The organism is Pseudomonas kilonensis, from assembly GCF_001269885.1.
Classification (GTDB): Bacteria; Pseudomonadota; Gammaproteobacteria; order Pseudomonadales; family Pseudomonadaceae; genus Aquipseudomonas; species Aquipseudomonas kilonensis.
Window position 1 is genome coordinate 170,849 of the sequence record NZ_LHVH01000019.1, and the last position, 57,671, is coordinate 228,519.

At 60.9% G+C, this 57,671-nt stretch carries 46 protein-coding genes and 3 pseudogenes (2 of these 49 running past the window's edge); 24 read left to right on the forward strand and 25 right to left on the reverse strand.

Going from position 1 to position 57,671, the window contains the following annotated elements; genetic code table 11:
* Both AD662_RS13155 and AD662_RS29780 read left to right on the forward strand, forming a co-directional pair.
* Positions 1-876, forward strand: the 3' portion of a protein-coding gene (locus AD662_RS13155; RefSeq protein WP_053187816.1) for a threonine dehydratase. The gene continues 81 nt to the left of window position 1, outside the view; 876 of the gene's 957 nt are visible here — the last part of the coding sequence; its start codon lies beyond the left edge, outside the window; its stop codon occupies positions 874-876.
* A gap of 304 nt (positions 877-1,180) precedes the next feature.
* The gene (locus tag AD662_RS29780) at positions 1,181-1,684 is read left to right on the forward strand and encodes a hypothetical protein (protein WP_074849672.1); all 504 of its coding nucleotides are present in this window, start codon (positions 1,181-1,183) and stop codon (positions 1,682-1,684) included.
* 1,283 nt (positions 1,685-2,967) lie between these two features.
* Here the strand turns inward: AD662_RS29780 and AD662_RS13170 are convergent.
* The 5 genes from AD662_RS13170 to AD662_RS13185 form a co-directional block, all read right to left on the reverse strand.
* A complete protein-coding gene (locus AD662_RS13170; RefSeq protein WP_162493997.1) occupies positions 2,968-3,564 on the reverse strand; it encodes a helix-turn-helix domain-containing protein in 597 nt (198 codons plus the stop codon).
* A gap of 47 nt (positions 3,565-3,611) precedes the next feature.
* The gene (locus AD662_RS29525) at positions 3,612-3,773 is read right to left on the reverse strand and encodes a hypothetical protein (RefSeq protein ID WP_018605147.1); all 162 of its coding nucleotides are present in this window, start codon (positions 3,771-3,773) and stop codon (positions 3,612-3,614) included.
* A gap of 121 nt (positions 3,774-3,894) precedes the next feature.
* Complete coding sequence (locus AD662_RS13175) at positions 3,895-4,608, reverse strand: ABC transporter ATP-binding protein (RefSeq protein WP_018605145.1); 714 nt, start codon at positions 4,606-4,608, stop codon at positions 3,895-3,897.
* A gap of 3 nt (positions 4,609-4,611) precedes the next feature.
* The gene (locus AD662_RS13180; RefSeq protein WP_018605143.1) at positions 4,612-5,457 is read right to left on the reverse strand and encodes an ABC transporter permease; all 846 of its coding nucleotides are present in this window, start codon (positions 5,455-5,457) and stop codon (positions 4,612-4,614) included.
* A 63-nt stretch (positions 5,458-5,520) separates the two neighbouring features.
* Positions 5,521-6,513: an aliphatic sulfonate ABC transporter substrate-binding protein gene (locus tag AD662_RS13185; RefSeq protein WP_053179233.1), complete on the reverse strand. Its 993-nt coding sequence runs from the start codon at positions 6,511-6,513 to the stop codon at positions 5,521-5,523.
* Between the two features lie 304 nt (positions 6,514-6,817).
* Between AD662_RS13185 and AD662_RS13190 the strand changes: the two genes are divergently transcribed.
* On the forward strand, positions 6,818-7,765 hold the full coding sequence (locus tag AD662_RS13190; RefSeq protein WP_053179235.1) for an ABC transporter substrate-binding protein: 948 nt from the start codon (positions 6,818-6,820) through the stop codon (positions 7,763-7,765).
* Between the two features lie 1,551 nt (positions 7,766-9,316).
* On the opposite strand, the gene gstA is transcribed toward AD662_RS13190, so the two are convergent.
* Positions 9,317-9,934 carry a glutathione transferase GstA gene (gstA, locus tag AD662_RS13195; RefSeq protein WP_053179237.1) on the reverse strand — a complete coding sequence of 206 codons (618 nt, stop codon included), beginning with the start codon at positions 9,932-9,934 and terminating at the stop codon, positions 9,317-9,319.
* Between the two features lie 112 nt (positions 9,935-10,046).
* Between gstA and AD662_RS13200 the strand changes: the two genes are divergently transcribed.
* The 3 genes and pseudogenes from AD662_RS13200 to AD662_RS30145 form a co-directional block, all read left to right on the forward strand.
* Positions 10,047-10,952 carry a transcriptional regulator GcvA gene (locus AD662_RS13200; RefSeq protein ID WP_053187995.1) on the forward strand — a complete coding sequence of 302 codons (906 nt, stop codon included), beginning with the start codon at positions 10,047-10,049 and terminating at the stop codon, positions 10,950-10,952.
* Between the two features lie 174 nt (positions 10,953-11,126).
* A pseudogene (locus tag AD662_RS30140) lies at positions 11,127-11,804 on the forward strand (PAS domain-containing protein); the annotation flags it as partial.
* Between the two features lie 114 nt (positions 11,805-11,918).
* Positions 11,919-12,392 (forward strand): annotated as a pseudogene (locus AD662_RS30145) (methyl-accepting chemotaxis protein); the annotation flags it as partial.
* On the opposite strand, the gene AD662_RS13210 reads toward AD662_RS30145, so the two are convergent.
* The 3 genes from AD662_RS13210 to AD662_RS13220 form a co-directional block, all read right to left on the reverse strand.
* The gene (locus AD662_RS13210; protein ID WP_053187825.1) at positions 12,373-14,010 is read right to left on the reverse strand and encodes an ATP-binding response regulator; all 1,638 of its coding nucleotides are present in this window, start codon (positions 14,008-14,010) and stop codon (positions 12,373-12,375) included. The pseudogene AD662_RS30145 and the gene AD662_RS13210 sit on opposite strands and share 20 nt — an antisense overlap.
* Before the next feature lie 105 nt (positions 14,011-14,115).
* Positions 14,116-14,613 (reverse strand): hypothetical protein, encoded by a 498-nt coding sequence (locus AD662_RS13215; RefSeq protein ID WP_024619760.1) that lies wholly within the window; start codon positions 14,611-14,613, stop codon positions 14,116-14,118.
* Between the two features lie 318 nt (positions 14,614-14,931).
* The gene (locus AD662_RS13220; RefSeq protein WP_053187828.1) at positions 14,932-15,570 is read right to left on the reverse strand and encodes a response regulator; all 639 of its coding nucleotides are present in this window, start codon (positions 15,568-15,570) and stop codon (positions 14,932-14,934) included.
* A gap of 366 nt (positions 15,571-15,936) precedes the next feature.
* On the opposite strand from AD662_RS13220, the gene AD662_RS13225 reads away from it, so the two are divergent.
* Both AD662_RS13225 and AD662_RS13230 read left to right on the forward strand, forming a co-directional pair.
* Complete coding sequence (locus AD662_RS13225) at positions 15,937-17,991, forward strand: 2Fe-2S iron-sulfur cluster-binding protein (protein WP_053187831.1); 2,055 nt, start codon at positions 15,937-15,939, stop codon at positions 17,989-17,991.
* A 1,145-nt stretch (positions 17,992-19,136) separates the two neighbouring features.
* Entirely contained in the window at positions 19,137-19,637 is a 501-nt protein-coding gene (locus AD662_RS13230; protein WP_018602089.1) for a GNAT family N-acetyltransferase, read from the forward strand.
* Positions 19,638-20,096: 459 nt separating this feature from the next.
* Here AD662_RS13230 and AD662_RS13235 read toward each other — a convergent pair whose 3' ends face one another.
* The gene (locus AD662_RS13235; protein WP_018602091.1) at positions 20,097-21,803 is read right to left on the reverse strand and encodes an amidase; all 1,707 of its coding nucleotides are present in this window, start codon (positions 21,801-21,803) and stop codon (positions 20,097-20,099) included.
* A gap of 247 nt (positions 21,804-22,050) precedes the next feature.
* Between AD662_RS13235 and AD662_RS13245 the strand changes: the two genes are divergently transcribed.
* Genes AD662_RS13245 through AD662_RS13275 form a run of 7 tightly spaced genes read left to right on the forward strand, consistent with a single transcriptional unit; the run spans position 22,051 to position 28,345 of the window.
* Positions 22,051-22,728 carry a thermostable hemolysin gene (locus AD662_RS13245; protein ID WP_053179246.1) on the forward strand — a complete coding sequence of 226 codons (678 nt, stop codon included), beginning with the start codon at positions 22,051-22,053 and terminating at the stop codon, positions 22,726-22,728.
* On the forward strand, positions 22,718-24,199 hold the full coding sequence (locus AD662_RS13250; protein ID WP_053187834.1) for an AMP-binding protein: 1,482 nt from the start codon (positions 22,718-22,720) through the stop codon (positions 24,197-24,199). Before AD662_RS13245 ends, AD662_RS13250 begins: the two co-directional genes overlap by 11 nt.
* Positions 24,196-24,870 carry an iron-containing redox enzyme family protein gene (locus tag AD662_RS13255; RefSeq protein ID WP_018602099.1) on the forward strand — a complete coding sequence of 225 codons (675 nt, stop codon included), beginning with the start codon at positions 24,196-24,198 and terminating at the stop codon, positions 24,868-24,870. Before AD662_RS13250 ends, AD662_RS13255 begins: the two co-directional genes overlap by 4 nt.
* Complete coding sequence (locus AD662_RS13260) at positions 24,857-25,666, forward strand: SDR family oxidoreductase (RefSeq protein WP_018602101.1); 810 nt, start codon at positions 24,857-24,859, stop codon at positions 25,664-25,666. The genes AD662_RS13255 and AD662_RS13260 overlap by 14 nt, the downstream gene beginning before the upstream one ends.
* Positions 25,663-26,307, forward strand: coding sequence for a tetratricopeptide repeat protein (locus AD662_RS13265; RefSeq protein WP_053187837.1), 645 nt, complete (start codon positions 25,663-25,665; stop codon positions 26,305-26,307). Before AD662_RS13260 ends, AD662_RS13265 begins: the two co-directional genes overlap by 4 nt.
* A gap of 11 nt (positions 26,308-26,318) precedes the next feature.
* On the forward strand, positions 26,319-26,981 hold the full coding sequence (locus tag AD662_RS13270; RefSeq protein WP_014338527.1) for a response regulator: 663 nt from the start codon (positions 26,319-26,321) through the stop codon (positions 26,979-26,981).
* Positions 26,978-28,345: a sensor histidine kinase gene (locus AD662_RS13275; RefSeq protein ID WP_053187840.1), complete on the forward strand. Its 1,368-nt coding sequence runs from the start codon at positions 26,978-26,980 to the stop codon at positions 28,343-28,345. Before AD662_RS13270 ends, AD662_RS13275 begins: the two co-directional genes overlap by 4 nt.
* A gap of 819 nt (positions 28,346-29,164) precedes the next feature.
* Here AD662_RS13275 and AD662_RS13280 read toward each other — a convergent pair.
* The 5 genes from AD662_RS13280 to AD662_RS13300 are packed head-to-tail and all read right to left on the reverse strand — an operon-like array spanning position 29,165 to position 33,489.
* The gene (locus AD662_RS13280) at positions 29,165-29,584 is read right to left on the reverse strand and encodes a DUF6691 family protein (protein WP_053187842.1); all 420 of its coding nucleotides are present in this window, start codon (positions 29,582-29,584) and stop codon (positions 29,165-29,167) included.
* A gap of 2 nt (positions 29,585-29,586) precedes the next feature.
* The gene (locus tag AD662_RS13285; protein WP_053187845.1) at positions 29,587-30,021 is read right to left on the reverse strand and encodes a YeeE/YedE family protein; all 435 of its coding nucleotides are present in this window, start codon (positions 30,019-30,021) and stop codon (positions 29,587-29,589) included.
* A gap of 42 nt (positions 30,022-30,063) precedes the next feature.
* Complete coding sequence (locus AD662_RS13290) at positions 30,064-30,867, reverse strand: sulfite exporter TauE/SafE family protein (protein WP_053187998.1); 804 nt, start codon at positions 30,865-30,867, stop codon at positions 30,064-30,066.
* A 28-nt stretch (positions 30,868-30,895) separates the two neighbouring features.
* Positions 30,896-32,566 carry a bifunctional protein tyrosine phosphatase family protein/NAD(P)/FAD-dependent oxidoreductase gene (locus AD662_RS13295; RefSeq protein ID WP_053187848.1) on the reverse strand — a complete coding sequence of 557 codons (1,671 nt, stop codon included), beginning with the start codon at positions 32,564-32,566 and terminating at the stop codon, positions 30,896-30,898.
* 44 nt (positions 32,567-32,610) lie between these two features.
* On the reverse strand, positions 32,611-33,489 hold the full coding sequence (locus tag AD662_RS13300) for an MBL fold metallo-hydrolase (RefSeq protein WP_053187851.1): 879 nt from the start codon (positions 33,487-33,489) through the stop codon (positions 32,611-32,613).
* A gap of 227 nt (positions 33,490-33,716) precedes the next feature.
* Here AD662_RS13300 and AD662_RS13305 point away from each other — a divergent pair, with 227 nt between their 5' ends.
* A complete protein-coding gene (locus tag AD662_RS13305) occupies positions 33,717-35,039 on the forward strand; it encodes a sigma-54 interaction domain-containing protein (RefSeq protein WP_053187854.1) in 1,323 nt (440 codons plus the stop codon).
* Positions 35,040-35,055: 16 nt separating this feature from the next.
* Here the strand turns inward: AD662_RS13305 and AD662_RS13310 are convergent, their stop codons facing one another.
* Genes AD662_RS13310 through AD662_RS13320 form a run of 3 tightly spaced genes read right to left on the reverse strand, consistent with a single transcriptional unit; the run spans position 35,056 to position 39,307 of the window.
* Positions 35,056-35,535 (reverse strand): hypothetical protein, encoded by a 480-nt coding sequence (locus AD662_RS13310; protein ID WP_053179268.1) that lies wholly within the window; start codon positions 35,533-35,535, stop codon positions 35,056-35,058.
* A gap of 41 nt (positions 35,536-35,576) precedes the next feature.
* Positions 35,577-38,324, reverse strand: coding sequence for a cation-transporting P-type ATPase (locus tag AD662_RS13315; protein WP_053187857.1), 2,748 nt, complete (start codon positions 38,322-38,324; stop codon positions 35,577-35,579).
* Positions 38,325-38,383: 59 nt separating this feature from the next.
* Complete coding sequence (locus tag AD662_RS13320) at positions 38,384-39,307, reverse strand: universal stress protein (RefSeq protein WP_018602123.1); 924 nt, start codon at positions 39,305-39,307, stop codon at positions 38,384-38,386.
* 207 nt (positions 39,308-39,514) lie between these two features.
* On the opposite strand from AD662_RS13320, the gene AD662_RS13325 reads away from it, so the two are divergent.
* Positions 39,515-40,765, forward strand: a complete 1,251-nt coding sequence (locus AD662_RS13325) for an MgtC/SapB family protein (protein ID WP_053187860.1) — start codon at positions 39,515-39,517, stop codon at positions 40,763-40,765.
* Between the two features lie 104 nt (positions 40,766-40,869).
* Entirely contained in the window at positions 40,870-41,781 is a 912-nt protein-coding gene (locus AD662_RS13330; protein WP_053187863.1) for a universal stress protein, read from the forward strand.
* A 51-nt stretch (positions 41,782-41,832) separates the two neighbouring features.
* Here AD662_RS13330 and AD662_RS13335 read toward each other — a convergent pair whose 3' ends face one another.
* Positions 41,833-42,396 (reverse strand): GNAT family N-acetyltransferase, encoded by a 564-nt coding sequence (locus tag AD662_RS13335; protein WP_018602132.1) that lies wholly within the window; start codon positions 42,394-42,396, stop codon positions 41,833-41,835.
* Positions 42,397-42,642: 246 nt separating this feature from the next.
* Here AD662_RS13335 and AD662_RS13340 point away from each other — a divergent pair, with 246 nt between their 5' ends.
* The 4 genes from AD662_RS13340 to AD662_RS13355 all read left to right on the forward strand — a co-directional run bounded on the left by AD662_RS13340 (position 42,643) and on the right by AD662_RS13355 (position 48,503).
* Positions 42,643-43,536, forward strand: coding sequence for a universal stress protein (locus tag AD662_RS13340; RefSeq protein WP_053187867.1), 894 nt, complete (start codon positions 42,643-42,645; stop codon positions 43,534-43,536).
* Between the two features lie 181 nt (positions 43,537-43,717).
* Complete coding sequence (locus AD662_RS13345) at positions 43,718-46,090, forward strand: phosphoketolase family protein (RefSeq protein WP_053187870.1); 2,373 nt, start codon at positions 43,718-43,720, stop codon at positions 46,088-46,090.
* Positions 46,091-46,156: 66 nt separating this feature from the next.
* Complete coding sequence (locus AD662_RS13350; RefSeq protein WP_053187873.1) at positions 46,157-47,047, forward strand: universal stress protein; 891 nt, start codon at positions 46,157-46,159, stop codon at positions 47,045-47,047.
* 100 nt (positions 47,048-47,147) lie between these two features.
* Positions 47,148-48,503 carry an MBL fold metallo-hydrolase RNA specificity domain-containing protein gene (locus AD662_RS13355; protein ID WP_053187876.1) on the forward strand — a complete coding sequence of 452 codons (1,356 nt, stop codon included), beginning with the start codon at positions 47,148-47,150 and terminating at the stop codon, positions 48,501-48,503.
* 409 nt (positions 48,504-48,912) lie between these two features.
* Here AD662_RS13355 and fnr read toward each other — a convergent pair whose 3' ends face one another.
* Together fnr and AD662_RS13365 are read right to left on the reverse strand one after the other, a co-directional pair.
* Positions 48,913-49,665: a fumarate/nitrate reduction transcriptional regulator Fnr gene (gene fnr, locus AD662_RS13360; RefSeq protein ID WP_053187881.1), complete on the reverse strand. Its 753-nt coding sequence runs from the start codon at positions 49,663-49,665 to the stop codon at positions 48,913-48,915.
* Between the two features lie 138 nt (positions 49,666-49,803).
* On the reverse strand, positions 49,804-50,952 hold the full coding sequence (locus AD662_RS13365) for a cyclic di-GMP phosphodiesterase (RefSeq protein WP_082308748.1): 1,149 nt from the start codon (positions 50,950-50,952) through the stop codon (positions 49,804-49,806).
* A gap of 330 nt (positions 50,953-51,282) precedes the next feature.
* Between AD662_RS13365 and AD662_RS13370 the strand changes: the two are divergent.
* Positions 51,283-51,462 (forward strand): annotated as a pseudogene (locus AD662_RS13370) (Lpp/OprI family alanine-zipper lipoprotein); the annotation flags it as partial.
* On the opposite strand, the gene AD662_RS13375 reads toward AD662_RS13370, so the two are convergent.
* The gene (locus AD662_RS13375; RefSeq protein ID WP_053187884.1) at positions 51,463-52,434 is read right to left on the reverse strand and encodes a DMT family transporter; all 972 of its coding nucleotides are present in this window, start codon (positions 52,432-52,434) and stop codon (positions 51,463-51,465) included.
* 93 nt (positions 52,435-52,527) lie between these two features.
* On the opposite strand from AD662_RS13375, the gene AD662_RS13380 reads away from it, so the two are divergent.
* Positions 52,528-53,469, forward strand: a complete 942-nt coding sequence (locus AD662_RS13380; protein WP_053187887.1) for a LysR substrate-binding domain-containing protein — start codon at positions 52,528-52,530, stop codon at positions 53,467-53,469.
* Between the two features lie 44 nt (positions 53,470-53,513).
* On the opposite strand, the gene AD662_RS13385 is transcribed toward AD662_RS13380, so the two are convergent.
* The 3 genes from AD662_RS13385 to AD662_RS13395 form a co-directional block, all read right to left on the reverse strand.
* Entirely contained in the window at positions 53,514-54,857 is a 1,344-nt protein-coding gene (locus AD662_RS13385; RefSeq protein ID WP_053187890.1) for an OprD family porin, read from the reverse strand.
* Between the two features lie 302 nt (positions 54,858-55,159).
* Positions 55,160-56,125 (reverse strand): FAD:protein FMN transferase, encoded by a 966-nt coding sequence (locus tag AD662_RS13390; protein WP_053187893.1) that lies wholly within the window; start codon positions 56,123-56,125, stop codon positions 55,160-55,162.
* Positions 56,115-57,671: the 3' portion of a PepSY domain-containing protein gene (locus AD662_RS13395; RefSeq protein WP_053187896.1), read on the reverse strand. 624 nt of this gene lie beyond the right edge of the window; the window shows 1,557 of its 2,181 coding nt (coding positions 625-2,181); the start codon falls outside the window, past its right edge — the gene reads right to left on this strand; its stop codon occupies positions 56,115-56,117. Before AD662_RS13395 ends, AD662_RS13390 begins: the two co-directional genes overlap by 11 nt.

Consider the following 57,671-nt stretch of genomic DNA (forward strand, 5'->3'; position numbering starts at 1 on the left):
TGGCCCTTGTTGGCTGAACGGCTGGGTTGCACGGTGTGGGTCAAGCACGAGAATCACACCCCGACGGGGGCCTTCAAGGTACGCGGCGGCCTGACCTTCGTGCGCTGGCTCAAGCGCGAGCACCCAGAGGCAAAAGGCATCGTCACGGCGACTCGCGGCAACCACGGCCAGAGCCTGGCGCTGGCGGCCAGCGCATTGGGTTTGAAAGCGTTGATCGTCGTGCCGCAAGGTAACTCGGTGGAGAAGAACAACGCCATGCGCGGTTTTGGCGGTGAGGTGGTCGAGTATGGCCGCGATTTCGATGAGGCCCGTGAAGAGGCCGCGCGCCTGGCCCAAGCGCATGGCCTCTATCTGGTGCCGCCGTTCCATCCCGAGTTGGTCAAGGGCGTGGCGACCTATGGCCTTGAGCTGTTCAACGCGGTGCCGGACCTGGACACCGTCTATGTGCCGATAGGCTGTGGCTCGGGGATCTGCGCGGTCATCGCCGCCCGCGATGCCTTGGGCCTGAAGACCCACGTGGTGGGCGTGGTGTCCACCGAGGCCGTTGCGGCGAAGTTGTCGTTTGAAACGGGCAGGCTATGCGAGACCGCTTCGGCGAATACCTTTGCCGACGGCTTGGCCGTGCGCAAACCCATTCCCGAGGCCTTTGCCATCTACGGGGCCGGGGCGGCGCGAATCGTAGCGGTCAGCGACGCTGAAATTGCCGGGGCCATGCGGGCGTATTACACCGACACCCACAACCTCGCCGAAGGTGCCGGCGCTGCCACCTTGGCAGCGCTGATGCAGGAGCGTGAAACGATGCGGGGGAAAAGGGTGGCGGTGATTTTGTCCGGTGGGAATATCGACCGGCCGGTGTACGCGAATCTGATTGGCTGAATCCAGGCTTGCCGCTGTGGCAGGCGTTTCCACGCGACAAGTTTAGATCGATTATTTCTTACGGTTATTTATATAGGTTTGGATGGCATATCCATGACCGGAGAATCGAAGCGGTCGTAGGGGAAATATCTGCAATGGAAGCGCAGGGCATGCAGCAGCAGACGACTCTGCGCGCGTCACTCCGGTAAGCCTGCTTGAACGTTCATTCCTGCTGTTCGACCGTCATCTTGTCGGGCCCGGGCCAATCCTTAGAATCCGCCCCATCAGCCTCTTCCGACTCTCGAACCTTACAGGGAACACCACCATGATGAATGCCATGCAGATGCCGATGAACGCCAACATGCCGATGATGCCAATGATGGGCATGCCGATGATGATGGCGACCATGACCTGCGAAATGATGGATGACGGCATGCTGTGCAAAATGATGCCCGCTGCCGGCATGGACATGGCCATGTTCAAGACCAGCGCCGACATGATGCAGATGATGATGAACTGCGGCATGCCAATGATGATGCACTGCGGCAACATGAGCATGATGTGCATGTCCCCGGCGAGCATGGCCATGCCGATGGCGAGCATGATGATGCCAATGCCGATGATGGGCATGCCGATGCCGTCGATGAAGTGTGTGATGGAATGCACGGTGATGGCTGACTGCATGATGTGCAAAGTCATGCCGATGGCTGGCATGAACATGGACATGATGAAAAGCTGCTGCGCCTTGATGATGAAGATGATGAACGACTGCAGCATGCCGATGATGATGAGCTGCAACGGTATGCCGATGATGTGCTGCACCTGCTGATTCGTTGCTACGGTCAGTGGGGAGGCCTGGCAGTGCGGTGATGTTGTTTACTTATGCCGTTAGCGGGGGGGGGGGTGGTATTCCGTTCTGAGGTTTGTTTCAGGCGGTGTGTATATCCGTTTCTTCGGTAACGGCCACTGACGGTTCCGCTCTTACAGCGGCTCACTTTTGAGAAGCCCGGAAGCCGGCCCAGTCAAAAGTAAGCAAAACGCTTCTGCCCCACCACTCGGCACCTCGCCTAGGCTCGGCGTGCCCTCACTCCGGCATTGCTCCGTGGGCCGCCGCGAAGGGCCATCCATGGCCCAGCGCGGCTACCTCGGCATCCATGCCGAGGTGCCCACTCCACAATGCCTGCGTTCGGCCAGCGTGGTTAACGGGGCGCCGAGATCAACGTCCACCGCGAGGCGGCCTAGTAGCCGACCTGGCTCTCCCGGTCGTACACCCGTCAGTTCTGTGGGAGCAAAGCTTGCTCGCGAAGAGGCCGGCACATTCAACATCTTCATTGACTGAACCCCCGCCATCGCGAGCAGGCTCGCTCCCACATTCAATCCTCGGTGGACACAAAATTCATATCCAACACAGACCTCCTGTGGGAGCAAAGCTTGCTATTCAACATCTTCATTGACTGAACCCCCGCCATCGCGAGCAGGCTCGCTCCCACATTCAATCCTCGGTGGACACAAAATTCATATCCAACACAGACCTCCTGTGGGAGCAAAGCTTGCTCGCGAAGAGGCCGGCCCATTCAACATCTTCATTGACTGAACCCCCGCCATCGCGAGCAGGCTCGCTCCCACATTCAACCCTCGGTGGACACAAAATTTATATCCAACACAGACCTCCTGTGGGAGCGGGCTTGCTCGCGAAGAGGCCGGCCCATCCAACATCTTCATTGACTGTGACACCGCCTTCGCGAGCAATCCCGCTCCCACAGGAGGAACGCGGTCACCCAGAGCCAGGTCGGCTATCAGGCCGCCTCGTCGTGGACGTTGATCTCGGGCGCCCCGTTAACCACGATGGCTGAACGAAGGTATTGCGCAGTGGGCAACCCGGCATGGATGCCGGGTTAGCCGCGCTGGGCCATGGATGGCCCTTCGCGGCGGCCCACGGAGCAATACCTTCGTTCAGGCATGCCGAGCCTAGGCGAGGCACCGAGTGGTGGGGCAGAAGCGTTTTGCTTACTTTTGCGCTTCTCAAAAGTGAGCCGCTGTAAGAGCGGAACCGTCAGTGGCCGTTACCGAAGAAACGGATATACACCACCCTGCTATACACCACCCTGCCTTTCAGTCCAGGCGTTCCGGATAGGTGACCACCAGATACGCCACCGCTTCACTGTCGGCCGGGTTGCGATAGCGGTGAGGCTGGTCGGCATAGAATAGAATCGAATCGCCCGTGGAGAGCAGGTAGCGCTCGTCGTTGACGCTGATCTCCAGCACACCTTGGGACACCACCAGGTTTTCCTGGACGCCAGGCCCGTGCCCTTCGGACTGGTCTTCGCCCAAGGGGCTCAGGCGCAGCTCGTAGAATTCCGACTGGCGTGCCACATCGAACGGAAACAAGGCACGGCTGACGAACGCACCGTTGGCGCTGACCAGGCGTTTGCTCTGGCTGGCCGACAGCACCGCCACCCCTTCGAAAGCCCGGTGTTCCAGGAACGCGGCGACCGACACCTTCAGACCCTTGGCGATTTTGCACAGCACCTTGATCGACGGCACGCTGCGTCCGGATTCGATCTGCGCCAGCATGGCCCGGCTTACCCCGCACTGGCGGGCGAGGGCGTCGAGGGACAGGTGTCGTTTGCCGCGCAGGCGTTGCAGGTTCTGCGCAACCCGTTCGCAGATCGGATCCTCATCCAAGGCTTCCAGGTGATTGAGGTCCACTTCGGGTTCATCGGTACTCGCCAAAAAGCGCGAGGGTTCCTGGGCGCTCACGCCTGGTACGTCCTGGTCGGCTGGGACGCCTGAATCCACTGGAACGCCTGGTAACCGGCATTACGCGCGTACATTTCCCACATGGCCCGGGCCAGTTGCTGGGCCTGCTTGCGTTTGCGGAATTGGACGAAGTCGATAACGTTGTCAGTCGGTTTCATAAGGCACTTCACTGTCGTGACCAATGGGACGGGATGAGCTGAGAGTACGTGGTTATGTTTATAACCATAAATACTGATTGTTTATTTATTAATGCTTTTGTGTTCTTAGCGAGACGCCTGATCAAATCACGTGGGCGCGGTGCAATTCGGTCAGGGCCAGCGCCTTGAGTCGGGCCAGCAACGGGTCGCGCCGGTCACGCGGGTGGTCCAGTTGCACCGCCAATTCTTGGCGAATGCGGCTGGGGCGGTTATCCATCACCAACACCCGGTCGCTCAGGTACAGCGCCTCGTCGACATCATGTGTCACCAGCAACAGGGCGATGGCGTGCCGCTCGGCCAGTTGCAGCAACAGGTCCTGCAGTTTCATCCGGGTGAAGGCATCCACGGCGCTGAAGGGCTCGTCCAGCAACAGCACCTGTGGCCGCGAGTACAGGCCGCGGGCAATCGCCACCCGTTGCGCCATACCGCCGGACAACGCCTTGGGCAAGGCATCGGCAAAACCCGTGAGGCCGACTTCCTCGATCAACTGCGCGACCCAGGCCTGGTCGTAATGGTCGTCATCGCTGAAGCCGATGTTCTGCTGCACCGTCAGCCAGGGCATCAACCGCGGTTCCTGAAACACAAAGGCCAACTGTTCGGTGTGGCTGAGCAGTTGCCCTTCAAAGTCCTTTTCCAGGCCGGCGACGATGCGCAGCAAGGTGCTTTTGCCGCAGCCGCTGGGGCCCAACAGGCTCACGGTTTCCCGAGGCTGCAATTGCAGGTGGATGTGATTGAGCACGGTGGTGGCGGCGAAGGTCTTGCGCTCGACGTGGATCTCCAGCAGGGCTTGGGTCATGGCTCATTCCTCGGTGCCGTTAAAGGTGTCGCGCCAGGCCAGGAAGCGTTTTTCCAGGCCGGCAAGCATGCCGTCGCTGAGCTTGCCCAGCAGGGCGAGCACGATGATCGCCGCCAGCACGATGTCTGGGCGCGAGGTTTCGCGGCCATCGCTGAGCAGGTAGCCCAGGCCTTTGGTTGCGGCGATCAGTTCGGCGGCCACCAGGAACATCCAGGCCAGGCTCATGCCGCTGCGCAAGCCGGTGAACAGGCCGGGCAGGGCGGCCGGCAGGAGAATCCGGCGCACCAGACGGCGGCGGCTGAAGCCGTACATGTGGCCGACCTCCACCAGTTTGCGGTCGATGTTGCGAATCGCCGCCACGCCATTGAGGTAAACGGGAAAGAACGCGCCGATGGCGATCAGTACCACTTTCGAGGTTTCGTCGATGCCCAGCCACAGCAGGAGCAATGGCACCCAGGCCAGGCTGGGGATCGAGCGCAGACCGGCGAAGGTCGGCTCCAGATAGGCTTCGGCTTCCCGGCTCAGGCCAACCCAGGCGGCGAAGATCAAGGCCAGGCCGGCGCCGATGGCAAAGCCCAGCAACACTCGCAAGAGGCTGGCGCTGATGTGTTTCCACAGCGCACCTTCGGCCAGGTCGCCGAGGGTCAGGGCAATCTCGCTGGGGGCCGGCATCTGGTAGGCGGGCAGCCAACCGATGCGCACGATGATTTCCAGGAACACGATGATCAGCACCGGCAGGGCCAATCCCTTGAGGCGCAGCCGCCAATGGTCGGGATTGAACAGCGGCGCTTTGTCCGGCGCGGACAGGGCCAGGCGCGGGCTGGAGAGGTCTTTGCTGTTGCTGCTCATGGCGGTTCTCCGGCAACGCCGAATCCGCGACAGGCGCGGATCGGTTGTCGCTTGGGCAAGGGGTTATTGGCGGGCCACGGCCTGCTGGCGGCCGGTGTCGAGCAATTGATCAATCACCTGGTCGACATTCACCCCGCGACGTACCAACTCTTCGGAGACCAGGATCGGCGCGGCAGCCTTGGAGGCCAGCACATCCTTGGCACTCAACTGCGGACTGCCCAGATCGGTGCGCGACAGTTGCAGCTTGGCCACTTCCAGCGGCAGGCCGGATTCGTCGGCCAATAATTTAGCCAGTTCTTGCGGATGCTCCACCGACCACGCCCGGGCCTGTTCGTAGGCCGCGAGCACGGTGTTGATGGTCTGCGGATGCTCCTGGGCATATTTTTCCGTGACGCTGACCACGCCGTAGCTGTTGAAGGCCGGGTTGCGATACAGCAGGCGCGATCCAGCCTGTACTTCGCTGGCGGCCATGTGCGGGTCGAGACCGGCCCAGGCGTCGACGTCGCCTTTTTCCAGGGCGGTGCGCCCGTCCGGGTGCTGCAGGTGCACCAGCTCCACATCGTCTTTTTTCAGCCCGGCCTGTTGCAGGCTGCGCAGGGTGAACAGATAAGGATCGGTGCCTTTGGTGGCGGCGATTTTCTTGCCCTTGAGGTCGGCGATCGTCTGGTACGGCGAATCCTTGCGCACCACCAGGGCGGTCCATTCGGCGCGGCTGTAGACATACACCGATTTGATCGGGCTGCCGTTGGCCCGGCTCAGCACCGCGGCGAGGCTGGCAGACGAAGCGAAGTCGACGCCGCCACTGTTGAGGTATTCCAGGGAACGGTTGCTGCCCTGGCTCAGGACCCAGCTGACCTTGGTCTGGGGCAGGGCTTTTTCCAGATAACCGAAGTGCTTGAGCACCAGGCTGACCGGTGAGTAATAGGCGTAGTCCAGGTGCACTTCGGCCGGAGGGCTTTCTGCGGCCAGGGCCAGGGACGGCAGGCCCAGCACCAGGGCGCAGGCGCTGATCAAATATCTGGCACGGGCCAGGGAGAAGCGGACGTCGGGTTTCATGGAACAGCTCCAGACAAGGCGGCGGGAAGGCAATGTTCTTATTTCCGAAAAATCGGACGGCGGGAGGAAATCGCGCTTGAAAGGAATATTGCAGGCTCTGTGCCATAGCCCGGGAAAGGGCGGTTTTGCGGGCGTCGCCATGGGGTGAAGGCTTTAGGGAGGTGTTGCCCAGCCAACAGTCTGTTGCGGCACTGTTGCGCCCTGGACACTGGCTGTTTGTGGCTCTGAGCTTATGCGTTAAAAGAATTTCAAATGTGAATTGCTAGAGCGTTATGTTCTATTAAATTCATTCAGGAATGTCTTCATGAAGGTCTCCCAATCCCTGCGCCGTCTGCTCCTCAGCACATTGTTCGCCGCACCGTTGGTCCAGGCCAGCGAGCCGTTGGTATTGCACGTCGGCGACCAGAACTATTACAACGTACGGGCGTCGGTGGAGGCCTCGGGTGTGCTTGAGGGCGCACCTTACCAAGTCGACTGGAAACACTTCCAGGCCGCCGCGCCCCTGGCCGAGGCGCTGAGTACCGGCGATCTGGACCTGGGTTTTCTCGGCGATTCGGGTTTTCTGTTCCTGGCTGCCAAACAGGCACCGGTGAAACTGATCGGTGTTTCTCGGCAGAACCCGGACACTATCGCGCTGCTGGTACCCAAGGATTCACCGGTCAAGACCATCGCCGACCTCAAGGGCAAGAAGGTCGCCTATTGGCCGGGCGCCTGGAGCCAGCAACTGACCCTGCGCGCCCTGGAACAGGCTGGCCTGCCGGAGAACCATGTGGCATTCGTCAAGCTGATGCCGATCGACGCGGCGGCGGCCTTGCCCCAGGGCAGCATCGATGCGTTTCCGGTGTGGGAACCCTACATCTCGCAACAGATCCTGTTTTCCGGTGCCCGGCCAATCCTGACGGCGAAAAACCTCATGCCCGGCCTCAGCGCCATTGCCGCTTCGACGCCGGCCATCGACGGTAAGCGCGAAGCCATCGCCGACTTTCTCGGGCGTGTGAAGCAAGCCCGCGCCTGGGTCGACAACCACACCGACCAATACGCAGACCTGTGGGCGAAAAAGGCCAATCTCGACCAGAACGTCTCGCGTCATTGGTTGCGCCAGGCACACATGAGTGTCGGCCCGGTGGACCAACAGGCTGCCGCCGATCTGCAAAGCACGGCGGACTTCCTGTTCAAGGTCAAGGCGCTGCCGGCACCGCTGGCCACTGCGGGGATTATCGACAGATCCTTCACCCAGGCCTTGAGCGAATAAACCGAGCCCCGTCCGCAGGCCTTTGTGGGAGCGAGCCTGCTCGCGATAGCGGTGGGTCAGCTTGCGATGATGTTGAATGTGCCGCCGCCATCGCGAGCAAGCTCAGCTCCCACAGTTTTCCGGGGTGATCATGAGATTCGAACTACACCCCGGATCCCTGTGGGAGCGAGCCCGCTCGCGATAGCGGTGGGTCAGCTTGCAAGGATGTTGAATGTGCCGCCGCCATCGCGAGCAAGCTCAGCTCCCACAGTTTTCCGGGGTGATCACGAAATTCGAGCTACACCCCGAATCCCTGTGGGAGCGAGCCCGCTCGCGATAGCGGAGGGTCAGCTGGCAAGGATGTTGAATGTGCCGCCGCCGCCATCGCGAGCAAGCTCAGCTCCCACAGTTTTCCGGGGTGATCATGAGATTCGAACTACACCCCGGATCCCTGTGGGAGCGAGCCCGCTCGCGATAGCGGTGGGTCAGCTTGCAAGGATGTTGAATGTGCCGCCGCCATCGCGAGCAAGCTCAGCTCCCACAGTTTTCCGGGGTGATCATGAAATTCGAACTACACCCCGGATCCCCTGTGGGAGCGAGCCTGCTCGCGATAGCGGAGGGTCAGCTTGCAAGGATGTTGAATGTGCCGTCGCCATCGCGAGCAAGCTCAGCTCCCACAGTTTTCCGGGGTGATCATGAGATTCGAACTACACCCCGAATCCCTGTGGGAGCTGAGCTTGCTCGCGATAGCGGAGGGTCAGCTGGCAAGGATGTTGAATGTGCCGCCGCCATCGCGAGCAAGCTCAGCTCCCACAGTTTTCCGGGGTGATAATGAAATTCGAGCTACACCCCGAATCCCTGTGGGAGCGAGCCTGCTCGCGATAGCGGAGGGTCAGCTGGCAAGGATGTTGAATGTGCCGCCGCCATCGCGAGCAAGCTCAGCTCCCACAGTTTTCCGGGGTGATCACGAAATTCGAGCTACACCCCGAATCCCCTGTGGGAGCGGGCTTGCTCGCGATAGCGGAGGGTCAGCTTGCAAGGATGTTGAATGTGCCGCCGCCATCGCGAGCAAGCTCAGCTCCCACAGTTTTCCGGGGTGATCATGAAATTCGAGCTACACCCCGAATCCCCTGTGGGAGCGAGCCTGCTCGCGATAGCGGAGGTTCAGCTGGCAAGGATGTTGAATGTGCCGCCGCCATCGCGAGCAAGCTCAGCTCCCACAGTTTTCCGGGGTGATCATGAAATTCGAGCTACACCCTGGATCCCCTGTGGGAGCGAGCCTGCTCGCGATAGCGGAGGGTCAGCTTGCGATGATGTTGAATGTGCCGCCGCCATCGCGAGCAAGCTCAGCTCCCACAGTTTTCCGGGGTGATCATGAAATTCGAGCTACACCCTGGATCCCCTGTGGGAGCGAGCCTGATCGCGATAGCGGAGGGTCAGCTGGCAAGGATGTTGAATGTGCCGCCGCCATCGCGAGCAAGCTCAGCTCCCACAGTTTTCCGGGGTGATCATGAAATTCGAGCTACACCCTGGATCCCCTGTGGGAGCGAGCTTGCTCGCGATAGCGGTGGGTCAGATCGCACCGAGATTGGATGCCGCTTCCGCAACCATGGCCGCCCGGACGCTGGGGCGTGCGGCGATTCGTGCCATGAACGACGCCAGCGCCGGCCAGTCCCTGATCTGGATATTGAACAACGGCAGCCAGTTCAAGACGGTAAACAAATAGCTGTCGGCCAGGCCAAAGGTGCCCATCAGGTAATCCTGTTGTTCAAGGGCCTGGCTGAGGTAATCCAGGCGCTTGAACAGTTTTGCCCTGAAGATGGCCTTGGTCGGCTCTGCCATATCGGCGTTGAACAGCGGCGCACATCCGCTGTGAATCTCGGAGGTGATGAAGTTCAACCATTCCTGCAAGCGAACCCGCTCCCAAGTGCCATTGGCCGGCGCCAGCGTATTTGCGGGAACCAGGTCGGCCAGGTACTGGATGATGGCGGGCCCCTCGGTCAGGACATTCCCGTTATCCAGTACCAAGGCTGCCACGTAGCCCTTGGGGTTGATGGTCAGGAAATCGAGCCCATCGGCAGTTCGCTTGGTCTTGTTGTCGACCCGAATCAATTCAAAGGGCAGGCCCAATTCCCGCAGCACGATGTGCGGGGACAATGAGCAAGTCATGGGGGCAAAGTACAGTTTCATGGTTTCCTCAAGGACAGGGGACGTGCCGCCAGAATCGGTGAGGGCCGAAACATTTTCAAAGGACATCTTCAGTGCTAGCGTATGACAAAATCTCATGAGCAAGCCAAACCCCATGGCTACAAGAATCCCTTCCCTCAACGGCCTGAAAGCATTCGAATCAGCCGCGCGGCATATGAGTTTTACCAAAGCCGCAGAGGAGCTGAACGTCACTCAAACAGCCATCAGCCATCAAATTCGCCGACTCGAAGAGGAGCTGGGCGTGCGCTTGTTCTTGCGGCTCAAGGATGGCCTGGCCCTGACAAACGAAGGCCATGCCTATTTCCCAGGCGTTCGCGCGGCGTTCCATGAGTTGCGCTATTGCACGCAGACGTTGCTGGAGAGCCGCAATAACAGCGTCTTGACGATCAGTACCCTGGTTTCATTTGCCTCCAAATGGTTGTTGCCGCGACTGGCGTCATTCCAGCAGGCGTTTCCCAACATTGACGTGCGCGTTACGGCATCCACCGAACGGGTGGATTTTCGTAAGGGCGGCGTCGATGCGGCCATTCGTTACGGTTCCGGGGACTGGAAGGGCTTGCGTGCCGACTGGCTGATGGCCGATGAGATCTTTCCGGTGTGCAGCCCCAGGCTGCTGCAAGGTCCGACGGCCTTGGAGAATCCGCGCGATCTGGCCCAGCACACCTTGTTGCAGGTCAGCGGGGTGACCCGCGACGACTGGAGTGCCTGGTTGAGTGCAGCCGGCCAACCGAAAAAACTGGCCGAAGGCAGCCGGCTGACATTCGACCTGGCCATGATGGCTGTTCAGGCCGCCGTTGACGGTCTGGGGGTGTGCATCGGGCGGTCAACCTATGTCGAGGATGACCTGAAGGCCGGGCGATTGGTTGCACCCTTTGATCTGCGCTTGAAATCTGACCTCGGCTTTTATTTCGTGAGCCCGCATGAAACAGCCGACACCCCCAAAGTGCAGGCCTTTAGAACCTGGTTGATGGATTCGGTGGGTTTTGGCGCCGAAACATAATTACAGCGTACCGTTCAGCCTCCAGTCAGTGAGCCGATATGAATAGAAGGTCCGCTTACTTTCAGGGTTCACCGAGGGTACGTCATGTTTAATACAACACTAAAAAATGAACTGACGGCTAGGACGGCCGAATTGGCAACCTACAAAGGACTGGTCGGCGCCTTGGAGCGGTCGATGGCTGTGATCGAGTTCAGCCCCGATGGCAAGGTCCTTCGGGCGAACGAGAATTTCCTTGCTACGATGGGCTACCGCGCGGATCAATTGGCCAGCCTGTCCCATCGGGATTTCTGCACGCCTGCGCTGGTGGGCAGCGCCGAGTACCGTGAATTCTGGAACCAGTTGCGCGCCGGTCAATTCGTTTCTGGCACGTTTCAGCGACGCAGCGCGCAAGGGCAGAACGTGTGGCTGGAAGCCAGCTATAACCCGGTAGTGGACGAACAAGGGCGCGTCGTGAAGGTGGTCAAGTACGCGCTCGATGTCACCGCCAAGGTTGCCAACGAGGCCGAAACTCGTGGTCGGCTGGCGGCACTTGATCGTGCCATGGCGGTGATCGAGTTCGACCTGGGCGGCAACATCCTGACTGCCAACGACAACTTCATGAATGTCATGAATTACTCGCTGGCAGAGCTCAAGGGCAAGCACCACCGGATGTTTTGCGAACCGAGCCTGGTCGGTAGCTCGGAGTACAGTGATTTCTGGCGGCGTCTCAACGCGGGTGAGTTTTTCAGCGGTCAATTCAAGCGTCTCGGCAAAAACGGCAAGGTCGTCTGGCTGGAAGCCAGCTACAACCCGGTCTACGACGCCGAGGGCAAGTTGTGCAAGATCGTGAAGTTCGCCAGTGACATCAGCGAACGGGTGGAGAAATTCGAAGAGGACTCGCGCGGCGCTTCCCGTGCGTACCATATCTCCGCCGAGACCGAACGCGTGGCCGAACAGGGTGCCCAGGTGATTCACCAGACTGCCAAGGAGATGCGCGAGATTGCCGACAACATTGGCTCTTCCGCGCGTCTGGTTGGGCAGTTGGGGGCGCGTTCGGAAGAGATCACGGCCATCGTCAACACCATTCGCGGCATTGCCGACCAGACCAACCTGCTGGCCCTCAACGCGGCCATCGAGGCGGCGCGGGCCGGGGACCAGGGGAGGGGATTCGCGGTGGTGGCCGACGAGGTCCGGCAACTGGCCGGGCGCACCAGTCGCTCCACCTCGGAGATTGCCGAAATGATCGGCATGATCCTCTCCGAGACCCGCGAAGCCGTCGCCAGCATGAACGTGACCCATGAAGGCGCATTGCGCGGCGTCACCCTGGCAGATCAGGCCGGTTCGGTCATCGTGCAAATCAGGAACGGGACCACGGATGCACTTGAGGCCGTGAGTATGTTTGCGTCCAAGCTCGACGAGTCCGAGGTGATTCCCAAGACGGCTATCGGCTGGGTGGGTTGAGGTGAGCTGAGTCCTCGCCCTGGCGATCCATGCGCTTGACCCGTTCAAGCAATACCGCTCGCAGCTCCGGCGGTCGCACGGGCTTGGCCAGCACCGAGATGTTCAGGCTTTGCAGTGATTGGCGTATCCGCTCGATCTCATGCCCGGTGATGATCAGCGCCGGGACTTGCCAGCCGCGCTGCTCGCGTAGCGCGGCGATGCATTCGGCGCCCGAGACTTTTGTGCCCAGGTCGAAATCGGCGATGACGATGTCGCAATCGCTGGTCAGCCCCTCGCCGTCGCTGTGGGTTTCAACCTCGCACCCCCATTTTTCCAGCAGCGCCGAGGTTGCCATCAGCACGTTGGCATCGTCCTCTACCAAGCACACCCGCAACCCGTCCAGGCGATTCTGTACGGGCACCACCTTGGGCACCATGACGCGGGGTGTCGCCGGTTCCAGGCCACTGATCGCCACCCTGGTGCCTTGTCCGACTTTGGAGCGGATGTGTACATCGACACCGAGTATCAGGCTGATGCGTTTGACGATGGACAGGCCAAGACCAAGGCCCTCGACATCTTTGTCGCGCACATGGCGCACGCGGTAGAACTCCTTGAACACTTCGGGCAAATGTTCGGCAGCAATGCCGCGCCCCTTGTCGTAGATCACCACGGTCAGGCGCTTGCCCTGGCGCCGCACGCCGATCAGCACCGGTTGGCCGGGCGCGTATTTGAGGGCATTGGACAGCAGGTTCTGCACCATCGTGGTCAGCAAACCGGGATTGACGCTGACCCAGTAAGGACAGGCACGTAGGCGCAACTCAACGCCGGCCCAGCGCGCCGCCTCGGTGTTCTGCTTGACGACGTCCTGCAGTAAAGCGCCCAAGTGGACGGTATCGGCCTGCGGGGTCAGCTTGCCGTGATCGAGGGTGTAGATATCGAGGATCGAACGGAACAACTGCGACACGGTGTGCAGTGAACGGTCGATGTTGTCCACCAGCCGTAATTCTTCCAGCCCCAGCCTGGCGTCACGCAAGCAGGCGGTGAACAGGCCGATGGAGTGGATCGGTTGGCGCAGGTCATGGCTGGCCTGGGCCAGGAACCGTGATTTCTCCTGATTGGCCGAAATGGCTTCTTCAGAGGCAATGCGTGTGCGCTTGAGCAAAATGTGCGCGTAGGCTGGCACCACGATGGTGGTGACGATCAACATCAGGAACATGTAGGGCTGCGTACGCCAGAACGGAGTCAGCCAGAAAACCAGCATCAGGGTCGACAGCGCGATAACGGTTGCCAGCGCCAGGTAGCGCGAGCCGAAGCGCATGCCATTGCCCAGCGTGACCCAGAGCAGCGCTGCGTAGATCGGCAATGCCTCTTCGCCTCCCAGTACCATGGCAAATGCGATGCCGGAGTAGTCATGCAGCATCGTGAAAAGGTGCCGCCAGAAGAAGTGACCTGGCCAGCGCTTGATGAACATGCGCAGGAATACCGAGACGAAGATGAACGTGCAGATGTAGATAATGATGGGCACGTAGCTCGCGGCGTCCTCTGGATAGAAGCCGACCAGGATGACGATATACAACAGCGCACAAGCGCTGACGATCAGGCGTAATGTGGCCTGGTCGAGTTCACTGTTCTTTTCCACTGGCTTTGGCACCGCATGACCTCTGATGCCACCAAGCGTAGCGGCTAGCCTCGGTGAAGGTTGGGAACAGACTTGATGCTGTCCCCAACGGGCGATGCCATTGCGTCAGTAGACCCTGTAGTACTTCACGACGTCATCGACGAAATAGATGGTCAATACCGAACCTTGGGTCTGGCTTTGGCCTGTTTTCGTGCCGGTCACGCTGCTGACGTCATTGGCTACGGTTTGCGCCTTGTACAGTTGCGCCGAGGTTTCATACATCTTCAGGCTGGTTTCGGTCGACACGTACTTATGGGCCAGCTTCATGTACCTATCCAGGCCCTCATCAGTCTTTTCATAGGTCCAGTTCGACTCGTTACTGGAGCTCGTCGAATTGAGTTCTTCATTTGTCGGCGCGCCGAACATTTGAGTGATCTGGCCTTTTGTCGTCTTGCCCGGAATGATCGTTTGCTTGAGGTAAGAGACGTCGTATTTTTTGGCGCCCTGATTCAAGGAACTCATCAAGTTGCCCAAGTCGCCGGTGTTTGCACAACCGTTGAGTACGCCCGCCAGCACGCACAGCGCCATTCCATTTCTAAGTGCTTTTCCATATTCGAAGGACATGATGACTTACCTTGAGTTAATGTCAGGACCATTCCATTTCAACCGGGCAGACGGCGAAGTTGACCCAGCATTGCGCCGCCTATCGATTTATTAAATCCATAGGCTTCGCACGCCATAACGTTTCAATAGGCACAGTGACACTGCACGGTGTATGGCACGTTGGTTACTTTATGTTTGGCTGTTCGAACAGCCTTTTATGGAGCGTCCACAGCTTAGGAGGAGAGTACTGGGCGAAGCTATAGTACAAGTGTGCTATGGCCTCGGAGATGGGCAGGCAGGGAGGGTGATGCTCAATTAATATTCGCGGTCGTTATACATTTAATTGTCTTGTTTTTCCGGCCATCCACCCTTGCTTGGGAAGTTGGAAAACTGCGCCGCAGCCGCCGCGCGGGTGGGCACACCGAGGGATTTGAGCAGGCTTGAGACATGGATGCGCACCGTGAACGGGGAGATACCCAGGTCCCGGGCTATCTCCTTGTTGGTCTTGCCGGCGGCGATCAAGCCAAGCACTTGCCGTTGGCGCGCGGTCAGTTGGGAAAGTGCATCGTCCAGGATCGCGTTTTCGGCTTGATACTTCACCACCACTTCGCCTTCGCGTATTGCCATGATGGCGTCGGCAATACCAGCGGGGTCGATATTCTTGCCGATGAAACCGTCGGCACCCAGCGCCATCACCTGGGAAATAACATCGACGTCATCGACCATTGAAACCACAATGATCGAGGTGCGTTTGAACTCACTGCGCAACTGGCCTATGACCTGCAGCGATTTGATCCCGGGAAAGCGCAAGTCGAGTATCAGGGAGTCCACTTCCATCCCGGAACGTGCCAGCGCCAATACTTCGTCCAGATTGCCAGCCTGTTCTATGGAGGCGGTCGGCATGAGTCGTTCAATGGTCCTCAGCATGCCTTCGCGAAACAAAGGATGGTCATCCGCCACAATTACTCTGCACGTCATGCTTCAGATCCTTCTGATCTTCCAGTTCACGAATCGTAACCTAAACCACCCCCTTGGGTTTCAAGTTTGAAACAACCTTTCATGTTGGAACAATCCAGTGATTATGACGGAAAAGAATAGCGAGCTTGCTCGAGCTGACCAAGAACTTTGCCAGCGTCAGGACCTGACCTTCGTTCGGGCCATTCCTCGTGCTTCCACCGTTCCATTTTATGAAACGGTGGATTGCAGTTTGTGCGTATTCCAGCGCCGCCGCTTTGGGCAGAAGATGACTCCAGCCACTTGCACAGCCGTGCAAACGATGGCGGAGAATCCCCAACCGTAGCGCACTGGCGCAGGCGTTCATGCTGCGAGCGCGAGGAGTAGCTGATGGACGAAGCCTTGCAAGCAAAAACCTCGCCCTGGCACGAAGGAGAGCTGGCCTTGCAGCGCTCCGTCGGGGCAGTCGACATGATGGCCGGTGTCGGTCAACGGCAACTGGCGCGTACCTGGATGCCGGACCAGCATCGGGCGTTCTACGCCCAACTGCCTTTCGTGGTGCTGGGGGCGGTGGATCGGCAAGGCGACGTCTGGGCGACCCTGCGCGCTGGGCAACCGGGCTTCATGAACTCGCCCGATCCGCAGACCCTGCACATCAACCTCGAGCCCGAGCCGAACGACCCGGCCCAGGAGGGCATGGGTGAGGGCGATGCGATCGGGATGCTGGGCATCGAGTTGCACACCCGCCGGCGCAACCGCATGAACGGTGTCGTGCGTCGTCAACTCGACCCGGGGCTCGAGATTTCAGTGAGCCAGGCGTATGGCAACTGCCCTCGCTACATCAACCTGCGCCAGTACCAGTTTGTCGACGCGCGGGCTGTTGCGCCGCGTCAACTGACCGTGTCCGACCCGCTGGTGCGGCGTCTGGTGACGGCGGCCGATTCGTTCTATATCGCCACCTACGTGGTGCGCGATGGCGAGCGGCAGGTCGATGCTTCCCACCGTGGCGGCAAGCCGGGGTTTGTGCGCATGGATGAAGATGGATCGCTGACCATTCCGGACTTTTCCGGCAACCTGTTTTTCAACACGCTGGGCAACATCCTGCTCAATCCTCGGGCCGGGATGGTGTTCGTCGATTTCCAGACGGGCGATCTGCTGCAAATGAGTGGCTCGGCGCAAGTGCTGCTGGACGACCCCGAGATCAGCGCGTTCCAGGGCGCCGAGCGGCTGTTGCGCTTTACCCCGCAACGCATCGTGTATCGCCCGGCGGCCATTGCCCTGCGTTGGAAGGACCAGGACGAAGGCGACTCGCCCAACTCAATGATGACCGGCAGTTGGGAGCAGGCCGCCGAGCGCTTGCAGGCCGAGGCGCTGCGTAGCCGCTGGCGTGCATTGCGGGTCGCGCGGGTGGTGGATGAAAGCCCCGACATTCGCTCGTTCTACCTGCAGGCGAGCGATGGCTTGGGTTTGCCCCGGTTTGAAGCCGGGCAACATTTGCCGGTGCGGATCTTGTTGGAGGGGCAGAACGCTCCATCGATCCGGACCTACAGTGTATCCAGTGCGCCGTCGGATGATTTTTTGCGCATCAGCGTCAAGCGCGATGGCTCGGTGTCGTCCCACCTGCATGATCAGGTGCAGGCGCTGCACGAGATTGAGGCGCGGGCGCCCCAGGGCCATTTCACCGTCCAGGCCACCGAGCGGCGTCCGTTGGTCTTGCTGGCAGCGGGGGTAGGCATCACGCCGTTGTTGTCGATGCTGCGCGAGGTGGTTTACCAGGGCCAACGCATCAGCCGCATGCGCCCGGTCTGGCTGGTGCAAAGCGCTCGTTCGGTGGCCGACCTGGCTTTCCGTGACGAGATCGACGAACTGGCCGCCCGTGCCGGCGACAAGCTGCAGGTTCTGCGCATGGTCAGCCAGCCACCCACTGAGGGAGGAGGCACTGACGGCTACGACCTGGCGGGCAGGATCGATGTGGACCTGCTCAAGACGCTGCTGCCGCTCAACGACTACGACTTCTATTTGTGCGGGCCGGGCAGCTTTACCCAGGCGCTGTACGACGGGCTGCGCAAACTGCGCATCCCTGACGATCGCATCCACGCGGAAACCTTCGGTCCCTCGACGCTTGTGCGGGATCTGGAAGTCAGCGTACCTGCGCCCGTGCAAGTGCCGGCTGCGAGTGAAGCGGTGAAGGTCCTGTTCGCCAGTTCCGGCAAGGAGGCACGTTGGGAGCCGGGCAGTGGGACGCTGCTGGAACTGGCCGAAGCGCGCGGACTGAACCCGGAATTCAGTTGCCGCGGCGGTTCCTGCGGCACCTGCAAAACCCGCTTGAGCCGCGGTCAGGTGCATTACCTGAGCCTGCCGGCCGAACCGGTTGGCGAAGGTGAGGTGCTGATCTGTTGCGCGGTGCCGGCCCAGGGGAGCGAGCCGTTGGTGCTCGAGGTCTAGGCTGACGGCCCGACTGTTTCACCGGATGAAATGCTGGGATTGGTGTGTATAGCCGTTGCTGCGGTAACGGCTGCTTAGGGTCCCGCCCTGACGGCGGGTCACTTTTGGAAAAGCCGGGAGCGGGACCTGCCAAAAGTAACCAAAAACACATGCCCCACCACTCGGTGCCTCGCCTAGGTTCGAAGGCATTGCCGAGATCAACGTCCACCGCGAGGCGGCCTGATAGCCGACCTGGTTCTTGGTGGGACCGCGTTTCTCCTGTGGGAGCGAGCTTGCTCGCGAAGACGGTGTGTCAGTTTACGGTGATGTTGGATGTGCCGGTCTCATCGCGAGCAAGCTCGCTCCCACAGTTTTTTGTGTCGTGTTCAGATGTTGCGAACACCCGCGGCCCCCTGTGGGAGCGAGCTTGCTCGCGAAAGCGGTGTGTCAGTTTGCGGTGATGTTGGCTATGCCGACGCCTTCGCGAGCAAGCCCGCTCCCACATGGTTTTTTGTGTCGTGTTCAGGTGCTGCGAACACCCGCGCTCCCCTGTGGGAGCGAGCTTGCTCGCGAAAGCGGTGTGTCAGTTTGCGGTGATGTTGGCTATGCCGACGCCTTCGCGAGCAAGCCCGCTCCCACATGGTTTTTTGTGTCGTGTTCAGGTGCTGCGAACACCCGCGCTCCCCTGTGGGAGCGGGCTTGCTCGCGAAAGCGGTGTGTCAGTTTACGGTGATGTTGGATGTACCGGCCTCATCGCGAGCAAGCTTTGCTCCCACAGATCTGACGGGTGTACGACCAGAACCAGGTCGGCTGCTAGGCCGCCTCGCGGTGGACGTTGATCTGGGGCACGCCGAGCCTAGGCGAGGTGCCAAGTGGTGGGGCATGAGCGCTTTGGTTACTTTCGCGCTTTTTGTACGGACCGGACACATGGTTGACGGGTGTGCGGGGACATGGTGGACACTTTCCAGCGAGCCAATTTCGCCGGAAAGCCATCATGCCTTGGCAAGCGAGTCCGCACTGATCCGGTTGCAATGCAATGTATGGGTGTTGCCTATGGATCAAGGCTCGCGTTGTTGAGGTACAAGTCCTGAAATTGTTTTCATGTACTAATCTTCTGGCAGTCACGGTAAATGTAGTCATTTAATTAGCCAGCAGAGATACCTCAAATGACGAATCATGAAAGCGTTGTCGGCAGAGCCAATGAGGCCGACCTTGACGGAATCCTGGTGCTTCAGGCTGCGAATCAGATGGCGCGTGGCGGCTCGCTTTCTGCGAGCCTGCCAGAGGCCCGTGTGATGGCGATGATGCAGGAGATGCCCCTGATTGTTGCGCGTCGCGATGGCCATATCACCGGTTTCCTGATGACCACCACGCGTGCGATGAATGCCGACCTGCCGATCGTACAGGCGATGTTCGGCGCTTATCCTGGCGCGGCGGATGCCTATGTCTATGGTCCGATTTGCGTAGGCGAGGAAGAGCGTGGCAAGGGCTTGGCCCAACGCATGTTCGCGGATCTTCGACGGCTCGAGCCTGGGCGCGAAGGCATTCTTTTCATACGTAAAGACAATGAAGCGTCGCTTCGTGCGCACTTGAAAATGGGGATGAAAGAGGTCGCTTCTTTTCCGTTCAATGGGTTCGACTTCGCTGTTTACTCGTACATTGGCTAGGCAGGAAACGAAAGCGCCAATAAACGATTACCTCAATGGCTTGAACGTCGTACTCCAGCGCTCCCAGTCGGGAGACTTGCGGAAACTCGACGGTCATGGTTTTCCCCCTTTGAGGACACCAGCATGAGGCTGACAAGCACAACGCGCTCGACCGATCTTGCTATCTTGAACGCCCCGCCTGGTCATAGGCCATGCATTACGATCGACTAAGTCGACACCGAGTCATGGCAACAGACGCAAAGCTTGTTGCCATCGAAATCCCGAAAGTAGGCGCCGTAATAATCAGGGTGGTAGAGCCGGTCTAGGGACTGCTGCGCAGTCCAGCGGGAGCAAGCTCCCTCGCCACGGGGGGCGCCCGTACTCAAAAATGAAGTCGAGCGCTGCTTTTGTGGCGAGGGAGCTTGCTCCCGCTGGGCTGCGTAGCAGCCCCAGGACCCCAGGACCAAACCCGCTAAACGATCAAGCCGACAGCAGCGGCGTCCGCGGTGGGACCAGGCGTTTTGAACCTATCGATTCAAACGCCGAAGCCAATCGCAACAGCTTCGAATCATCATAGGCACGCCCGGCAAACGTCAGCCCGGCCGGCATGCCGATGTCCGCCATGACGCCCATCGGCACGGTGACGGTGGGCACGCCCAGATGGCGGATGGCAAGGTTGCCGTTGGCGACCCAGACGCCGTTGCTCCAGGCGATATCGGCAGACACCGGGTTGACGTCAGCATCGGCCGGGCCGACGTCGGCGACGGTCGGGAAGATCACCGCGTCCAGGCCCAGTCGCGCCATCCAGTCCTCCAGATCGATTCGACGTGTTTCTTCAAGCCCACGCAGGCCGTCGGGCAGGGTCGGGATCTGGTCCCACGGCGTGATGCCGCGCTGGGCCATCTTCACGTACTCATCCATGCCGGCGGCCAGATCATCCTCTCGGTTGGGCAGGGTGCCCGGGTCGTGGGGGAAGATCTTCGGTCCGTCGACGTCGGCCAGGCGATTCAGCTTCGGATCACCGTTGGCCCGCAGGAAGTCATCGAATGCCCAGGCCGACAGGTCCCACAACTCATGGTGCAGGAACTCTTTGGAAACCAGGCCGCGGGTGAACACCGTGGGTGCGCCAGGACGATCGCCCTCGCAGTTGGACACCAGGGGAAAATCCACCTCGACCACTTCGGCGCCGCAGGCCTCAAGCGCCTTGCGCGCTTGCTCCCAGAGCTCGATCACCGAAGCGCGGGTGATGATTCGCTGCCCCGTCGGGCCGCCGATGCCGGGGGCTTGGGCTGTGCCTGCGTCAGGGTCGGCGTTGATGTACATCCGAGGAACGCCGAACCGAACGCCTGCCAGCGCATTTGGGTGGCTGGCAAGGCTCGGATACGAGGCCGGACGAACCGAGTCGACGCTCGGAATCGGCACCCAGGGTTGCAGGCGCCACAGGTCGCCACGGGTGTCCGGGTCATTGGCGACCACCACGTCCAGCACTTCCAGCAGGTCGGCCATGGTCCTGGCGTAGGGCACGACGACGTCCATCGTCGGCGTCAACGGCCAGTTGCCACGCACCGAGATCACGCCGCGTGACGGTGTATACGCGCACAAGCCATTGTTCGACGCTGGACCGCGCCCGCTCGACCAGGTTTCTTCGGCAAGGCCGAACGCTGCGAAACTGGCGGCAGTTGCCGTGCCCGCACCGTTCGAGGAGCCCGAGGCAAAGGGTGCGGTGAGGTAGTCGCCGTTGTACGGGCTTTCCGCACGCCCATACACCCCGCGCTGCATGCCGCCGTTGGCCATGGGCGGCATGTTGGTCTTGCCCAGGCAAATGGCCCCGGCGGCGCGAAGCCGTTCGATGGTGAACGCATCGCGATAAGCAACCAGGTCCTTGAACGCCGGGCTGCCGGAAGCGGCGGTGAGGCCCTTGACCAGGTAACTGTCCTTGGCCGTGTAGGGAATACCGTCGAGCGGCCCCAGGGTCTGGCCGTTGGCCCGACGGGCATCGCAGGCCCGGGCTTCTTTCAATGCATCGGGGTTGCGCACCACCACCGCGTTGAGGGCTGTGGGCGTATCGGGGCCGTCGTAGGCATCGATCCTGGCGAGGTAAGCCTGGACAAGCGCTACCGCCGTGGTCTGGCCCGACTCCAGCGCGGCGCGCAGTTGGGCAATGGAAACTTCGGTGATGTCGATCATGCAGTTACCGCCGCGGCAGGAGGATGACGGGGTGTGCGGGGCCGTTGAGGTTGGGGCCTGGCACGTCAGGGTCATCTCAAAGTGGATATTTATCGGGTTTTGCCTACTGTACTACGGAAAAACGATCAAGGGCAGCTCCGGTTTGACCGGACTATTTGTCGAACGAACCCAAATTTGCCACCTTCAGACTTCGTTAAGAAACGGCCCCGATACTTTCTCCCAATAGCCCGAGGGAGAACGTTGACCCATGCCCGATTTCGACTGGAACATCCATCTGCCGCTGGCCTTTGGCGACGCCGGCCCGCCGGTTCGCCACTTGCACCGGGCTTTGCCGGGACAACCTCGGCGAGCTGAGCTCGAGGCGTTCATCCAGCAGCGTTTTCGCCAGGTCCACGGCGCCGATATTCGTCACTTCATGCCGCAGCTGTTCGGGCTCGACGATGTCCACGGCACGCTCTGCGCAGCCGCTGGTGTGCGCCGGGCCGCTCAGGGGGCGCTGTTTCTCGAGCGTTATCTGGACAGCCCCATCGAGCCCTTGATCAGCGCCGCCGCCGACCGTGCGGTGGATCGCGCCGGCATTGTCGAGGTCGGCAACCTGGCCGCCAGCGACACGGGGAGCGCCCGGCTGAGCATCATCGCGATCACATATCTGTTGGCCATGGGCGGCCTGGAGTGGGTCGCGTTCACCGGCAACATCGGCCTGGTCAACAGCTTCCATCGCCTGGGCCTCAAGCCCGTGACCCTGTGCCCGGCCGACCCGCAGCGCCTCGGCGAGGACCGCCACCTGTGGGGTCGCTACTACGAAAGCCAGCCGTGGGTTCATGTCGGGAACATCCGCGCCGGTTTCATTCATCTGCGCAATAGCGGCCTGTTCAATCGCCTGGGACTGCCGACGGACCTCGGAGAAACCAGCCATGTCGCCTGAAATGGAACGCTTCAAGCGCACCCTGCGTGGTCATGCCGAGCGCAGGGGCCATGCCGTGGCACTGTGGGGCGACGGCTCGCAGCTCGACTACGCGACACTTTATTCCGAAGTGGTGTACCGCCAGCAACGCCTGCGCGATGAACACATCAGTGTTGTCGCCCTGGCCCTGGACAATGGCATCGAAGCGATGCTCTGGGACCTTGCCGCACTGTTCGAAGGGCTGACCTGCGTCTTCCTGCCCGGGTTTTTCAGCCAGGCTCAACGTCGGCACTGCCTGGAACAGAGCCAGGCCGAGCGAGTGATTGCCGAGCCTGCGTTCGAAGCGGAACTGCAAGCTGCCGGATACCAGCACAGTGGCGAGTTCTGGCGGCGGCACTTCGACGGACCGAGCCGTCTGCCGGCCGGCACCGCCAAGCTGACGTTCACCTCCGGTACCACCGGCACGCCCAAAGGTGTCTGCCTGAGCGCCGACAGCCTGTTGCGGGTGGCCCGTGAACTGGAGCAGGCCAGCCAACCGGTCGAGGCCAGGCATCACCTGGCGTTGCTGCCCCTGGCGATTCTGCTGGAAAACCTTGGCTGCTACGCGGCGTTGTATGCCGGTGCCATGCTGAGCCTGCCCAGCCAGAAGACCCTCGGCATCCAGGGCGCCAGCGGGGTCGACCCGGTGCGCCTGCTGGGATGCCTGGCGGCGCGTCGGGCGCACAGCCTGATCCTGGTTCCGCAACTGCTGTTGATGTTGGTCACGGCCGCCGAACAGAAGCTGTTCAACCCGCACCTCGTGCGATTTGCCGCCGTTGGCGGGGCACGGGTGTCCCACGATTTGTTGCAGCGAGCCCGGCGGGTTGGCCTGGCGGTGTTTGAAGGCTATGGGCTGTCGGAATGCGCCTCGGTGGTCTGCCTCAATCGGCCACAGACTCATCGTGCCGGCAGTGTCGGCCAGCCGCTGCCCCATGTGGAGGTGCGCTTGGCCGATGACGGCGAAGTCCTGATCAAGGGCTCGACGCTGCTCGGTTACCTGGGTGAGCCACCGCACACCAGCGAATGGTGGCCCAGCGGTGACCTGGGTGAGTTCGACGAAGACGGTTTCCTTTACCTGCGCGGGCGCAAGAAGCACCAGTTCGTGACCAGTTTCGGTCGCAACGTGAACCCCGAATGGGTTGAAGCCGAACTCACCCAGGGCAGTGACATTGCCCAGGCCTTCGTTTATGGCGAAGCCATGCCGCACAACCATGCGCTGCTCTGGCCCGCCCGCGCCAACTGTACCGATCAAGCGCTGGAGTTGGCCGTGGCCAAGGCCAACGACACGCTGCCCGATTACGCACGGGTCCATCGCTGGACGCGTCTGGACCAACCCTTCAGCGCTGGCAATGGCCTGCTCACCGCCAATGGCCGGCCACGCCGGGAGGCCATCGTCGAGCATTACCGCGCGCAGCTCACTTCATCTGTCTTGTCCGAGGAATCCCCATCATGAGTTTTTTTGACACGTTGCAAGAAGCCACCCAGCAAGAACGCCAGACCCTGTTCAATCTGCCAATCATCCGCGACGCCCTCAACGGCCAGGTCAGCCTGGCCAGTTACCGGGGCTTCCTGATCCAGGCGTATTACCACGTGCGCCATACCGTACCGTTGATGATGGCTTGCGGGGCGCGCCTGCCAACGCACCTGGAATGGCTGCGCAAGGCCGTGTGTGAATACATCGACGAAGAGTACGGCCACGAGCAATGGGTGCTGGATGACATCGCCGTGTGCGGTGGCGATAAGGAGGCGGTGCGCAACGGCCAGCCCTCGTTGCCCATCGAACTGATGGTCAGTTACCTCTATGACTTGATCGCCCGAGGCAACCCGGTAGGCCTGTTCGGCATGGTCAATGTGCTGGAGGGCACCAGTATCGCCCTGGCGACCCATGCCGCTGACAGCATCCGTCAGCGCCTGGAATTGCCGCCCACGGCGTTCAGCTACCTCAGCTCCCATGGATCGCTCGACATCGGGCATATGCAGACCTATCGCGGCCTGATGAACCGGCTGGACGATCCGGCGGACCAGGCTGCGGTGATCCATGCCTCCAAGGTGGTGTACCGGTTGTACACCGACATGTTCCGCGGCCTGCCGCGCGACGGGGAGCACGAACATGCGCCTGTGTGATGCGCGTGTCGTGCTGACCGGCGCCAGCGGCGGAATCGGCCAGGCCATCGCCGCCGCCCTGTGCGCCAGTGGCGCGCGGGTACTGGCCGTGGCCAGGCGTCGCGAAGCCTTGCAGCCGTTGCTGGAGCGTTATCCGCAGCACTTGAGCTGGGTCGAAGCCGACCTGACCTTCCTCGCCGACCGGCGCAAAGTGCTGGTCGCCGCCGAGGCCCAGGGCGGCATCAACCTGCTGATCAATGCCGCCGGCGTGAACCACTTCGCCATGCTCGAACAGCTCGACGACAGCGAGATCAACGCCATGCTGGCGCTGAACATCAGCGCGCCGATCTGCCTGACCAAACTGCTCTTGCCACTGCTCAAGCAGGCTGACAGCGCGATGGTGGTCAACGTCGGCTCGACCTATGGATCAATCGGTTACCCGGGCTATGCCAGCTACTGCGCCAGCAAGTTTGCCTTGCGCGGTTTTTCCGAAGCCTTGCGCCGGGAGTTGGCCGATACCCGTGTCGGGGTGCTCTACGTAGCGCCCCGGGCCACCCGTACCTCGATGAACAGCCCGGCGGCCGATGCGCTCAACCAGGCTCTCAAGGCCAACGTCGACGACCCGAAAACCGTGGCGGCGGCGGTGATCCACGCGATTATCGGCGACCGTCGCGAGCTGTATCTGGGTTGGCCCGAACGCTTTTTCGTCGGCCTCAACAGCCTGCTGCCCAACCTGGTGGACCGTGGCCTGCGCAAGCAATTGCCGCTGGTGCGCCGCCTCAGTCACAAACCTGAAAACGAGCACCTCAAGCCATGAAAAAAGTCCTCGCTTACCTATTGATCGGCACACTGAGCCAAAGCGTCTGGGCCTTGGAAGCGGCCGACCAGCAACGTCTCAGCGACATCCAGCAGAGCTGGGCCCACATTCAATATGAAGTGCCCGAAAGCCAACGCGCCGATGCGTTCGAAAAACTCGCCGTCCAGGCATCGGCGTTCAAGCAGGAGCGCCAATCGGTGGCTGAAGCGTGGATCTGGTCTGGCATCGTCAACAGCAGTTGGGCCGGTGCCAAGGGTGGGATCGGTGCGTTGGGCAAGGTCAAGGATGCCAAGGGTGACCTGGAAAAAGCCCTGACCCTGGACCCCAAGGCCCTGCAAGGCTCGGCCTACACCAGCCTCGGCGCACTCTACGACCGGGTGCCGGGCTGGCCCCTGGGTTTTGGCGACTCGGACAAGGCCGAGCAATTGCTCCAGCAGGCTTTGCAACTCAACCCGAACGGCATTGACAGCCTGTACTTTTGGGGCGATCACCTCTACCGTCAGAAGCGCTACAGCGAAGCCAAGGCAGCGCTGCAAAAAGCCTTGCAGGCAGCGCCGCGGCCGGGTCGGGAAACGGCCGATGCCGGACGCCGCAAGGAGATCGACGCGTTACTGGTGGATGTGAACAAGCAACTCAACTGACAGGAGCGCATGTGCGTTTATTACTGATCGAGGACGACGTGGCCTTGGGCGAGGGCATCCATCAGGCCTTGAGTCGCGAAGGCTATACCGTCGACTGGGTACAGGACGGCAGCAGCGCCTTGCATTCGCTGCTCAGTGAAACTTTCGACCTGGCGGTGCTTGACCTTGGCTTGCCACGCATGGACGGCCTGCAAGTGTTGCGGCGCTTGCGTGACAGTGGCTCCAACCTGCCGGTGCTGATCCTCACCGCCCGCGATGCCACCGAGGATCGCATCGCCGGGTTGGACGCCGGGGCCGATGATTATCTGGTCAAGCCCTTCGACCTGGCGGAGCTCAAGGCCCGGCTGCGGGCCTTGTTGCGCCGCAGCGCCGGCCGCGCCCAGGCGTTGATCGAACATGCCGGCATCAGCCTGAACCCCGTTACCCAGCAAGTCAGTTACCAGGGCAAGCCGGTGGCCCTGACCCCCAAGGAATATCAACTGCTCCATGAACTGCTCTCGCCGCCGGGCCGCGTCATGACTCGCGATCATCTGATGCAGTTGCTCTACGGCTGGAGCGAGGAAGCCGAGAGCAACACGCTGGAAGTGCACATCCATCACCTGCGCAAGAAATTCTCCACCGACCTGATCCGCACCATTCGTGGTGTCGGTTACCTGGTGGAGGAGCGTCGATGAGTTCGATCCGGCGGCGTACGCTCACGTTGATCCTCGGCCTGCTGTTTCTTGGCCTGTTGATCATCACCGTATTCAACCTGCATGACAGCAACCACGAAATCGCCGAGGTCTACGATGCCCAGTTGGCGCAGAATGCCCGGCTGTTGCAGGGCGTGATGCGCATGCCGATGGCGAGCAAGGAGCACGCCGAACTGTATCAGGCGTTCAATTCGGCGTTGGGGCAGGCAGTGCCCAAAGTCGACGGTCATCCCTATGAAAGCAAGATCGCTTTCCAGGTCTGGAACTCACAAGGTTCGGTGTTGGTGCATACGTCCAGCGCACCGTCGTTCACCTCACCGCCGAGCGCGCCTGGCTTCAGTGAGGTTGTGGACCAGAAAAACCGTAAGTGGCGGGCGTTCGTCCTGGACGACGCGCAATATGGCTTGAAGATCTGGGTGGGCGAGCGTGATGACGTGCGTGCCGACCTGGTCGATCGCATTGTTCGTCACACCGTCATCCCCAATCTGATTGGCAGCGTGGTGCTTGCCGCAGTGATCTGGCTGGCCATCGGCTGGGGCCTCAAACCCCTGGTCGATATGGCGGCGAAGTTGCGCGCCAGGCATCCCGGCTCGCTGGAACCCCTGCAAATGATGCCGCTCCCTACGGAGCTTGAGCCCATGCAGGCGGCCCTCAACCGTGTATTGGCGCAGATCCAGGAGGTGATGGGCCGTGAGCGGCGTTTCATTGCCGACGCCGCCCATGAAATGCGTACGCCCTTGGCCGTGTTGCGGGTGCATGCACAGAACCTGATGGAGGCGGGGAGCGAGCAAAGCCGTCGCGAGTCCCTGGAACACCTGCTCGCTGGCGTCGATCGCACCACGCGTTTGGTCAATCAACTGCTCACCATGGCGCGGCTCGAACCGCAGGCAGGTGTTCCGACGCCTGCGCTCATCGACCTGCCCGCCACGGTGCGTGCGAGCCTGGTTCAACTGACGCCCTGGTTGTTGAGCAAGGGACTCGAGCCGGTGCTGGATGTCAGCGATGACATCGGCCCGGTTCGAATCGACCCGGTGGCCATCGATATCGCCTTGAACAACCTGGTGACCAACGCGGCCAATTTTTCGCCGGCCAAGGGCACGATCACCGTACGCCTGGCGAGGAAGGGGGATCACTACGAGCTGTCCGTCGAAGACCAGGGGCCGGGTATCGACGAGGCCGAGCGTGAGCGGCTATTCGAACGGTTCTACAGCCGCGGCAATGACCAAGGGGCGGGGTTGGGGCTGACGATTGTACGCACCATCGCCGAACGCCTGGGAGGCCAGGTCCGGCTGGAAAATCGAGTCGAAGGTGGGTTGTGCGCGACCTTGGAAATAGGGCGCTTTTGAATGACGTTCCCGGCGCCATGACTTTTTTTCGGGGCCAGAATCGGTGCCCCTGAATTATCACCACCAGTAATGCTGTTCACTCAAGGCTGTTGTTGGCACGGCATGCTGTGACCACGTATAGGAGAGTGAACCCTTTCGCCACTGTGTAGCCTGCGCCTTGGAATCTATTTAGAAGATCAGATACCTGAGTTTTTGGGTAGGAGCTTGCTCGCGAAGTCAGTCTGACAGCTGGCCAGGATTATGGCCGAGTACATATCCATCGCTGCGGTAACGGCCACTTAGGGTTCCGCCCTGACGGCGGCTCACTTTTGAGAAGCGCAAAAGTAAGCAAAACGCTTTTGCCCCACCACTCGGCACCTCGCCTAGGCTCGGTGTGCCCTCACTCCGGCATTGCTCCGTGGGCCGCCGCGAAGGGCCATCCATGGCCCAGCGCGGCTAACCCGGCATCCATGCCGGGATGCCCACTGCGCAATGCCTGCGTTCGGCCATCGTGGTTAACGGGGCGCCCGAGATCAACGTCCACGCCGAGGCGGCCTAGTAGCCGACCTGGCTCGTCCGGTCGTACTCCGGTCCAATTGTGGGAGCGAGCTTGCTCGCGAAGGCGGTCTGATAGTTGGCCATAGATTCTGGGCAATCACATTTCCGTGGAAATTGAACCTTTTCGCTACCGTGCAGCCTTGTGAGCGCTTCGCACTCAAGCGGGAGCAAGCTCCCTCGCCACGGATTCTCCACTTTCTTAAATGAACAACATTGCGCCCACCGATGATGACAACGTCAAATGCGCCGGGTTGTGAGCGGGGCATGACGGTGAATTCCCGATCAGCTGTTGCGCCGGTTTTCCAGAGCGGTGAACAACAACATGCCCGCCAACATGGCCAGCATGAACACAAAGGCTTGCCAGTGTCCGGTCAGCAGGATGGCCACGGCAGGGCCAGGGCAGATGCCGGCGATGCCCCAGCCGATACCAAACACCAGGCTGCCGCCAATCAGGCGTGGGTCCAGTTCTCGCTTGACCGGCAACTGCATGGGGCTGCCCAGCAACGACTGAGTCTGTTGGCGCGCCCAGGCCAGGGGGACGATGGCGGTGCCAATCGCCCCGATCATCACCAGCGCCAGGGACGGATCCCAAGTGCCGGCCAGGTCCAGGAAGCCCAACACTTTTTTCGGGTTGGCCATGCCTGCCAGGAGCAGCCCGAGGCCAAAGAGCAGGCCGGCGATGAATGCCGTCAGTTTGCGCATGTTCAAACCCCCATCACGTGACGCAGGACAAATACCGTGGCGAAACCGCTGAGCATGAAACACGCCGTGGCGACCATCGAGCGGGGTGAAAGGCGCGATAGGCCACACACGCCATGGCCACTGGTGCAGCCCGAACCGTAACGAGTGCCGACCCCCACCAACAGGCCGGCGACAGCGAGGCCGAACCAGCCGTTCTGGAACTCGATCGACGGCAAGGTGGCAAACACGCCCCATAACAGCGGCGCGACGAGCAGGCCCAGGAGAAACAGGACCTTCTCGCCCAGGCCTTCGCTGCCACGCTGCAGTAGGCTGCCGATCAGCCCACTGATGCCGGCGATCCGGCCGTTGGCAACCACGAACAGGCTGGCCGCCAAGCCGATCAACATGCCGCCGGCCAGGGATGACCACGGCGTAAAGTTGAGCCAATCAATGTTCATCAGCGTTCTCCGCTACACATCGTTGATATTCCACTACGTGATTCAACCCAGGACCTTTACCAGCAGGGCGACCGCTACCAGCGTGGACACAAGGGCGAAGCCTCTTTGCAGATAGGGTTCCGGTAACCTGGCAGCGACCAGGCGCCCGCCGAGCATGCCGACGATGGCCCCCATGGAAAAGGGTAGCGCTATTGGCCATTGCAGGTGGCCCGTCGCCGAACTCGCCAGCACCCCTGACATGGAAACCAAAGCGATGACGGTCAGCGACGTGGCGAGCACCGACTGGGTGGTCAAATTGGTGTACCGCTGGAGCGCCGGAACCATGACGAAACCACCGCCGACGCCGAGCAAACCGGATAGAACCCCGGCGACCGTGCCCGAAGCCGTGAGCGCCCACGCACAAGGGCCGGTCCAGTTCAGCTTGCCGCGATTTTCGTCCAGGACACAGGGCGGTGGTTTACGCGCGGCGGATGCCTTTGTCTCGACACGAGTGGGCAGTGATTTTTGAAAGGCCCGGAACGCCACGTACATGAGCAACAAGGCAAACAGGATCGTCAGCGGGCGGTTGGGCGTGCGCTGCGCCAACCAAAGGCCCAATGGCGAGCAGATGACCCCCGCACTGGCCGTCAGCAGTGCGGCCTTGTAGCGCACGATGCCATTGCGCAGGCCCATTACGGCGCCCAGGGTGGCGGCCAGGCCCACCGCCAGCAAACCAATGGGCCCGGCTTCGGCCATGCCCATGCCCACGCCAAAAACCAGGAACGGGACGGCGAGTATGCCGCCGCCAGCACCGGTCAGCGCCAGGATCACGCCCACCGAAAAGCCCAGTACCAGGACGGTAATCATCTCGGTCTCCTGGAGCAGAGGTTTGATTTCATAGGTCCGCCAGTTCAGGTTTTGCCAGCCATTCACGGCCCTTGAGCATGGCTTTCCAGTACAGCGGTGGAAGAATGCGCTCTTTAAGTAGCCAGGCGAGTCTCGAAGGCCGAGTACCGTCGATCAGCCAGGATGGGAAGCTGGGGGCGAGCTTGCCGCCGTAGGTGAATTCAGCGAGAACGACCTTGCCCCGTTCCACGGTCAGCGGGCAGGAACCGTAGCCGTCGTAATGGGCGCTGCCCTTGGTCTTGCCCATGGCCGCCAGCACATTATGGGCGACCACGGGCGCCTGCTTGCGCGCCGCCGCTGCGGTTTTTGCGTTGCTGGTATTGGTCGCATCGCCCAATGCGTGAATATTCGCCCAGGTTTTATGCCGCAAGCTGTCGGGGTCGACATCGATCCAGCCCGCCCCATCGGCCAGAGGACTTACACGGATAAAATCCGGCGCCACCTGGGGAGGTACCACATGCAGCAGGTCGAAGTCGTGCGTCACCAGGTGAGTACTGCCATCGACCTTGACGCACCTGAAGGTCGCCGTTTGTGCCGGTCCATCGACCGACGTTAGCGTGCTGCCGAAATTCAGGTCGATTCCATAGGCGCGGACGTATTCCATCAGGGCCGGCACGTAGTCGGGAACGCCGAACAGGACTGTCCCGGCGCTGCAGAAGTCGATCTCGATATCGTCGAGTACGCCTTGGCGCCTCCAGTGGTCGGCGCACAGGTACATTGCTTTTTGAGGGGCCCCGGCGCATTTGATCGGCATGGGGGGCTGCGTGAAAATCGCCCGGCCACTGCGCAGTTGCTGCACCTGTTCCCAGGTGTAGGGGGCCAGGTGGTACAGATAGTTCGAGGTGACGCCGTTGCGCCCCAGTGTCTGCGGTAAGCCTTCTATGGCATGCCAATCCAGTTTAAGGCCCGGGCACACGATCAACTGCTCGTAGCGGACCATGCGGCATCCATCGAGAATAATGGCGTCGTTTTCAGGTTCGAAGGCAGCCACTGCCGCCTTGATCCAATGTACGCCCCGGGGAATGGTCGCGCCCATCGTGTGGGCCGTTTTGTGTGCGTCGAAGACGCCACCGCCGACGAGGGTCCAGCCGGGCTGGTAATAATGCACATCCGCCGGGTCGATAATGGCAATGTCCAGGCCCGGCTCGCGGGCCAATAGGCTTGACGCTGCCGCGATGCCCGCCGCGCCGCCGCCGACAATGACCACGGCATGCCGGGCTTCGGCCACGCCAACAGGCGTGCGTCCTTCGTTGGCAATTCTGCGAATGACGCCTTTCATGTCGAAGCCGGCTTTGCTGGCTGTTTCGACAATCTGTGGCAAGGGCTGCTGGCCGGCCTGGGACAGTGCCCACATCGTGGTCGAGCGCATGCCGGAGCGGCAATACGCCAACACGGGCTTGGGCAAGGACTCGAACAATTTGCCGAAGGCAACGCCCTGTTCGTCGGTCACCTTGCCGGACTCTGCGGCAAGGTAGTGCGCTTCGATGCCCATTGCCTGTGCCGCACGCTGGATGTCGGCAAACAAAGGTTGATCGCTGCCTTCACCATCTGGGCGGTTACAGATGATGGCGCGAAAGCCGCTGTTTTTGATCTCACTCAATTGTTCGGGATGAATCTGCCCTGATATCGAGAGGCCGGACGCAAGGTGGCGGATGTCCATGACTGTCTCCGTGATGACTGTTTTTCTTATGGGGGGCGGGGGCGTCAGAGCCGATTGAGCGGGATTTTCAGGTAGCGCGTGCCGTTCGATTCCGGCTCCGGGAAATGCCCGGCCCGCATGTTGACCTGGACCGATGGCAGGATGAGCGTCGGCATGTCCAGCGAGGCATCGCGCTGGGTGCGCATCGTCACGAATGCTTCTTCACTGATGCCGTTACGGACGTGGACATTGTCGGTACGTTGCTCGGCGACGGTGCTGGAAAATTGCACCTCGCGGCCATCCGGTTGGTAATCGTGACAGGTGTAGAGGAGGGTGTTGGCCGGCAGGCTCAAGACCTTGTTGATGGATCGGAACAAGGCATGCGCGTTGCCACCGGGGAAGTCACACCGTGCGGTACCGTAGTCGGGCATGAACAAGGTGTCGCCAACGAATGCCGCCGTTTCCTGGCCGTGGCTGATGACATACGTCATGCAGGCGGGGGTGTGGCCCGGTGTGTGGAGCGCACGGCATTGCAGCGTACCGACCGTGAATGACTCGTCATTGACAAACAAATGGTCGAACTGACTGCCATCGCGGGGCATCTCCCCACCTATGTTGAACAGCGTGCCAAAGACTTCCTGCACGGCGGTAATCTGGCTGCCGATCCCTATCGTGCCACCGAGTTTTTCCTTCAGGTACGGGGCGGCGGTGAGGTGGTCGGCATGAACGTGGGTTTCAAGAATCCATTCGACCTTCGCCCCCAGCTCGATCACCCGGGTCATCAGCTTGTCGGCCGAGGTGGTTGTGGTACGGCCTGATTTGGGATCGTAATCCAGGACGCTGTCGATCAACGCGCACTGGCGGGTCGCTTCGTCCAGCACCAGATAGCTGACAGTGTGGGTCTCAGGATCGAAAAATCCTTCGACGTACGGTTTTACGGTCATGAACGGTCTCCTTCGGGGCTATCGGCCGCTTGAGGGACAGACACAGCAATAATGCTGCCATGTTGATTCTGGGAGCGATTTAGATGGATAACATTATGATTTTATTCATTTAAATTCGTGGGTGCTGGCAAGGCGCATCACAATCTCCAGACAATTGCACTGCCATTGGCAGCGTTTGTTGGCATAGTGGCAGTGTCACCCTTGCTGGATGAATCACTGGAGCCGCGATGACACACAGCCTGCCGCCTACCCAAGACCTGCTTCCACATCCAGACCAGGTGCAATCCCTGGTCTCGTTTCTGGAGCACGAGCCCCAGCCGATGATCGTCCTCGATCCCGATTACAACATTCTGGCGGCGAACACGGCTTACCTGCGTCAGTTCGGCAGCGCCGATAAACCGTTCATTGGCCACAAGTGTTATCGGATTTCCCATCACTACGATGTGCCTTGTGACCAGGCCGGTGAGCACTGTCCGATGAAAAAGGCCAGGGAGATGCGCGGCCCGGATCGGGTCTTGCACATTCATCACACCCCGCGCGGGCCCGAACACGTCGACGTGGAACTGCGCCCGATCCTCAATGAGCATGGCGTCATCAGCGCTTATGTGGAACGTCTTACCCAGGTGCGTAGCGCATCGGCCCGGCCCAGTAATGAGGGGCTGGTGGGCAGTTCGCCGGCCTTTAATCAGGCACTGTTGGAACTGCAGCGGGTAGCGCCCTCGATGTTACCGGTCCTGCTGCTGGGAGAGTCCGGCACCGGTAAGGAGCTGTTTGCCCGCGCCGTCCATGAAACCAGTGAGCGGGCCGCGGGGCCTTTTGTCGTGGTCGATTGCTCCGGGTTGACCGAAACCTTGTTCGAGAGCGAGCTGTTCGGTCATGAGAAGGGCGCGTTTACCGGCGCCACCGTGCGCAAGGTGGGCCTGGTGGAGACGGCCCAGGGCGGTACGCTGTTTCTCGATGAGATAGGCGACGTTCCCCTGGCCATGCAGGTGAAGCTGTTGCGACTGATCGAGTCTGGAACCTATCGTCGTGTCGGCAGTGTGGAAACCCTGCACGCGGACTTCAGGTTGGTGGCCGCGACCCATAAGCCGTTGGAGAAAATGCTCGAGAAAGGCGAGTTCAGGCAGGACCTGTACTACCGCATCAGCGTTTTTCCCATCCATTTACCGCCCTTGCGGCATCGCCTTGAAGACATCGGTTTGTTGGTGGATTCGTTCCTGCAACGTTCCGGCATTGGTAAGCGTCGGCTGACCATCGATCCCGAAGCGCTGATGCAATTGCAGCGGTTTGCCTGGCCGGGCAATATCCGCGAGCTGCGCAATGTCCTGGAAAGGGCTGCGCTGTTTGCCGATGACGGTGTCATTCACGCCTTGCATCTGCCCGCGACCCCCGTGGCGTTGTCCGCCCCAGCCGTGATGCCTGGGCCCGACAGCAGGGATCTGGAAAAGCTCGTGGCCACTTTCAAAGGCACCCGCCGCGAACTGGCCAGGCACCTGGGCGTGAGTGAGCGCACGTTATACAGGCGGTTGAAGGAGCAGGGCCTGGCCTGATCGTCGGGAGACAGATCTAGGGAGCTGGCGTGCCCATATTCTGCTGATGCTGCATCATCTGCTCCATCATCATTTGCTGCATGCCCATGTAGTTGTCCATCATGTACTGGTGCTGCTTCATCTGCTCGGGCGTCATCTGGGAATAGTGGTTGCCCATTTGTTTCCAACCCATCATCGGGCCGTGCCCCTTCATGTGGCCGCCCATCATGCCGCCGCCCATCATCCCATTCATCATCTGCATGCCTTGCTGCATCATGGCCTGGTGATCTTGCATGAGTTTCTGGCGTTGCGCCGGATCGCTGGTTTTCTGGATCAGGCTCATTTGCTCCTGCATTTTCTTCAGGTTTTCCTGGGCCTTCGCCATCTGCTGATCAAATTGTTCAATGCTCATCGATGGCGGCGTCGGCTTGGCGGCGTCGGTGGCTTGCTGGGCAAAGGTCAGCGTGGGGAAAAGCACCGCGGTCAGAGCGATGGCGGCGAGTCTGGATGCGTTCATGGTTCAGGTCCTTGCGGGGTGGGTGGGCAGGGGAGTGATCGTCACGGTTGACGATCGGACTCGGTTAAACGCAGTCGAAGCTGTTTTTCAATTTCGATGATGGCGAACAGCGCAACGCCCACCGCGATGATCAGCAGTCCGTCCATGAAGGGGACCGCTTGGGTCGCGAACACGGTTTGCAGCGGCGGCGCGTAGGTGATGGCGAACTGAGCGACGGTCACCACCGCGATGGTCGCCCACACAACCTTCGTACCCCGAAGGCCCTTCCAGGTCAGCGACGTGCCGTAGAGATTGCGGATAAAGAACAGGTGGAAAATTTCCATCACGACCAAGGTGTTCACCGCCAGGGTGCGGGCCAGTTCGACGGAGTAGCCTCGGTCCAGGGCATAGGTAAAGATCCCGTAGACACCGCACAGGAACAGAATGGAAACCAGCACCATATGCCAGACCAGTGCGCCGCTGATCAACGGTTCCTGTCGTGAGCGCGGTGGCCTGCGCATGGTATTGTCTTCGGTCGGTTCGAACGCCAGCGCGATACCCAGCGTGATGGCGGTAATCAGGTTGATCCACAGGATCTGTATCGCCGTGACTGGCAATGTAAGGCCAAACAGCAGCGCGACAATCAGGGTCATTGTCTCGCCCGCGTTGGTGGGTAACGTCCAGCTCAGCACTTTCTTGATGTTGTCATAGACCGTCCGTCCTTCACGCACAGCGGCCACGATGGAGGCGAAGTTATCGTCCGCCAGTACCAGGTCTGCGGCTTCCTTGGCCGCTTCACTGCCTTTGCCGCCCATGGCGATGCCAGCGTCGGCGCGTTTGAGCGCTGGCGCGTCGTTGACGCCGTCACCGGTCATGGCCACGGTCATGCCGTTGAGTTGCAGCAACGTCACCAGCCGCAGCTTATGTTCGGGGCTGGTACGCGCGAAGATGTTCACTTGCTTGAGCGATTCCCTGAGGGTGGCATCGTTCATGGCGTCCAGGTCGTTGCCGGTCAGGACCTTGTCGGGGTTGTCCAGGCCGATCTGATCAGCGATGGCGCAGGCGGTGCCGGCGTGGTCGCCGGTGATCATTTTCACGACAATGCCGGCCGCCTGGCATTGCTTGATCGCCTGGATCGTTTCCGGGCGGGGCGGGTCGATCATCCCGACCAGGCCCAGCAAGGTCAGTGTCCCTTGCACATCGGCAAATTCCAGGAGGGTGTGTTCGGGCGGGACTGACCTGATGGCGAGCGCCAACACGCGCTGGCCTTTGCCGGCGATGGCATTGGCCTGCGTGTGCCAATAGTCGGCATCGAGCGGGGCCGTTGCCCCCGTGCTGCTACGCTGGCGCGTGCACATGGTCAGAATCTGCTCTGGAGCGCCTTTGACATAAATCGCGGCTTGCCGGTCATGGTTGTGATGCAGCGTCGCCATGAAGCGGTGTTTGGCGTCGAACGGAATGGCATCGGTGCGGGCCCAGGTGCCGCGTTCCTCTGCGCCGTTGATGCCGGCCTTGGCGCAAAACACCAGCAATGCGCCCTCCATGGGATCCCCTTCGACTTTCCAGGTGTCTTCGTGCTGCCTCAAGCTTGCGTCATTGCAAAGGCTGGTCGCGCGCCCCAGTTCGGCCAGCACCGGGTGATGGGAGGTATCGATCAACTGATCGGCAAGGTTCATGTTGCCCGAAGGCTGGTAGCCGACACCGTCGACCGTGAAGGTCAGGTCACTGGTGACGACGGATGCCACCATCATCTCGTTACGGGTGAGGGTGCCGGTCTTGTCCGTGCAGATGACTGATACCGAACCCAGGGTTTCGATGGCCGGCAGGCGCCGAACGATGGCGTTGCGATGGGCCATCGCCCGCACGCCCACCGCCAGGGTGATGGTGAGTACGGCGGGCAACCCCTCGGGTATGGCCGCGACCGACATGCCCACCACGACCATGAAGATCTCCGTGAAGACGTAATGCCCGACAAAGTGACCATAAGCGAGTAGCAGGCCGGCGATCAGCAAAATCAATAGCGTCAGCCAGCGGGCGAAGACGTCCATTTGCTGTATCAGGGGTGTTGTCAGTGGCTCCACTGCCGACAGCAGGTTGCTGATGCGCCCGATTTCAGTCGAGGTTGCCGTGGCGACAACGACCCCTGTTGCTTGTCCGCAGGTCACCAGGGTGCCACTGAAGGCCATGCAGGCACGATCACCCAGGGCCGCTTCGATGCGCACCGGTTCGGTATTTTTTTCAGTCGGTGCGGACTCTCCGGTCAGGATGGCTTCCTGGACCTGGAGCCGATTGGCATGCAGCAGGCGCAGATCCGCCGGGACTTTGTCGCCGGCCTCCAGCAAGACGATATCGCCGGGTACCAGTTCCTCGCCTGCGATGCCCAGGCGTTCGCCGGCACGTATCACCGTTGCACGGGGCGCCAGCATGTTGCGGATGGCATCCATGGCCTGCTCGGCCTTGCCTTCCTGGACATAGCCAATGATCGCATTGGCCACCACGACAGCGAGAATGACCACCGTGTCCCACAGGTGCTGCAGCGTTGCGGTGATGGCAGCGGAACCGAGCAGCACATAAATCAGGATGTTATGAAATTGCAGCAGAAATCGCCGCCACGCTGGCCGCCGGGCTGACGCTGACAACCGGTTGAAACCCGTACGTTCAAGCCGGGCCTGGACTTCGGCGATGTCCAGCCCGGCTTGCTCATCGACACCCAGGTGTTTGAGCGCCTGTTCGGCGGGCAACGTGTACCAGGCCAGGCTCTGCGAGGGCGTTGTCGGGTGCGCCGCTGGTATGTTGCTCGGTCGGTTCATCAGCCGCGTTCCTGTGGGTGCGGAGCGGTTGTTCTGCAGGCCATCGGCGCAGGTCCGCCTCAGCCAACTTGCTGCGGCGCAATCACCCACACGCTGCAGGGCATCTTGTACAGCAGGCCTTCGACGGTGCTGCCGATCAGCTTGTCCAGGCTGCCGTAGCGCACGCGGCCCATGACGATGACATCAATGTCATGGGACGCGGCGTAGCTCGCCAGCACCTTGGCCGGGTCACCCATGATCATGCGTCGCTGGTCCGCGGCGATGCCATTGCGTTCGGCCAGGGCATCGAAGGCGGCGCCCTGGGACTCGTAGAGCTGGCGGGCCAGGGTCGAGGAGAAGAACATCGAACCGTTGCCAAAACCGTATTCAGCGGCGGTAATGGACGAAAGGTCATAGGCGTAGATGACTTCCAGCGTCGCGTCGCAGCTACTGGCCAGTTTGTTGGCTTCGCTCAGGATCCGCTCATTGAGGCCTTCGTAGCGGCCGTCCTGATGAAACGGGTCGATGGCCGCCAGGATCTTGCGCGGGCGGGCGTGGGTGACTTTGTTGACGAAGTGCAGCGGTACTTCGCATTCGCGCAGCAGGTGCACGTCCAGCGGCGTGAACATCAGGCGGGAAAACCACGACTCGGGGTCCACCGACTTGATCAGCGCATCCATCGGCGCTTCCTTGAGGTGGACCAGGATCTCCTGCAAGGGGCGCTCGACCCACGTCACTTCTGTCGTGACCTCGATACCGAGTTTGCGCAGGGGCCTGGCCTGTTCCTCCAGCCACTGCCGATGGCGCTCGATGTAGCCCAGGCGCATCTGCTCCAGTGCCTGCTCATTGACCAGGCCGGCCGTGGCCAGGCCTTCGAGGTAGTCAAACGCGACAATATGCAGCGCGGCGCCTTCGGCCTTGGCCAGTGCGGCGGCCCGGTCGAACGCCGGGCTGTGTTCCATCAGTGGCGAGACGACCAGCATCAAGCGTGATTGCGTGGACATGACAAACCTCCCGGGCAAGGACCTGTTGGCGCCGGGCGAGGTTTCGCGCGGCGTGGTGTCTGTCATCAATCATGAGCGTCATGGAGCCCGCTAACTTGATTTGCATCAAACACGCTTCAAAGCGTTGCATCGAAGGCAGCAGCGGCGAGGCAATCGCGCTATGTTTGAGCATGATCAGTCGCCCCAGGGCGCCAGAGAGCCGTAACCATGACTGAAACCCTGGCCTTCGCCAATGCCGCCGCCGCGCTGGGAATCGGCCTGCTGGTGGGGCTTGAACGCGAACGGCGCAAAGGCGAGGGCGACCGGCGCGACTTCGCCGGCCTGCGCACCTTCGCCATCACGTCGGTGCTCGGCTACCTGGCGATCCAGGCGGGCGGTCCCTTGTTGCTGGGGGGCATGACCCTTGCCCTGGGCGCCTTGGTGACCGTGGCCTATTGGCGAAATCTCGATAAGGACCCGGGGATTACCAGCGAGGTGGCGTTATTCGCGGTATTGGCACTGGGTGCGCTCTGTGCAAGCGCCCCGGGCCTGGCGACCGCGATTGGCGTGGTGATGGCCGGGCTGCTCGCCAGCCGCCAGGCTCTGCACCACTTTGCCCGCAACCAATTGACGGCCACCGAGCTGCGCGATGGCCTGGTGCTGTTGATCGCCGCGCTGGTCGTGCTGCCGCTGGCGCCGGATCGATTCCTCGGGCCTTATGACGCCATCAACCTGCGCAACCTGTGCACCCTCACCGTCATGCTGATGGCGGTGGGTGCACTGGGCCATGTCGCGGTTCGAACCCTGGGGACCCGCTATGGCTACGCCCTCAGTGCGATTGCCTCGGGGTTCGCTTCTGCTACGGCGACTGTCGCGACCATGGGGGGTATCGCGGCCAAAGAGCCGATCAATCTCAAGGTGGTGAGCGCCGCGGCGATGTTATCCAACCTGGCGACGGTGACTCAAATGGGCCTGATCCTCGCGGCCGTGGACCCCGCGCTGCTGCGTTGGATGTGGGGGCCGTTGGTGTGCGGGATGCTGATGGTATTGCTCTACGCCGGCGTGCTGATGTTTCCCCGACCAAGGGCGCGGGCCGGTGAACCCATCAAGCATGGCGGTGCCTTCAGCCTCAAGCTGGCGTTGACGATGGTGCTGGCGATGGCCGCTATCACCGTCCTCTCGTCGGCAATGCTTGATGTGTTTGGCCAGGCCGGGGTGACCGTCACCGCGATTTTCAGCGGGTTGCTCGACGCCCATGCCTCGACGGCCTCTATCGCTTCCCTGGCCAAGGGCGGGTTGTTGCCTTTCGACGGCGTCGCCGTGCCGGTCCTGATGGCGCTGAGCAGCAACTCCCTGAGCAAATGCGCCGTCGCCTGGCTCAGTGGCGGGCGACGGTTCGCCGGGTATGTGATTCCCGGCCAGGTGCTGGTCACGCTGGCGATGTGGGCGGGGCTGTTGCTCCCGAGTTTGTCAGCCTGAATGAATGATGGCTGTTTGATGAAGATCAAGTCCTTTATCTGACAGGCGTCCATTCTGGAACCCTCAATCCTTTAAGTGGCTATAGCCACGTGCCGAGGTGTTCCATGTCCCAGACTCAACGTTTATTGCTAGTGGCGCCCGACGCCATGATCCGTACGCCGGCGTTCGACCGCGCCACCGAGTTGGCCCTGGCGCTGGACCTGCCCCTGCACATCGTGGCGTTCGACTACCTGGAGTTGCTCTCGGTGGCCGGTCTGTTCGCCCCGGAGCAGGTCAAGCAAGCACGTGAGGGCTATCTGGAAACCCATCGGCATTGGCTGTGGCAGCAGGCCGAACTGGCGCGCCGGCACGGCGTCGAGGTGACCTGCGAGGTGGTTTGGAGCAAGGATGCCTTCCAAGCCTTGCAGCAATACGTCAAGGAGATGCCGATGGCGTTGATCATCAAGGACGCGCAGCCGGAACCGGCGATGAAGCGGGTGTTTTTCACGCCTCTGGACTGGCGCTTGCTGCGCGACTGCCCGGTGCCAGTGCATCTGGTCACGGATTCGCGTAACCCCCGGCCTCGGCGGGTCCTGGCGATTGTCGATGTGTTGCGCAGCGAGGAGCAGGACCTGGTGTTCAACGACCAGATCGTCGACGCCGCGGTCAAACTGGCGGAACAATGCAACGCCCAGGTCGAGTTGCTGCACGCCTTCGATTGGACGGCCGTCTACGCCTCGGACATGGGCATGGGTGCGCTGCCCCTGGCCACCGGGCTCTACGAAGCATTGGGCCAGGCACAACATGAGGTGTTCGAGTCCCTGGCCGAGCGGCATGGGGTGGCACCGCAGCAGCGCCACTTCATCGAAGGGGCGCCGCTGAACAGCATTTGCACCTTCGCCAGCGATCACCAGATCGATGTCATCGTCATGGGCACCACGGCGCATCGTGGCCTGGACAAGCGCCTGGGCACTACCGCCGAACTCCTGCTGCAACGGGCGCCCTGCAGCGTTTTGGCAATCAAGCCGCAAGCGTGACGGGATCAACGCTGCGCGAGGCCATACCAAGGCCTCGCGCAGCGTCCGGCGCTAAAGGTAGAGCCGGTGGATGACTTGCCGGGTGTCATCAGGATCGCTGTGGGTTTCAAAACCCAGGCTATGGGCCAAGTCCCGCATCGGGGCATTGCTGGCCGCATCGACGGAGTACATCTGGCGATAGCCGTTTTTACGCGCGGTGTCGATCAGGTGCTCCATCAACAACGTCCCCAGCCCCAGGTGTTGCCAAGGGTCGGCGACCGTCACCGCACTCTCGCATTCGTGTTCCTGGGTCGCGCAATAGCGACTGACCCCGATCTCGATCAGCTCGCCGTTGTCATGGACCAGGGCGATGTAGGCCATGCGCGTCTTGCAGTCGACGTCCATCAACTGATCGAGCAGCGCCGCCCCCGGCTCATTGATCTGCGCCAGGAAGCGCATGTGCCGGGACTCCGGTGACAGGCGCATGATGAAGTCGTATTCGCGCTGGCGATCCTGGTCCCTGAGCGGGCGGATCAAGACATGCCGGCCGTCCTTGAGTGCCTGGATCCAGTGTTTGCCACTGATGCTGGCATACAGGGCTGCGGCGCGTTCGTTGTGGTCTTTGACAGTGAGCATGGTGCGATCCTCCCTCGGATGTGCACGTGCGGTGCGATAAAAAGCTGCGCATTCGATACTGTTCTACGCCCGCCACGGCGATCGATTCTGATCTGGATCAGTGCCCGCGTATCCGTCCGTCGATTGTCTTGCCTTTGATTCAGATCAAACCGTCCGGAGCCTTGATGGGCGCACGCTGAAGATCGCGTCGGAAAAGGCCGGTGCAAGGTTTTGGATTTCGTGTGGGCAATCCGATGGAGGTGTGCGATGGGGCAATACCAGCGTCTGCTATTGATCGTCGAACCTGATCTGCACCCCTGCGCAGCGATGCGCAGGGCCTGTGCCCTGGCCCGGGCCAGCGGCGCAGCACTGCACTTGTGCGCGTTCGTCCAGCCACCGGCCCGCACTCACCTATGGGGTGAAAAAATCGATGAAGCGAGTGTGCAGCGCTATCTGCACCGCTACCGCCGCTGGATGGTGGAGGAGGCGGCGCTGCTCAGGGAGGAAGGCCTGGATGTGACGACTCACGTGGTGTGGACCCTTCATCCGTTGCTGGACATCCTGCGCTACGTCGAGCAGTTCCAGCCTGACCTGCTGATCAAGGACGTCACCCTCGAACCGTTGCTCAAGCGCGTGTTCGCAACGCCATTGGACTGTCATTTGTTGCGCGATTGTCCGGTGCCGGTGCATCTGGTCAACCAGGCGGTACACGGCTTGCCGCGCCGGGTGGTGGCGGCGGTGGACCCCTCGGACCCCGAGGCCAATGCGTTGAACGAGCGTATCGTCCAGACGGCCACCGCGCTGGCCCGGCAATGCGACGCCTCGTTGCATCTGTTGTACGCCTGCGACCTGTCGCCGGCCTTCAATGGTGAAGCCTCGTTGCTGGCCGGTGCTTGGGATGACGACTTTGCCGACGCCCTGCGCGAATCGCTGCATGCGGCGTTTATCAGCCTGGCCGAGCGCTGTGGCGTACCGGCGGAACGTCGGCACTTTGTCGCTGGCCTGCCGGTGCCGGTCATCCAGGCGTTCATCGACGAATTCGAGGCCGACGTGGTGGTGATGGGCACTGTGCACCGCGCCGGTCTTGAGCGTTTGCTTGGCAGCACGACAGAACGCGCCTTGTACTCGGTGCCGGGCAGTGTGCTGGCGGTCAAGGGATGAGTACCTGGCACGGACGTGCGTTGGATCTGTTCGAAAACCGCCAGGCCAGTGAGCGGGCGCCAGAGCATCGAGCAAGCACCTTGTATGACCTTGACGTCCCTGGTTCTGATGTAAATCAAGTCGCGCGCATTCCAGCGTTCCAGAATCAAGCATCGCAGCCCTGTTTTTTGCGGAGAGCGTGATGAGCGATTTTCTCAGCCCCGACCAATTGAAAGGCATTGACGCCTACTGGCGTGCGTCCAATTACCTGGCCGTGGGCCAGATCTACCTCAAGGACAACCCGCTGCTGCGCAAACCGCTGCAACGCGATCACGTCAAGCCGCGCCTGCTGGGCCACTGGGGCACGACGCCGGGGCTGAATCTGATTTACGTGCACCTCAATCACCTGATCAAGACCCGTGACTTGAACATGATCCTGATCACCGGTCCCGGTCATGGCGGCCCGGCCATCGTCGCCCAGAGTTACCTGGAGGGCAGTTTTACCCAGTGTTATCCCTCGGTGGAGCAGAACGAAAACGGAATGTTGCGTTTGTTCCGGCAATTTTCCTGGCCTTATGGCTTATCCAGCCATGTCTCCGCGCAGATTCCCGGCTCCATCCATGAAGGTGGGGAATTGGGTTATTCCCTGGCCCATGCCTATGGCGCAGCGTTCGATAATCCGGACTTGATCGTGGCCTGCGTCATCGGCGACGGTGAGGCCGAAACCGGTACGTTGGCGGCGAGCTGGCACTCCAACAAGTTCCTCAACCCCAGGCGTGACGGTGCCGTACTGCCCATTCTTCATCTCAACGGTTTCAAGATCGCCAACCCCACGCTGCTTTCGCGCATCAGTGAAGACGAGCTGTCGGCCCTGATGTATGGCTACGGCTACGATCCTTATTTTGTCGAAGGCGACGATCCACAAGCGGTGCACCAACAGTTGGCCAGGACCCTGGACGGCATGTTGCTCAAGATTCGCGAAATCCAGTGCATGGCCCGCGCGGATTCGTCGGGACGTACCCTGGAACGCCAGCTTTGGCCGATGCTGGTGTTGCGCACGCCCAAGGGCTGGACCGGTCCGAAGTTCGTCGATGGCCAGCAGATCGAAGGTACCTGGCGCGCCCACCAGGTGCCGCTGAGCCACTTCGAGCTGCCCGTGCATTTGACGCAACTGGAACAATGGCTCCAGAGCTACCGTCCGCAGCAATTGTTCGACGACAACGGTGCGTTGCTGCCGGACATTGCCGCGTTGGCGCCGACGGGACATCGGCGCCTGGGCGCCAATCCCCATGCCAATGGCGGCGTGCTGCTCAAACCCTTGGAACTGCCCAGGTTCACCGATTACGCCGTGCAATTCTGCGCGCCCGGCAGCGTGCAGGCAGAGGCCACCCGGGTGTTGGGCGGTTTTGTCCGTGATGTGATGAAGCACAATCTGCGGGCAGGCAATTTCCGCCTGTTCGGCCCCGACGAAACCGCCTCCAATCGCCTTGATGCGGTGTACGAGGTCAGTGGCAAAACCTGGATGGCGGCGCTGGAGGCGGGCGATACGAACCTGGCGTGCGACGGCCGGGTGATGGAAATCCTCAGCGAGCAAGTGTGTGAAGGCTGGCTGGAGGGGTATTTGCTGACTGGCCGGCATGGGCTGTTTTCCTGCTATGAGGCGTTCATCCACATCGTCGATTCGATGTTCAATCAGCACGCCAAATGGCTCAAGACCGCCGCCCAGATCCCGTGGCGCGCGTCGATTGCTTCGCTCAATTACCTACTCACGTCCCATGTCTGGCGTCAGGACCACAACGGCTTTTCCCACCAGGACCCGGGGTTCATCGACCTGGTGGCGAACAAGAGCGCTGACGTGGTGCGTATCTACCTGCCAGCAGACGCCAATTGCCTGTTGTCCGTGGCCGATCACTGCCTCAAGAGCCGCGATTACATCAATGTGATCGTGGCTGGCAAGCAGCCGGAATGGCAGTGGCTGGACATCGATTCGGCCGTTCGGCACTGCTCGGTCGGGATCGGTCGCTGGGCCTTCGCCTGCAACAACGACGAAGACCCGGACGTGGTGATGGCCTGTGCTGGTGACGTGCCGACGTTGGAAACCCTGGCCGCTGTCACGCTGTTGCGTGAATACGTGCCCGACCTGCGCGTGCGGGTGGTGAATGTCGTGGACCTGTTGGCCCTGCAACCGCCGCAACAGCATGCCCACGGGTTGCCGGACGCCGAGTTCGATGGGCTGTTTACCGTGGACAAACCCGTGATTTTCGCCTTCCACGGCTATCCGTCGCTGATCCATCGGCTGGTCTACAAGCGTCACAACCACGATAACTTCCATGTCCGCGGTTTCATGGAGGAGGGCGCCACCACGACGCCGTTCGACATGGCGGTCATCAACCACCTGGATCGCTACCAACTGGCGCTCGATGTCATCCAGCGCGTGCCACGGTTGCAGCCGTTGGTGGACAGTGCTCGGGATCGCTACTGGGCAACCATGGAAAAGCACCAGCTGTACCTCATCGAGCATGGGCAGGATATGCCCGAAGTCTTGAATTGGCGCTGGACGCCGACGCCGCAATGACGGTCAACATGCCTCATGGCATCGACGCTGCGCCGTGGCGTTCGAGCCCGACTTTGGAGCCCCATCATGAGCCAGTACCAACGCCTGTTGCTGATCCTCAACCCGGCACAACGTCATTCGCCCGCCCTGCATCACGCCGCGGCCCTGGCGGCGGCCAATGGCGCGCACTTGCATGTCACGGCCTCGATTCCCTCGCTGGACATTTTTTCGCTGCTCGAAGAGGGGCCTCGTGAGGAAGCGCGGCAGAACTATCTCCAGGACCATCGTCATTGGTTGGAGGATGAGGCGGACAAGATGCGTCGCCGTGGCCTGCGGGTCACCACTGAGGTGGAATGGGCCCAGAAGATGGGCAAGCAGATCCTGCAACACGTTACGCAGATCCAGCCGGATTTGCTGATCAAGCAGGTACAACACGAGCCCATGCTCAAGCGGGCTTTCTTCACCCCGCTGGACTGGCAACTGCTGCGCAACTGCCCGGTGCCGATGTACCTGGTGGGGGCCACCGGTCATGCGCTGCCGCGTACGGTGGTCGCGGCGGTGGACCCTTCCAGTGCGTTTGCCCAGAACAGCGGGCTGAATGACCGGATCATCCGCCAGGCAATGAGCCTGGCCTTACAGTGCGACGCCGAGCTGCATCTGGTTCACGCCTATGAGGTGTCGTCAGTCTATCTGGGGGATGCGGGCGGTGGCGGCCTGTCGCTGTCGCAGCTCAGCAAGGAACTGCGCAGGAGCCTGGAAAAAACCTTCCTGGAACTGGCGAACCTGTTTGGTGTGCCGGCCGAGCGCAGGCATTTTCTACTGGGGCATCCGGTCTCGGCCTTGAGTGAATTTGCCCTGGAGCATGAAGTGGACGTGATCGTCATGGGGCGATTCCAGCACGACGATCTGTATGGGCTATTGGGCAGCACGACCGAACACATCCTGTACCAGGTGTCGTGCAGTGTTCTGGCGGTGTGATGAACCGGGCTTGACCGCTGGGTTGTTGACAAAGATCAACGGCAACGAGGTCAAACAATGGGACCAATAGACTAACGATCGATTGTCCAGGAGCACCGCCATGCGCATGACATTTCTTGGGGCCGCCGGTACGGTCACTGGCAGCAAGTACCTGCTGGAACATGACGATCAGCGCATCCTGATCGATTGCGGCCTGTTCCAGGGCTACAAGCAGTTGCGCCTGCACAACTGGGATCCCTTCGAACTGCCGATGCGTGACCTGGATGCGATCGTACTGACCCACGCCCACTTGGACCACAGCGGCTACCTGCCGGTGCTGGTGCGTAATGGCTATCGCGGTCCCATCTATGCCTCGCCGGCGACCTGCGAGCTGGTGAAGATCCTGCTGCGCGACAGCGCTCGCTTGCAGGAAGAAGAAGCCGAATACGCCAACCGCAAGGGGTTTTCCAAACACGCGCCGGCCTTCCCGCTGTACACCCGTGAACACGCTGAACGAGCGCTGAAACTGCTGCGTCCGATTGCCTTCGAACACCCGGTGGAGATCGCCCGAGGAATAACCATCTTGCTGCGTCGCGCCGGGCATATCCTCGGTGCCGCGACGGTACAGGTCCAGGCCGGTGGGGTGACGCTGGTGTGTTCCGGGGACTTGGGGCGACCCGAGGATCCGGTGATGTTCGCGCCGAAGGTCATCGAGCAGGCGGATATCCTGCTGGTGGAGTCCACCTACGGCGACCGTCGACACCCACACGAGTCGCCGGAAGATCAATTGGCTGAGGTGATCACTCGCACCGCGCTGCGCCGTGGCATCACGTTGGTGCCCTCGTTCACGGTTGGCCGTGCCCAGTTGCTGATGTACCACCTGTATCGCCTGAAACAACGCCGGGCGATCCCCGATATCCCGATCTACCTCAACAGCCCCATGGCCATCGACGTCACCCGGTTGTACCAGCGCTTTGGTGACGAGCATCGTCTCTCCAAGGAGGAGTGCGAAGGTATGTGCCACATCGCCCATCCGGTGCGCTCGGTCAAGGACTCCATGGCCCTGGACCTGCAACGCACCCCGGCGGTGATCATCGCCGCCAGTGGCATGGCCACCGGCGGGCGCGTGCTGCACCACCTCAAGAGCCTGGCGCCCAACCCGATCAACACCTTGTTGATGCCCGGTTTCCAGGCAGGCGGTACGCGAGGTGCGAGGATTGTGGCGGGCGAGCCTGCGGTGCGCATCCACGGCAAGGACGTGCCGATCAATGCCGAAGTGGTGCCTATGCAAACGCTCTCGGCTCATGCCGATGCGGACGAAATCATGCAATGGCTGCGCGGCTTCAAGACACCACCCCGGCACACCTATGTCGTGCATGGCGAGCCCAATGCGTCCGATGTCTTGCGCCACCGCATACGCGACGAATTGGGTTGGTCGGTGTCGGTGCCGGAGTACCGCGATAGCGTCGAACTCTGACCCACCGCCTTCGCGAGCAAGCCCGCTCCCACAGTGGTTCGGGGGTGGGCTGGAAGTTCGGACTCACCGCCATTCCCTTGTGGGAGCGAGCTTGCTCGCGAAGACGGCGGTACATTCAATATTGAGGCAGGCTGACCGGGCGCCTTCGCGAGCAAGCTCGCTCCCACAGGGGGATTTTCTGTGGTCGCCGGATTGGTGCTCGCTTCGCAAACTGCCGGCCAAAGGGTGAGGTGTGGTGGTCGGGATGACCGGTTCTGTACCTTGCAGGTGCGTTGCCATGATCAAAGCCTCCATGAGACGGGAGGTTCGGTAACCTTCGTCGAGGCAGAGGTTCGAACGTTGAGTCTTAATGTCGACCTGTAGGCATTCGGGGGTATTGATGTAGATCAGATGTCAAGCGGGGTAGGCATCACAGCTCGGAATGACGATGGCAACCGGCGACTTTTTGCTTGAGACCGGGTAAATCCAGAATCGTGACATTGCGCCCATGCATGTCTACCAGTTCTTCCTGGCGCAGATGGGCGATGCCCCGGCAGATGGTTTCCAGGCGCAGGCCCAGGTAGGAACCGATGGCTTCGCGGCTCATGCGCAGCACGAATTCCCTGGAGGAATAACCGCGCATGTTAAGCCGTTGGGAGAGGTTCAGTAGAAACGCCGCCAGGCGTTCGTCGGCGTTCATGTTGCCGAGCATCAACAACATGCTGTGGTCGCGCACGATTTCCCGGCTCAGGAGTTTGTTCAGGTTGTGCTGCAACGACGGTAAGTCGTGGGCCAGTTTTTCCAGGAGGTTGAAAGGCAGCGGGCAGACTTCGCTGTCTTCCAGCGCGATGGCATTACAGGCGTAGTGATCGGTACTGATAGCGTCCAGGCCAAGCATTTCGCCCTGCATCTGGAAACCGGTGACCTGTTCGCGACCGTCTACCGAAAGGACGCTGGTCTTGAAGAAACCCAATCTCACTGCATACAACGAGCGCAGAGGGTCGCCGGTGCGATACAGCGCAGCGCCTTTCTTGACCTTGACCCGCTGGGCGATCAGCGTGTCGAGGCGCTCGACTTCACCACCCGTCAGGCCAATGGGCAGGCACAGTTCGAGCACGCTGCAGTTGGAGCAAGCAGCCTTGAGGGAGTGCACGTGTAGAAGTCGGGCTTCGGGCTCGAGCACAGGGATGAACTCCTTTGAGTGAACCAAGCATAGAAGAACTATCCCATCGCGCCTGTTTTTTGTCGGCTAAAGCCATACCCTCGGTCGATTCGTCGTTTAGCTGGGGCAGCAATTGGGTTATTTCGCTAGGTGTCAGCTTTATGCGGGAAGTTCGCTCCACAATGTTTCTGTATTTTTGAAGCCGTATTGTTTTGCCGTGATTCGTTCAATGATTTTTTCGCTTGAGGTCGGCTCACTCAAGTCGATGATCGAGGGGGTGACGTAGGCGTTTGAAGAGGTGGAGAAGAAGGTATTTACTTTTGGGCTCAATAACGAACATGGGTTCTGTTCAGTGACCACGCCGATAGCGCCGCCGCTGAGGCGGACAATGGAGCCAACCGGATAAATACCGACTGACTTCACAAAGGCCTGGAATACCGTTTTATCGAAATGTCGATTCCATCCCGACATTTTTTGAATGGCAATGGCGGGGGACCAGGCTTCGTTGTAGGGGCGCTCCGATGTGACTGCGTCATAGACATCGCAAATGGCCGCCATGCGGGAGAAGAGGCTTATCTGCTCACCGGTCAACCGATCTGGGTAGCCAGACCCGTCCATTTTTTCGTGATGATGCAGGCACACGTCTATCACCGTTTCGCACAGCGGTGCCGAGGTTCGCAATATTTGCGCGCCTAGCCGCGGGTGTTGACGAATGACCGCGAATTCATCATCGGTCAGTTTTCCCGGCTTGTTAATAATGATGCCGGGAATGGCCATCTTGCCAATGTCATGCAATAAACCCGCAAGTCCAGCTTGATGAATAAGCTCTTCAGGAAAGTCCAGCTGGTGAGCCACGGCAATCATCAGGGCGCTGACGGCGACTGAATGCATATACGTGTATTCAGTCGCCGTTTTAAGTCGGGCCAGGCTGATGAAAGCACTTGGGTGACGCATGATTGAACGGGTTATATCGTCGACGAGTTTATCCGCTTGGTCGATGGAAATGGCACGCCCCATTCGTGCATCACTGAACATCGCAACGACTGCCGACTTCGATTGGCGACAGAGTTTCCTCGCCGTGATCAGCTCTTCATTCAGCGTCGTAGAACTCACCTGGATATTGGCAATAGCAGCCTTATTGATCGAGGGGCAATTTCCATCATTGACCTGAGGGTCCAAGGAAGGGGAGGCGTGCGAGGTGTCTTGATGAGGGGGGTGACCGTTCCAATAGGGGGACTCGGAACGAGAGCGACAGGGTTCGATAGTGCTATTTATGCAATGTTCGCCGGTTTCTTTATCGTTCGACATGGCCTTTACCCTTTCGGAGTCGCGGTGTCCCTTTCACTCAGGACGTCCTTGGCTTTGTTTTCAGCATTCCCGGAGTGGCGCTTGCTTGAGGATAGCGGGAGTATGCGCCGTCATGATTGATATCACAGTGATGTCAGTGCAATCTGCTCAGTATCGGTTTGTACCTGTTTTGTACAAGATTGCCAGGCGCGGATCGCGACAACCTTTGGGCAAAGAGGGCTGTCAAAGAAGTCGCAGCGCTGCCACCGGGCGCTTGATCGGTAGAAACGGTGCAAATTCTTCCAAGGGCAGGGTTTCCCTTTCCAATAGCAGACGGGCCCCGGTGTCCACCAAGAAGTGGATGCCCGACTGGAGTCGGCGGAAAATAACGCCGCAACGGCAAGACTCAGGGCGGATGAGGCCTACAGGAAGGCTGAGCAGGCCGAGATAATGGCCGAGCAGGCGCAACGTACCGCTGAAGAGGCAAGCATCCGCGCCACTCGGATGACCGATAAGGCCACGCGCAAGTAATCAGCGGATGAAGGAGGCATTTCTCTCAGGGACAGTGGACGTCAAAATGATACGAACTGCCATCACCACCCCCACCAGCACGCCAGCAAGACCTGACGCTTCTAGAAGCGTTGGCAGCCGGTGATGAAACAACAAGCCCAGTAGTGTGGCAAATAGTGATTCCAGGGCTATCAACTGCCCGGAAAGCACCATGGGAAGGCGACGGGACGCCGCGTTCCAGGCCCAGGCCCCGATGACTGACGACATCAGCGCAATCACAAGACCCCAGGTATACAAGTGTCCCGCCAGGGAAACACTGAAACCCAGGCTTGGCAGCTTGAGAAGATCAAACGCTTGCGCCGCCGGTATCAAGCACAAGGTGCCGATCCCTGCGCCGACCATCATGAGGCCGGTCCAGGCCCCCGAAGCGCTGGCCGACAGGTTGACCAAGGCGCCCTGGTTCAACCAACTGAATACGAGCCACAGGAGCACCGCACCGATCGAGAAAAACACGCCCGTCAACCATGAACCGTCGTCGCTCAGGGGCTGCTGGATGCTGCTGAGGTTCGACAGCAATAGCCCTCCCGTTAAAAAAGCCAGCGGTATCGCCAGCCTTCGCCATGGGAGGGTTTTGTGGGTGGCGTTGCCGAGCAGTGCCTGCAAGACCGGCACCATGCCAATAAACGCCGGGGTCAGTACCGGCCCGGCAAACATGACGCCTGCGGCAATACAACTGCTGTAACCGAGGTACCCGATGACCCCCAGGCTTGCGCCAAGTAGCAGTTGGCTGCGGCGCAGGCGCCGAAGCTGGGTTCGATAGCCCACCACGACAGCCACACCCAGCGCCCCGGCGATCAGGAACCGCATGATCATCAGATCGTGGATCGTGTAGGCACCGACGACGTAAGGCGCAATGAAATTCAACGCCCAGCTCAGCGTCGCGACGACGGCAAGGCTCACGCCGGCGAGGGTGTTCGAGTAGGCATTGGGCATTCATGCATATCCTTAAGGCATTGAGCTCATGTTGCACAGCGTCGCAGCTGTGCTACAAACGAGTTCTCGGCCCTGGATGTATTACCTCTGATTATGAATAACCTTGGAAAGTCATTACCGCCGCTTGCCAGCTTGTTGCCCTTCGAAGCGGCTGCGCGCTTGGAAAGTTTTTCCAAGGCCGCCGAGGAACTGCACATCACCCAAGCGGCGATCAGTCGGCAGATCCGTGGGCTCGAAGAGGACTTGGGGCTGAAACTTTTCTGCCGTCGTAACCGCGCCGTCTTCCTGACAACGCAAGGGCGTGAGTTGGGACGTGTGGTAAGTAACGCGTTGCAAAGTATCAGTGCCAGTGCTGTCAGCCTTCGTCAATCGCCAGGTAAAAACCGCGTCGTTTTGCTGTGCCAATTATGCGAAGCGTTCTACTGGTTGATGCCGCGGCTCTCGACGTTCCACCAGCGATACCCGGAAATCGAGATCCAGGTGGCCACATCCACCGGGCCGCTGACTGAGTTCAATGAGCATTTTGACGTGGCCCTGCAAAGCACAGGACGGCCCAGCGGCGTCCATGGCTTGATGTTTACCGCCGCTGATGAAGTGTTTCCCGTATGCAGTCCTCATTACCTGCGTACCCACAAAACGTTGCAAGTCCGTGACCTGAAGTCCCACAGCCTTTTGCACTATCACGCTACGCCGCCTCATTGGATGCAGTGGGGTGCCTGGTTCCAGGCGTTTGGACTGTCGCTCGACGACGCTCCCAAGGGCTCGGTGTTCGATAGCTATCCTTTGATGCTCCAGGCGGCGGTCGAGGGGCATGGCATCGCGTTGGGGTGGCGGCGCACCGCCCAAGGGCTGCTTGAGAGCGGTGCGTTGGTGAGACCTTGCGCAGAAAGCGTCCCTTTGCCTGACGCGATATCGGTATTCAGCCGGCCGGGCGAGGAAGGTCGGGTTGAGGTAAGCGCGCTGCTCGACTGGCTTGAAGGTGAATTGGGAAGTGATCGTCAGGCCGGCTTCGGTCAGTCGCGGTTAAACCGGTGACGCTGCCATAACGGATAAAGTATTGGGTATCCGTTGTGGCAGGGTCAGAACGGCCCCAGCTTGAGGGGGTACTGGATGACGATATACAGCCGGTCGATGTCATCGCCGCCCTGGCTGCTGTTGGCGCGATGGGTGACATGGGACAGTTGCAGCGACAGGTCCTTGGCCGGGCCTGACTGCACGATGTAGTGCAGGTCCAGGTCGCGCTCCCAATGGCGTCCGCCAGCGCCTTGTTGCGGACTGTAAGTGCCGGTGTCGCTATCGAACGGGTTGTAGGCACCGCCTCGGGGGGCATGGCTGCCGTCGATCCCGCGTCCAGTCACATAGCGGGCCATGAAGCTCAGGCCGGGGATGCCCAAGGTGCCCAGGTCAAGGTCGTAGCGCGCTTGCCACGAGCGCTCGCCGGGGCCGTTGAAGTCCGCATATTTGATCGAGTTGGCCAGGTAGATGGAGTCGCCGCCGACGAAATCGAAGGGCGTGTCGCCGTTGATTTTCTGATAGGCCAGGGTGAACGCCTGGGCATTGAGCCGGTATTTGCCACTCAGGCTATAGGCCGTGGTGTCGATTGCCCCGGCGTTCGCCTTGCCATAGTCGCGGGTGTGGTACAGGTTGCCGTCGAGGAACAGTTCGCCAAGGGTGGTATGCAGGTTGGCATAGTACTGGCGCCAGGCATCGCTCAGTTCGGAGGCGTAGAGCGCGCCGCCCAGGGCTTGGCCAGTGAGCAGGTCGGCGCCGATGAAGTCGATGGCGCCGTGGCGCGTCGTCGCCCCATACCCGGAAAAATCACCTTTGCTGGTCGAGGCGTCCTGATTCTTGAACGCACTGAAGTGGCCCGCCTGCAGGTCGATCCCTTCGAACTCGCGGCTGGAGAGCAGCAGGCCGCTGGCGTATTCGGGTTGCAGACGCTTGTCTGCGGTGTCGAATACCGGGCTCTGCACGGTCATTTCGCCGACCGCCAGGGTGGTGCGTGAGGTGTTGAACTTCAGCGCGCCGCCCGCACTGGAGTAGTGGTCCTCGCTTCGCCCGTTCTCATCCAGCGGCAATAATCCCGTTCCGGAATGCCCCTTGCCGCCGTCCAGTTTCAACCCCACGAACGCGTGGGCATCGATGCCTACGCCGATCGTGCCGGGGGTGAAGCCGGACTCGAACGAGGCGATGAAGCCCTGGGCCCATTCCTGTTTGTAGCTTTTGCCTGCCGGGGTCGGGGTGCGATAGTCATTGTTGAGGTAGAAGTTGCGGCTGAGGACTTGCAGCGTTGCCCCGTCGAGAAAGCCAGGCGTGCTTTGCGCGAGTTCCGCTGCCATCGCCGGTGCGGCGCTGCCGGTGAGCAGGGCAAGCAGCCAGAGCGGTTTCAGGGCGGCGGTTGAGTGGTGTGGTGCAGGCAACATGCTTCATTTCCATGTGACATTGGGCGGGCGAAGGAGGGCTTTCGCGCCAGGAAGACAAGAGCTTCATTCTTGGGCGTGGGACGCGCGCGCGCGAGTTAAACGTTGTTAATTGCGTTCAGCTGTTTTGGCCCTATCGCGAGCAAGCTTTGCTCCCACAGGGGGCAGCGTTCAGGTGCAACACCGGACGCTGCACTCACTCAGCACATGGCTGCAAGGTTTGCGCTGTGAGGCGGGTGCATGATGACCTTCTCCGGCTGGTGCGTGAGTGGTCGTTCTTCTGACTCAACACCCGAGCGTCGGCGTCAGCGCGTTTGGACCTGAGCCTGCAACTGTCCGCCGACTATGGATATTTCCTTGAACTGCAAACCGTCGCGCACGACGAACAATGCGTCCATCCCGCGTTCTTGTGCCAGGCGGGGGCCTTGGGTTTCGCCCAGTACCATCAGCGCTGTGGCCCAGGCGTCGGCGAGCATGCATGAAGTCGACACCACCGTGACGGCTGCGAGCGGGTTGCACAGGGGGGCGCCGGTGGCTGGGTTCATCGTGTGGGCGTAGGACTGCCCCCTGACGTCGACCCAATGTCGGTAATCCCCGGAGGTGGCGATGGCGGCGTCGCTGAGTTCCATCACCCCCATGACCTCACGCACGCCCCGACGGGGTTTTTCCATGGCCACGACCCAAGGCTGCCCATCAGGTTTGCTGCCGCGCGCGCGCATCTCGCCGTCGATGCCTACCAGGTAGCGTGTGATGCCAAACCTGTCCAGGCAGCGGGCCAACTCATCGACACCAAAACCTTTGGCAATGCCGTTCAAGTTGAGGTTAAGCGGTGCCTGTTTGCGCACCTGGTTGCGTTGTGAATCAACGACCAGCGCTGCACAAGTCGAGCGTCGAGTGGGCGTAGGCAACCCATCGAACACTGGTTCGGTGATGGACAGCTCGCCGGGACCGAAGCCCCAGGCGTCCACCAGATCACCAACGGCGATGTCGAAGGCGCCGCCCGATTGCTGGCTGACGCGCAGCGCAGCAGACAATACCGTGGTCAGTTCCTCGGGCAGCGCTATCCATTCCTGCAACGGTGCGTTGTTGAGGCGATTGAGCTCCGAATCGGCCTTCCAGGTCGACATTTGCTGGTCCACCCGGGCCACGGCACTTGCCAGGGCGTGGCTGATTGCGGGGATATCGGGTTCGGCCAGGGCGTAGAACAGAGCGGTGTAGCGCGTGCCCATGGTTTCGCCGTTCAGGCTGTAGCGTCGCCATTCAGTAGACATCTTCACGGTAGCGTCCCTGTGCCTTGAGGGTCAGCACATTCAGGTTGAGGGGAGCCAGCACTTCATCCAGCGCCAGCATCACGCCCTTGGCCATCTCGCGACCGCCGCAAACCAGTACCTGGGCGCCTTTTTCGATCAGCCGACGCAACATCAGGGCGTCGCTGATCAGCCGGTCTTGCACATAGGAACGGTCCATGACCTGGGAAAAGGCCGCGTGCAACGCCGTCAGGCGCCGGTCAGCCAGGTAATGGTTGAGCTCGGTTTCGTAGAGGAAGTCCGAGGCCGGGTTACGCCCACCCCAATACAAGTGCATAGGGTGGTGGGCCTTGTTGTTCCGGATAAAACCGGCTAGCGGGCCGATGCCGGTACCGGCGCCGATCAGAATCACTGGGTGCGCCCCCGACGCTGGGCGAAATTGTGGATTCGGTTGGATAAAGGCGTCGATGGTCGCCCCGATCTCCAGGCTGTGAAGGAATGATGAGCACAGACCTCCTTTGTGTTTGCGTACGCAGATCTCCAGCACGCCGTCCTGTGAGCTGCTGGCCAGCGAGTAGAACCGAGGGAGGGGGTTGTCAGGGGGCAGGATGCCGACCAGATCACCGGCTTCAAAGGCCGGTAATATCCCTGAGGCTTTGAACCGCAGCACGTGGGTGGGCGCGCCGACTTGTTCACCATAGGCAATGCGCTCGACCAGGATCAGTTGATGGGTGCGGGGCGGCTGTGCGGTGTGGATCAGCGTCAGGTCTTGCCCCAGCACCTCACCCACGGCGTGGCCCCAGCGAGCAAATTCCTGGGATGACTGGCGGTTGATGGTTTCCAGTCCGATCAACGGCGTGCCACCAGCCTGCAACAAGGCTTCCTGTACCTGATGGGCAAACTGACAGAACTGCGCAAACAGCCGGTCGCCAAAACCCAGCACGGCAAACGGCTGGCCAGGTTTCAGGCCGGCTTCGGCCAGCCGTGCCAGGAACTGCGAAGCCGAGGCCGGGGCATTGCCGTCACCGTGGGTCGCGGTGAGGATGAACACGCGTTGAGCGTTGCCGTAGTCGTTGGCGTATTGATTCATTGCCGCGCTGTGAACGCGGTGGCCGGCTTGATGCAAGGCTTCATGCAAGGTGTTGGCAAAGCCCCAGGTGCTGTTGGTTTCGCTGCCGACCAGGATAACGGTGTCTGCGGATTGTGCTGCGCTGTTGTGGCGGATATTCGGCCCGGCCTGGCGGCGACGCCACCAGATCAGGATGCCGGTGATGCTCATCACTGGCACGCCGAGGGCACAGAGGCCCAGCAACAGGCCCAGCCACCAGAGCCCTTCACCGGTGTGCAACTGATAGATCAACTCGTAGACGTTGCGCGTCGAGTCGTGAGCTTGATAGGACAACAGGGCGCCGCTGACCGGGTCCACGTAGCCGTCGCCCTGGGCCGTGCGCAGGGAAAACACGTCTTGCGGATTATTCGGGCTGGGGTAGACGAGCTCGCGCAGATCAGTCAGATCGGTGGCCTGCAAAGCTTGCAGGCTCGCCACGGGCGAGGCCGAGCCCGCGCTGAT

Excerpts from the sequence above, each read along its gene's own strand:
- AD662_RS13390 (WP_053187893.1), bottom strand. The coding sequence starts at position 56,125 with ATGTCTACTGAATGGCGACGCTACAGCCTGAACGGCGAAACCATGGGC.
- AD662_RS13315 (WP_053187857.1), bottom strand. The coding sequence starts at position 38,324 with ATGAACCGACCGAGCAACATACCAGCGGCGCACCCGACAACGCCCTCG.
- AD662_RS13280 (WP_053187842.1), bottom strand. The coding sequence starts at position 29,584 with ATGCGCAAACTGACGGCATTCATCGCCGGCCTGCTCTTTGGCCTCGGG.
- AD662_RS13305 (WP_053187854.1), top strand. The coding sequence starts at position 33,717 with ATGACACACAGCCTGCCGCCTACCCAAGACCTGCTTCCACATCCAGAC.
- AD662_RS13385 (WP_053187890.1), bottom strand. The coding sequence starts at position 54,857 with ATGTTGCCTGCACCACACCACTCAACCGCCGCCCTGAAACCGCTCTGG.
- AD662_RS13180 (WP_018605143.1), bottom strand. The coding sequence starts at position 5,457 with ATGAGCAGCAACAGCAAAGACCTCTCCAGCCCGCGCCTGGCCCTGTCC.
- AD662_RS13330 (WP_053187863.1), top strand. The coding sequence starts at position 40,870 with ATGTCCCAGACTCAACGTTTATTGCTAGTGGCGCCCGACGCCATGATC.
- AD662_RS13340 (WP_053187867.1), top strand. The coding sequence starts at position 42,643 with ATGGGGCAATACCAGCGTCTGCTATTGATCGTCGAACCTGATCTGCAC.
- AD662_RS13230 (WP_018602089.1), top strand. The coding sequence starts at position 19,137 with ATGACGAATCATGAAAGCGTTGTCGGCAGAGCCAATGAGGCCGACCTT.
- AD662_RS13365 (WP_082308748.1), bottom strand. The coding sequence starts at position 50,952 with ATGTCGAACGATAAAGAAACCGGCGAACATTGCATAAATAGCACTATC.
- AD662_RS13295 (WP_053187848.1), bottom strand. The coding sequence starts at position 32,566 with ATGGACATCCGCCACCTTGCGTCCGGCCTCTCGATATCAGGGCAGATT.
- AD662_RS13215 (WP_024619760.1), bottom strand. The coding sequence starts at position 14,613 with ATGTCCTTCGAATATGGAAAAGCACTTAGAAATGGAATGGCGCTGTGC.
- AD662_RS13225 (WP_053187831.1), top strand. The coding sequence starts at position 15,937 with ATGGACGAAGCCTTGCAAGCAAAAACCTCGCCCTGGCACGAAGGAGAG.
- AD662_RS13200 (WP_053187995.1), top strand. The coding sequence starts at position 10,047 with ATGGCTACAAGAATCCCTTCCCTCAACGGCCTGAAAGCATTCGAATCA.
- AD662_RS13275 (WP_053187840.1), top strand. The coding sequence starts at position 26,978 with ATGAGTTCGATCCGGCGGCGTACGCTCACGTTGATCCTCGGCCTGCTG.
- AD662_RS13185 (WP_053179233.1), bottom strand. The coding sequence starts at position 6,513 with ATGAAACCCGACGTCCGCTTCTCCCTGGCCCGTGCCAGATATTTGATC.
- AD662_RS13285 (WP_053187845.1), bottom strand. The coding sequence starts at position 30,021 with ATGAACATTGATTGGCTCAACTTTACGCCGTGGTCATCCCTGGCCGGC.
- AD662_RS13325 (WP_053187860.1), top strand. The coding sequence starts at position 39,515 with ATGACTGAAACCCTGGCCTTCGCCAATGCCGCCGCCGCGCTGGGAATC.
- AD662_RS13220 (WP_053187828.1), bottom strand. The coding sequence starts at position 15,570 with ATGACGTGCAGAGTAATTGTGGCGGATGACCATCCTTTGTTTCGCGAA.
- AD662_RS13345 (WP_053187870.1), top strand. The coding sequence starts at position 43,718 with ATGAGCGATTTTCTCAGCCCCGACCAATTGAAAGGCATTGACGCCTAC.
- AD662_RS13255 (WP_018602099.1), top strand. The coding sequence starts at position 24,196 with ATGAGTTTTTTTGACACGTTGCAAGAAGCCACCCAGCAAGAACGCCAG.
- AD662_RS13245 (WP_053179246.1), top strand. The coding sequence starts at position 22,051 with ATGCCCGATTTCGACTGGAACATCCATCTGCCGCTGGCCTTTGGCGAC.
- AD662_RS13375 (WP_053187884.1), bottom strand. The coding sequence starts at position 52,434 with ATGCCCAATGCCTACTCGAACACCCTCGCCGGCGTGAGCCTTGCCGTC.
- AD662_RS13350 (WP_053187873.1), top strand. The coding sequence starts at position 46,157 with ATGAGCCAGTACCAACGCCTGTTGCTGATCCTCAACCCGGCACAACGT.
- AD662_RS13290 (WP_053187998.1), bottom strand. The coding sequence starts at position 30,867 with ATGATTACCGTCCTGGTACTGGGCTTTTCGGTGGGCGTGATCCTGGCG.
- AD662_RS13300 (WP_053187851.1), bottom strand. The coding sequence starts at position 33,489 with ATGACCGTAAAACCGTACGTCGAAGGATTTTTCGATCCTGAGACCCAC.
- AD662_RS13335 (WP_018602132.1), bottom strand. The coding sequence starts at position 42,396 with ATGCTCACTGTCAAAGACCACAACGAACGCGCCGCAGCCCTGTATGCC.
- AD662_RS13310 (WP_053179268.1), bottom strand. The coding sequence starts at position 35,535 with ATGAACGCATCCAGACTCGCCGCCATCGCTCTGACCGCGGTGCTTTTC.
- AD662_RS29525 (WP_018605147.1), bottom strand. The coding sequence starts at position 3,773 with ATGAAACCGACTGACAACGTTATCGACTTCGTCCAATTCCGCAAACGC.
- AD662_RS29780 (WP_074849672.1), top strand. The coding sequence starts at position 1,181 with ATGATGAATGCCATGCAGATGCCGATGAACGCCAACATGCCGATGATG.
- AD662_RS13320 (WP_018602123.1), bottom strand. The coding sequence starts at position 39,307 with ATGTCCACGCAATCACGCTTGATGCTGGTCGTCTCGCCACTGATGGAA.
- AD662_RS13260 (WP_018602101.1), top strand. The coding sequence starts at position 24,857 with ATGCGCCTGTGTGATGCGCGTGTCGTGCTGACCGGCGCCAGCGGCGGA.
- AD662_RS13355 (WP_053187876.1), top strand. The coding sequence starts at position 47,148 with ATGCGCATGACATTTCTTGGGGCCGCCGGTACGGTCACTGGCAGCAAG.
- AD662_RS13380 (WP_053187887.1), top strand. The coding sequence starts at position 52,528 with ATGAATAACCTTGGAAAGTCATTACCGCCGCTTGCCAGCTTGTTGCCC.
- gstA (WP_053179237.1), bottom strand. The coding sequence starts at position 9,934 with ATGAAACTGTACTTTGCCCCCATGACTTGCTCATTGTCCCCGCACATC.
- AD662_RS13190 (WP_053179235.1), top strand. The coding sequence starts at position 6,818 with ATGAAGGTCTCCCAATCCCTGCGCCGTCTGCTCCTCAGCACATTGTTC.
- AD662_RS13175 (WP_018605145.1), bottom strand. The coding sequence starts at position 4,608 with ATGACCCAAGCCCTGCTGGAGATCCACGTCGAGCGCAAGACCTTCGCC.
- AD662_RS13265 (WP_053187837.1), top strand. The coding sequence starts at position 25,663 with ATGAAAAAAGTCCTCGCTTACCTATTGATCGGCACACTGAGCCAAAGC.
- AD662_RS13250 (WP_053187834.1), top strand. The coding sequence starts at position 22,718 with ATGTCGCCTGAAATGGAACGCTTCAAGCGCACCCTGCGTGGTCATGCC.
- AD662_RS13235 (WP_018602091.1), bottom strand. The coding sequence starts at position 21,803 with ATGATCGACATCACCGAAGTTTCCATTGCCCAACTGCGCGCCGCGCTG.